Origin of the sequence: Marinobacter sp. NFXS9, from assembly GCF_040148665.1 — a bacterium.
GTDB classification, from domain to species: Bacteria; Pseudomonadota; Gammaproteobacteria; order Pseudomonadales; family Oleiphilaceae; genus Marinobacter_A; species Marinobacter_A mangrovi.
The window spans coordinates 1-57,671 of sequence record NZ_JAGDDW010000006.1; the positions used below are offsets into that span (position 1 = coordinate 1).

The window sequence follows — 57,671 nt, forward strand, 5'->3', positions numbered from 1 at the left end:
GAAAACGGACGGCATTTACGCCTGATATTGGCTATTTTATGGTCAACCCCGGCGTTGCCGGATGAATCGGCAGAGACCGGTAAATTGCTGGCTGTCTGAAAACGGCGTTTTTGCAGGGGCGACTAATTTGACAAATCTTTCTTCGTCTTCGCAGCGGTTCGGCATCGTCAGCAGATGCCTTGGCGGCATCCCTCGCACTTTTCCCTGACTCGCCGGAAGCCAGCCATCTGTTGACGCACTGTATCCCCCAAAAAGACGGTAAGCACCAGTCGCTGCGACAGCTATAGGCGCCACGGTGAGGATATGTTTGGTCATAACTTGATCGCGTATACGGCGGATTCTCACTGGTTGCAGGCTAATTCTTCCTTAGAACGTGGATTCAACCAATAACCGCAGTACCACTTATTACTGCGATCTGTCGCTGGCTTTTGCCGATCACACGCAAAGCCTAGATCTGGTATCGTTGTGCTTGGGTCAGTTGTCGGTACTTCATCGCTGCTTCACTTTGACTGGTAAAGTCTGTGACGGTACCGGCGACGGGCACTCTCGCATCTACTTGGTTAAGCCAAAGTGCTGCAGTTATTATCTTAATTCACAGTTTCAGCTCGATAAAGCCTAGCTTGGCATTGCCAAGCTAGGTCGATAGGCCTGCTTGGAGAATGTTGATGAGGATCCCTAGTGCTGTAATTGCGATTGGGTTCGCAGTTTCTATGCCTGCACTGTCGGAGCCCTATGCTGAATGGGGGGTTTTTGCCGATGGCTCTCCGCTTGAGGATTTTAGTTCTGGGGATGAGGTGCCCGAGGCCTCCGAAGTTTTTTTTCCGCCTCCGCCTCAAGGTGTTTTTGTGGGTACAACCGTCGGATCAGGTAGTTGTTTAATCATTATGAGATCCAAGCGTTCAGTAGAAGATGTGTGCAAGTTTTATGGGGAGAAATTGATAGGGGCGGGATATCAGAGGGTCAAAAGCGCCGAGGTGAAAGGGGGGGCGAGCTGCGCAATATATAAAGATGGTAATGCTGGCCACCAAGGTATTGGTGTTCAAGTATATAAAGATGAAGATCGGTTGATGGTGATAAATGGAGCTACCTTAATAATCTTGAGTTACAAACCCATGGCACATGATGATTGTAATGATTAGTTATTAATGTAATTGAGTGTTTAATTAGGCTGTCTGGCCTATCGCTTCCAAGAAGACCTATCTTCGAAACACACTTAGTGAGTAGCTGGGGCGAAGCTTCCATATGGGTGTGAATGGGTTTGTGACTTGGCTTTGGGATTTAAAAAAGCCCAGTTGAGACCTACTTTTGGCGAATACGGCAACTACGTATATTTTGACAAGGCACTGATTTTTAGGTTTTTTCATCCCTATCCTTGGCAACAAGTTGCCCGGCGTACATAAATTAACCAAAAAATGGCGAATTTTTGCTTGAGGGGGACTGGGTTGGTGTGTAGAGTTTCGACCGTACAGCGTGCCGGGACGGTGCGCATATGGAGTGTACAACGCTAAACGGAGTTAGGAGTCCTCATGGCTAAGGAAGGTTCCGTTGCGCCAAAAGAGCGCATCAACATCAAGTATATCCCTGCAACTGGCGACCAACAGGCGGAAATGGAATTACCGCTGAAAATGTTTGTGGTCGGTGACTTCAAGGGACACCCCGAAGAAACCTCGCTCGAAGAACGTCAGAGCATTTCCGTCGACAAGAACAACTTCCAGTCCGTGATGAAAGAAGCGGGTCTGAAACTGTCCACGACGGTATCCAATCGCCTCGAAGACGACGCCGACGACCTGCCGGTCAACCTCGAAATCGGCAGTCTTTCCGACTTTTCCCCCGACAGCATCGCCCGCCAGGTGCCTGAGCTGCGCAAGCTGATCGAGCTGCGTGAAGCGCTGATGGCGCTGAAAGGCCCGCTGGGTAACGTGCCGGCGTTCCGCACCAAGCTGCAGGAACTGCTCGACAACGATGAAGCCCGCGAGAAGCTGCTGGCCGAGCTGGAGCTGGCCACGGGCGAAAGCGAGCCGGAAGCCGGCTGATTCGAGCCGACGTCTCACTGAACCGGCGACCGGACTGAATCCCCCAATCGCTGACCGCAGGATGCGGGCAGGCCGGCTCGCCTTTATCCGAAGACCCAATACGTACTGAAGGGATGTGGTATGTCTGATACAGCTGTACAGCAGTCCGCCGCGACCGAAGCCGCCGAGGGTTCCCTCCTCGATCAGGTCATGGCCAACAGCCGGATGCAACCGGCGGATGAAGGATACGATGTGGCGCGCCGAGGCGTCGCGACGTTTATTGCCAACCTGCTGAAAAGCGATGAGAAAGGCCAGCCGGTCAACAAGGCCCTGGTGGACCAGATGGTAGTCGAGCTCGATCGCAAGATCAGCGCGCAGATGGACGAAGTCCTGCACGCCCCGGAGCTGCAGGAGCTGGAATCCTCCTGGCGCGGCCTGAAGCTGATGGTCGATCGCACCGATTTCCGCGAGAACATCAAGGTCGATATCCTGCACGCCACCAAGGCGGAACTGCTGGAAGACTTCGAGTTTGCACCGGACGTCACCCAGACCGGTTTCTACAAGCACATCTACGCCAACGGCTACGGCCAGTTCGGCGGTGAGCCGGTCGGCGCCGTGGTGGGCAACTACGCCTTCACGCCGTCCTCACCGGACATGAAACTGCTGCAGTTCGTCTCCTCCGTCGGCGCGATGGCGCACGCCCCGTTCCTGTCGTCCGTCGCACCGACCTTCTTCGGTGTGGACAGCTTCCAGGAGCTGCCGGCGATCAAGGAGCTGGCCGATGTCTTCGAAGGTCCGCGCTACGCCAAGTGGCGTTCCCTGCGTGAGTCCGAAGACGCCCGTTACCTGGGTCTGACCGCGCCGCGCTTCCTGCTGCGCACGCCGTACGACCCGGAAGAGAACCCGATCCGCAGCTTCAACTACAGCGAGGACGTCAGCGGTGACCACGAGCACTATCTGTGGGGTAACACCGCCTACCTGCTGGCGACCCGTCTGACCGACAGCTTCGCCAAGTACCGCTGGTGCCCGAACATCATCGGCCCGCAGAGCGGTGGTGCGGTGGAAGACCTGCCGGTGCACCTGTACGAGTCCTTTGGCCAGCTGGAAGCCAAGATCCCGACCGAGGTGCTGATCACCGACCGTCGCGAATACGAACTGGCGGACGAAGGCTTCATCGCCCTGACCATGCGCAAGGGCAGTGACAACGCGGCCTTCTTCTCGGCCAACTCCGTGCAGAAACCGAAAGTGTTCCCGAACACCAAGGAAGGCAAGGAAGCCGAGACCAACTACAAGCTGGGCACCCAGCTGCCGTACATGTTCATCATCAACCGCCTGGCCCACTACATCAAGGTGCTGCAGCGCGAGCAGATCGGTTCCTGGAAAGAACGTCAGGATCTCGAGCGCGAGCTGAACACCTGGATCAAGCAGTACGTGGCCGACCAGGAAAACCCGCCGGCGGAAGTTCGCAGCCGTCGTCCGCTGCGCGCCGCCCAGGTGACCGTGGCTGACGTCGAAGGCGATCCGGGCTGGTACCAGGTTTCCCTGGCGGTCCGTCCGCACTTCAAGTACATGGGTGCCAACTTCGAGCTGTCTCTGGTGGGACGCCTCGACAAGGAGTAAGTCGTGAGCTGGGACACCGGTGACCACGGTGTTCAGGCCTCTCGGGGCAGCCTGTTCGAGCGACTCGATCAGGCTGCCCAGCCCGCAGGGACTGCAATGGGCGAATCCACCGGTGTGGTGGACTCCATCAAACGGCATCTGGTTCGGCTGCTCAACGCCCATCCGGGCAACAGCGCCAGTGCACCGGCCCTCGGGCTGGTGGACTTCAACGATGCCACCCTCGGCACCCAGGACCTGAACATCCGGATCCGCAGCGCGATCCGGCATTGTATCGAGCACTACGAACCGCGCGTGAAGCGCGTCGATGTGGCGACACTGCCGGACGACTCGGACCCGTTGCAACTACGCTTCCAGGTCACCGTCCACCTGCGCGTGGATGACGTCGAAGAGCGAGCCACGATCGATCTTCTGTTGGACGACAAACGCTATTACCGCGTGGTGTAACGTCGTGAAGTTAAACAGATTCTATCGGGATGAACTGAATTTCCTGCGCCTGCAGGGGCGCGAGTTTGCCGAGGCCCACCCTCAGCTGACCCGCTTCCTGTCGGAACAGAGTACCGATCCGGATGTGGAGCGCCTGCTGGAAGGCTTCGCATTCCTGACCGGGAAACTGCGGGAAAAGGTGGAGGACGAGTTCCCGGAGCTGACGCACTCGCTGCTGAACATGCTCTGGCCGAACTACCTGCGCCCGGTCCCCAGTGCCACCATCATGCGCTTCGATCCGCTGCTGCACGCCATCAGTGAGAAGCAGACGATTCCCAGCCACACGGAAGTGCGCAGTGGCATGGTGGGCGATCGGCGGGGCCAGACCCAGTGCCGTTTCCGCACCTGCCGGGACATCGCCATGTACCCGATGACCCTGGCGGACGCTCATGCCGAGCTGTCCCGGGAAGTGTCGGCGGTGGAGCTGAGCCTGGCGATGCACACCGACCAACCGCTGTCGGAACTGGGCATGGACAGCCTGCGCTTCTACCTGGGCGGCGATACGTTTACCGCGCAGACGCTTTACCTGTGGATGAACCACTGTCTCGAGGCCGTTGAGATGGAGGTGGATGGCAAGGTGATCCGCCTGCCCAAGGACAGCCTGCGCCAGGTCGGGTTTGCGGCCGAGGACGCGATGCTGCCGTACCCCAAGAACGCGTACCCGGGCTACCGCATCCTGCAGGAGTACCTGAGTTTTCCTGAATCCTTCCATTTCATGGATCTGGTCGGCCTGCAGAAACACCTGCCGGCGATCCAGGTGGACGAGTTCAAGCTGCGGTTCCATTTCAACCGGACGCTGCCGCCGGATGCCAAGGTTCGAGCCGAGAATTTCCAGCTCTACTGCACCCCGGCGATCAACCTGTTCAGCCACGAGGCCGAGCCCATCGACCTCAACGGCCGGCAGACCGAATACCGCATGCAGCCCTCCAGCCGCTTCGTGTCCCACTACGAGATTTTCAGTGTGGACCAGGTGGAAGGCTGGCTCGACAACCCGGTCGGGCGGGAGCGGGGTGAGCCGCGCCTTTACAGTGCGTTCGAGAGTTTTCAGCACCAGATCGAGCGCGATCGTAACCGGACAGCCCTGTATTACCGGGTCCGTGTGCGCGAGAGCGTGCGCGGCGACGGCTTCGATCACTACATCTCGTTCGTACGCGGTGACGAACAACTGTGCCTCAATCAACACGAGGCCATTTCGGTGACCGTCACCTGCACCAACCGTCAGCTACCGAACCAGCTGGCGATCGGGGATATCTGCGAGGCGACCCAGAGCACACCGGCGTTCGCCACCTTCCGCAATATCACCCGGCCGACGGCGACGCTGCGGCCCACACTGGATGGCAGCCTGCTGTGGACCCTGGTGTCCAACCTGTCGCTGAACTACCTGTCCCTGCTGGACGTGGACGCCCTGCGCTCGGTACTGCGGGTGTATGACTTCCGCGCCCTGGTGGATCGCCAGGCGGAGCGGGTGTCGCAGCAGCGGCTGGCGGGCATCCAGAAGATCGACACCCAGCCGGTGGATCGCATGTATCGTGGCCTGCCGGTGCGGGGCATCCAGTCGACGCTGACGCTGGACCAGCAGTCGTTCGCCTCGGAGGGCGATCTCTACCTGTTCGGCACAGTTCTCAGCCATTTCTTTGCGCTTTACGCGAGTATCAATGCGTTTCACCTACTGGACGTGGTGAATTCCGAAAACCGGGAGCGGTACACATGGACGTTACGGACCGGGCAGCAGCCCCTGATGTAGCCGGCCTACAGCCCGTCCTGGGGAACGCGCGCCGCTACAACTTCTTTCAACTGGTCGACCTGATCCATCGCCTGCACGGCGACGATCTGGAGCGGGCCACCGACGATGCGCCGCAGCATGAGCGGATCCGCTTCTCGTCGGCTGCCGGCCTGGGTTTCCCGGCCAGCGACGTGCTGTCGGCCGGGCTGCCGGAGCACGAGTACGCGCCCTACCAGATGGAAGTCAGCTTCCTGGGCCTGCACGGCTCCCAGTCGCCGCTGCCGGGTTACTACCTGGAAGAGCTGGCCTGGGAATACGGCCAGCAGTCGGGGCTGCGGCGTTACTTCCTGGATTTCTTCAACCACCGGCTGGTGACCCTGTTCCACCGGGTCTGGCGCAAGTACCGCTACTACGTGCGCTTCCAGCCGGGCGCCAGCGACGCCTTCTCCGAGCATGTGTTCTCGCTGGTGGGCCTGGGCGACAGCGACCTGCGCGGCGATACCCCGATCAACTGGTCGAAGATGCTCTCCTACGCCGGCCTGATGGCCGGGCGCAGTCGCTCGCCGGAGGTGGTCAGCGGCATCGTGGCGCACTGCTTTGATCTGCCGGATGTGGAGATCGAACCCTGGGTCCTGCGCAAGGTGGCCATTCCCGCCGACCAGCAGACCCAGCTGGGCCGGGCCAACGGTTGCCTGGGTCAGGAAACCCTGGTGGGCGACCGCATCCGCGACCGCAGCGGCAAGTTCATCCTGCGGCTCAAGAGCCTGAGCCGCGAGCGTTTCATGGACTTCCTGCCCAACGGCCAGGACCACCAGAGCCTGGTCAAGCTGGTCGAGTTCAGCATGCGCGAGCAGCTGGCCTTCGACCTTGAACTGGAAATCCGGTCCGACGACGTCGAACCCATGCAACTGGGCAAGGATGTCCGGCTGGGTTGGACCACTTTCGTTAACCCAACGCCGGGCGTGCCACAGCAGGCCGTCCGTCTCCAGATCCGGCGGTGAATTATGGACACAGCAACCAAGACACGCCTCAGACTGAGCATTTCCAACCCCGCGGACGTCGGCGTCAGCTCTGACCTGGGCTGCGACTTCGGCGAACGCGGCGGTTCCATTGGCTCGGCGGACAGCGACACCTGGCGCTTGTCGCCGCACCGCACCGGCGTGCTGCCCGGCCATACCGAAATCCGCTGGATCGACGGCCACTACTGCGTCATCGACCGCTCCGGCCGGACCTACGTCAACAGCGGCAGTATGCCGGTGGGCCGTGGGCGTCGGGCCCGGCTGATGGACGGCGACCGGCTGCGGGTGGGCAACTACCTGCTGTTGGTGGACCTGATCGAAGGCGACGAGCCCACCTCGATTCCCCTCGACCAGGCGGCGGACGATCCCACGCTGGTGAACGCGCCGGAAGGCGAACTGGCGGAATACGAGCCGGAAAAACCCCAGCGGGCCAACCCTCTGGATCACCTGGACCCGACTCCGACCGAGCGGGAACAGCGGGATCCGATGGACGGCTTCCGCTATCAGGACCGGGACCTGGCCGCCGAGCAGGAACGCAAGCTGCTCGACGACGATCCGGAGTGGTACGGAACACCCCCGGAAGCCAGCGACCCCTACATGGACGAACGGGAGCGGGCCCTGCGCCTGCCCGTCATTAACGGAGGACAGCGGCGCATGGACGACGACCGCACCGATATCAGCCGTGGCGACGCCACGGAGCATAGTCGACAGCACATCAGTGGCGCGCCGCTGATGCGCGGACTCGACAGCGACATCCGCTTCGACAACAGCGACGCCATGCAGGGCTTCCTGGAAGAAGCCGGTCGCACCATCAAGGCCACGATCCAGGGACTGCTGGACCTGCACCAGCGGGAAGACAGTCGCCACCAGGCGCTGCGCACCCGCCTGCAGCCGATCGAGGACAACCCGCTGCGACTGGGCCAGGACTACGGGCAGGTGATGGACACCCTGTTCGCGGGTGAACGCAGCCCCGTGCACCTGTCCGCCCCGGCGGCGGTCACCGAGAGCCTCACCGGCCTGCGCCACCACCAGTTGGCCACCCAGGCGGCCATCAGCGAAGCACTGGACGCCATCCTGCATGCCTTCTCGCCGGACAACCTGTTGAAGCGTTTCCACGGCTACCGCCGGTCCCTGAAACCCGGCGAGAGCGAGCCGGCCTGGGCCTGGGAAATGTACACCCATTATTACGAGGAGCTGAGCTCCAGTCGCCAGCGCGGCTTCGAGCGTCTGTTCGCCGAAGTGTTCGAGCAGGCCTACGACCACCACCTGAGAAAACTGCAGCGGGAGGCCAACCTGTGAAAATCGCCCACTCACTCCTGTTACTGGCCATGATCGGCCTGACCGGCTGCAGCGGCCCCTTCAAGGCCGTGTCCAAGACCGCCCAGGTGGTCTGGGATCCGGACATCCCGGTGGGTGAACCGGAAGACCGGCCTTCGACGGTGGACCTGGCGATGCTGGCGGAGCCGGACATGAACCCGAACGACGCCATGCAGCCGGCCCCCATGAACTTCCAGATCATCCAGATGGAAGACAGTTCCATGATGCTGGCCGCGGATTTCGACCAGATCACCGAGGATCTCGAAGACGCCCTGGGCGCCAACTACATCGACCACAGCGACTATTCGATGGTGCCGGGCCAGTTCAAGTACATCGAACCGTTCGAGATTGATTCGGACACCCGGTACATCGGCGTGGTGGCGTTCTATGCCTTTCCCAACGAGTCCCAGTGGAAAAAGGTGGTCAAGGTGGAGCCCGAAGGCGGCCAGTACCACATCCTGGTGAACCTGCGGGAACGCGAAGTCATGATGCAGAAGGCGGACAAGTAAGTATGTCGGGACAAAATCGCGTGGTCTGGAGTGACGGGCTGTTCATCAAGCCGCAGCACTTCCAGCAACAACAACGGTACCTCGAGCAGCAGATCAACGAGCGGGCCTTCGCCGTGTCCGACTACCTCTATGGGTTCGGCGACCTGCAGCTCAACGACGAATACCTGAGCTTCGGCCGCATCGGCCTGGTGCGGGCCAACGGCATTTTTCCGGACGGCACCAGCTTTAACCTGCCGATGGAAGACGCCATGCCTGAGCCGCTGGAAATCACCGACTCCTCGGTGGCCAACCAGGTGGTGTACCTGGCTCTGCCGCTGGGTTCGGACAGCCTGCCGGAAATCGAGTGGCCGGAATCCGGCGTGTCGGCGCGCTTCCTGGCGGCCACCCAGGACATTCGCGACCTGCACTCCATCGACGGTGACCAGCACTCGATCGACATGGCCAAGGTGAAGCCCTGCCTGATGCTGGAGCGCGATGACCGCAGCGCCTACGCCGCGCTCGCCATCGGCCGCATCCTGGAGAAGCGCCCGGACGGCAGCCTGGTGATGGACGCCAGCTTCATGCCCACCATGCTGAGCGTGCGGGCGGCTCCCAAGCTGCAGCGCTTCGTTGGCGAAATGGCCGGCCTGATGCGTGAACGCGCCAAGAACATTGCCGAACGGGTGGGATCGCCCAACCAGGGCGGCGTCGCCGACGTGTCCGATTTCATGCTGCTGCAGATGCTCAACCGGGCCCATCCCCGCTTCATGCACCTGGCGCGGGTGCGTCAGCTGCATCCCGAGCGGCTCTACGAGGCCCTGCTGGAGCTGTGCGGCGAGCTGGTGACCTTCACCGACGAGAACCGCCTGCCCAGCGAGTACACCCCCTACGATCACGACCTGCCGGAGGCCTCGTTTGCGCCGCTGATGCAGGTGCTGCGCCAGTCCCTGAGCACGGTGCTGGAGCCGCGCGCCATGGCGATCCAGCTGCAGCAGCGCCAGTACGGCCTGACCGTGGCGCCGATCCAGGACAGCCAGCTCATGGGCCAGGCGGAATTCATACTGGCGGTGCGCGCGGACATGCCGACGGACGACCTGCGCAAGCAGTTCATCCAGCAGTGCAAGGTGGGTTCGGTGGAGAAAATCCGCGACCTCATCAGCCTGCAATTGCCGGGCGTGCCGCTGGTCCCGCTGCCGGTGGCACCGCGCCAGCTGCCGTACCACGCCGGCTTTACCTACTTCCAGCTCGATGCCCGCAGTCAGGCGTGGCAGATGCTGGACAACGCCAGCGGCTTCGCCTTCCACGTGGCGGGCGATTTCCCCGGCATCGAGATGCAGTTCTGGGCCATCAGGAGCTAGATCATGGACGATTCCAGCGCAGTGGCAGCCCCGCAGGAGGATTCCTTCGGCAAGCTGCTGTTTGACGACAACCCCAATAGCGAAGTCACCGCCGACGAGACCTTCCGCCTGCGGGGCTACGAGAACAATCGCCTGGTGGACGCCGCCATCCCGCTGCTGGGCCTGGTGATCCGGGTACGCCGGCTGGCGGATTTCAATCGCGTGCCCCAGCTCTACCAGCAGGTGGTGGACGAGATCACCGACATCGATCGCGAGCTGATCGAGCAGGGCTACGAACGCCCGACGGTGGTGGCCTACCGCTACGTGCTCTGCGCCTTCATCGACGAGGCGGTGTTGGGCACGGACTGGGGCGCCCACAGCGCCTGGTCCCAGCAGTCGCTCCTGTCCCGGTTCCATAACGAGACCTGGGGCGGGGAAAAGGTCTTCGCCATCCTCTCGCGGATGGAGCAGGAGCCGGACCGCTACCGGGACATGCTCGAGTTCATCTACGTGGCGCTGTGCCTCGGCTTCGAGGGCCGCTACAAGGTGATGGAAAACGGTCGCGACGAATACGAGCGCATCATAGCCGGCCTGCATCGCCAGATTGCCGACCTGCACGACGAGGAAACCCCGGAAACCCTGGGTAACGCGCTCGAGCACGTTACGCCGTCGCGCAACCGCTTCCGCACCGGCCTGCCGCTGTGGAGCATCTTCGGCGTGTTCGTGGCCGCCATGGTCACCGTCTACACCCTCTACGACATCGCACTGGATAAGCGCATCAAGGACGTGCTCAGTGTGCTGGCGCAACTCCCGAATTAGGACAAGGAGAGCACATGCTTCGGGTTGAATTACCGGCGCTGATCGGGCGCCTCAACGAGATTTGCCGTGAAGGCCTGGAAGCCTCCGCGGCCCTGTGCATTGCCCGTCAGGGCGCCGAGATCATGCCGGCGCACCTGCTGTTCAAGCTGCTGGAAACCCCGTATTCCGACATCCGCCTGATGCTTGACCAGGCCGGAATCGATCACATGGTCCTGCAGCCGCTGGTGGGCGAGAGCCTGGAAGGCGGCCCGCAGACCGCCGACGCCTATCCGTCGTTCTCGCCACTGCTGATCGAACTGATCCAGGACGCCTGGCTGCTGGCCTCCACGGAACTGGAGCACGGCCAACTGCGTTCCGGCGCGATCTTCCTGGCGCTGCTGCTCAACGCCGACCGCTACCTGATGCCGCGTGTGGCCCGAGAGCTGGACAGCCTCAACCGGGAACACCTCAAGCGCCAGTTCGCCACCATCACCCGCGGCTCCATCGAAGAGCCGGTCGCGGAGAGTGACGGCGGCAAACCGGCGGCGGTGGCGGCCGACGAGTCCATGCTCAGCCGCTACGCGTCGGACTTCACCGAGCGGGCGCGCAACGACGAGCTGGATCCGGTGCTGTGCCGGGACGCCGAGATCGACCAGATGATCGACATCCTCTGCCGTCGCCGCAAGAACAACCCGATCGTGGTGGGCGACGCCGGCGTGGGCAAAAGCGCCGTGGTGGAAGGCCTGGCTCTGCGCATCGTAGCGGGGGAAGTGCCGGATCGTCTGAAAGACGTGGCCCTGTGGGCGCTGGACCTGGGCGCCATGCAGGCCGGTGCCTCGGTAAAAGGTGAATTCGAGAAGCGGCTGAAAGGCGTGATCGAAGCGGTGAAAGCCTCACCGACGCCCATCATCCTGTTCATCGACGAGGCCCACACCCTGATCGGTGCGGGCAACAGCGAAGGCGGTTCCGACGCCGCCAACCTGCTCAAGCCGGCACTGGCCCGAGGCGAGCTCTGCACCGTCGCCGCCACCACCTGGCGCGAGTACAAGAAGTATTTCGAGAAGGACCCGGCCCTGAGCCGGCGCTTCCAGCCGGTGGCGCTGGGCGAGCCCACGACCGAACAGGCGGTGCACATCCTGCGTGGCCTGCGGCCGGTCTACGAGAAAGCCCATCAGGTGCTGATCGATGACTCCGCGCTGACCGCCGCCGCGTCCCTGTCCGCCCGCTACCTGGCCGGACGCCAGCTGCCGGACAAGGCGATCGATGTGCTGGATACCGCCGCTGCCCGCGTCAGTCTCAACCTGAGCACCCCGCCGCGCCGGCTCAGCCACGTGCGCAGCGAACTGCACCAGCTGCAGATGGAACACGAACTGCTCGAGCGCCAGAGCCACCTGGGACAGGACACCGATGCCCAGCGCACGAGCGACGTCACCACCCAGGTCGCCGCGTTGGAAGCGGAAGCCGCCGAACTGCAGGAACGCTGGGAAAACCAGCGGGCTCTGGTCGCCCAGCTGATCGACGTACGTGAGCGTTTGCTGACCCCGGAAGCGCCGAAATCCGAAGGCGAGACGGCAGAAGAGGCTGAAGGCGAAACGGTGGATGCGAATACGCTGCGCCAGGAAGCCGCGGCCCTGCAACAGGAACTGGACCAGCTCCAGGCGGACGAGCCACTGGTACACGCCCTGGTGGACACTCGCCAGATCGCGGAAGTCATCGCCGACTGGACGGGTATTCCCGTCAACCGCATGACCGCTGATGAGCTGCAGAAGATCACTCATCTGCCGCAGCACCTGGAAGCTCACATCAAGGGCCAGGATCCGGCGATTGCCGCGCTGCACCAGCACCTGCTGACCGCGCGGGCCGACCTGCGCCGTCCGGGCCGGCCGATGGGTGCCTTCCTGCTGGTGGGCCCGTCCGGCGTGGGCAAGACCGAAACCGTGGTGCAACTGGCGGATCTGCTCTACGGCGGTCGTCAGTTCCTGACCACCATCAACATGTCCGAATACCAGGAGAAGCACACCGTTTCGCGCCTGATCGGCTCACCGCCGGGCTACGTCGGCTTCGGCGAGGGCGGCATCCTGACCGAGGCGATCCGTCAGAAGCCCTATTCGGTGGTGTTGCTGGACGAGGTGGAAAAAGCCCATCCGGAAGTGCTCAACCTGTTCTACCAGGCCTTCGACAAAGGCGAGCTGGCGGACGGCGAAGGCCGGCTGATCAACTGCCAGAACGTGGTGTTCTTCCTCACCTCCAATCTGGGCTACGAGACCATCGTCCAGCACGCCGAACGTGACGGCGAGTTTGACGCGTCGGCCCTGGACGACGACCTCTACCCGGTGCTGGCGGACTTCTTCAAGCCGGCGCTGCTGGCCCGCATGGAAGTCGTGCCGTACCTGCCGCTGGGCGAGGGGACGCTGGACCGCATCGTCGGCGACAAGCTGGCACGCCTGGCGGACCAGATCCGCGATCGCTACCGCACCGAGGTGGTGCTGGAAGACGGCCTGGTGGCCGCAATCCGCAGTCGCGCCACGCGCAGCGAGAACGGTGCGCGCATGCTGGAATCGATCATCGAAGGCGAACTGCTGCCGCCGGTCTCACTGGCGCTGCTGGAAAAACTCGCGGCCCGGGAAACGGTCAGCGAGGTCCGGCTGGGCATCGCCGATGGCCGCTTCACTGGCACCGTAAGCTAAGGACGCACTATGGGACGGATGCAGATGGAACTGCACACCGGGATCGACCTGGCGGTGGAACTGCTGCGCCAGCCGGATCGGGCGGCGCTGCTGGGCTGCGCCACCGCCCAACTGGAACGGGCATTTGGCCTGAGCCGGAGCTGGGTACTGGAACTGGATGCCAGCGGCCGCACGTTGATTTGCCCGGCGCTGGACGCGGACCTGCGTTTCGAGTGCGATGACTTCTCGCACCCGTTCGCCCACGTCCTGCGCGAGGGCAAGGCCCGCGCGCTGTCGTCTGTGGCCTGCGCCCGGCTCGATCACGCCGGCCTGAGCCGCCTGTTCGACGCCAGCCGGGGCGCGGATTCCATCTGGATCCAGCCATTGAAGGCGGACAACAAACGAACCCTCGGCATGCTGGTGCTCTGTGGTCTGGATCCCGCCTGGGACGACATCGTCGGCCAACCGCTGTACGACGGCTTGCTGGCCTTGATCGGCCTGCAGTGGGCGGCCCATCGGGACCGGGACGACCGACTCTGGCAGCAGCGCCTGCTGAGCCGCTCGCTCAGCTCCCTGCGCGACACCGAGACCGAACGCCAGAAAAGCGATCTGTTGGCCCGGAGCCTGGTCGGACAGTCCCGACCCATGGCCGACCTGCGCGCCCAGGTGATCCGTGCCGCCGGCAGCCAACTGTCGGTGCTGGTGCAGGGCGAGACCGGCTGCGGCAAGGACCTGGTGGCCCGTGGTATCCACGACTTCTCGGCACGCAGCGACGGGCCGTTCATCGTGGTCAACTGCGCCGCCATCCCCGACAGCCTGCTGGAAAACGAACTGTTCGGTCACACCAAGGGGGCGTTTTCCGGCGCGGACGCCGCCAAGCAGGGGCTGCTGGCCCAGGCCGACGGCGGCACGCTGTTCCTCGATGAAATCGGCGACATGCCCATGGCGCTGCAGTCCAAGCTGCTGCGTGTACTGGAAACCCGCCAGTTCCGGCCTCTGGGCGCCCGCGAGGAGGTGCATTCCGATTTCCGGCTGGTGGCCGCCACGCACCAGCCGCTGCAGACCCGCATCAAGGACGGCGACTTCCGGCGCGACCTGTTCTACCGCCTCAGCCAATTCCCGGTGCGGGTCACGCCGCTGCGGGAGCGCACCGAGGACCTGGAACAGCTCTGCCGCCATTTCATCCAGGGCTACCGCGAGCGGGAAGGCCGCGGACCGCTGGGCATCAGCAGCCACGCGTTGGAATACCTCAAGCAGTACGCCTTTCCGGGCAACGTGCGCGAACTGCGCAACGTGATCGAATTCGCCTGCGTGCAGACCCCGGAGCAGGAAGACATCCAGGCCGAGGACCTGCGGCTGGATACCCTGGCCAATTGGGAAGACACCACGGCCGACGAGACCGACGGGGCGGCTGTCCCGCAGCCGGGCGTGCCGGTGTTGAACGACATCGACGACCTGCGCGCAGCGGCCCAGGCGTTCGAAGCCGCGGTGATCACCGCGCGACTGCGCCAGTACGGCGGCAACCGGGCCCAGGCGGCGGAAAGCCTGGGCTTGCCCAAGCGCACGCTGGCGCACAAGTGCCAGAAGTTCAATGTAACGGAGACAGGATAATCATGCGTCAGCGTTTTTTATGGGCCGTTATCGCGCTGGTCGCGTGGTCTGCACAGGTTCACGCCAATAGCGCAGAGACGCTGGCGGCAGCGGAAGCCTGCACCCAGAAAGTGGCTCGTCTGGAGCGCCTGGCCTGCTTCGATGCGGTCTTCGGTACGCCGGTCCGCACCTTGGCAGAACAGGCCGCCGCGGAACCGGCGGCCAAGCCGCTGGCCTGGCAGGCCGCCTACGACCAGGAGGCACGACGTACCCCGGAAGACGGTGCGCTGGAAGGGCAGGGGGATGCCGGTTACCTGGTGACCGTGCCCGCGCTGGGGGCGGTGCCACCGCGACCGCTGCTCACGGTGCGTTGCGACAACGACATCACCCGGTTCGCCGTGATGCTGCCGAAGGCCACCTCCGCCGAGCGAGTGTCCCTTCAGCTCGACACCGACGGCCGCACCCAGTCCCAGACCTGGCGCGTGCGGGACGAGGGTTATGTGGTCAGTGGCGGGCGCGGCCTGCCGGCCATCCGCACCCTGCGCGGACTGGTCAATGCGAACCAGCTGAGTCTGCAGGCGGATGAAGGCGCTCTGGACGGGCTGATGTTTGACCTCAGCGGCTTCCGTAAGGCGCTGGAACCGCTGCGCGACGAGTGCGGCTGGTAATCGATCAAGGACGACACAGGACGTAGGCGAGCATGCAGGCAGTCGAACAACATCCATACGTTGAACAGGTGCTCTCGCCACTGGCGGGTGAATCGCCCCAGGGCAGCAAGCTGGAGGAAGATCCGACGCTGGAATTCCTCGACAACGAAATCATGAAAATGGGCTCGCTGGCCCATGGCGACATTGATTGGGGCAAGGTGGAGCAGGAGGCCCTGCGCCTGCTGGCGGACATCACCAAGGACCTTAAGGTGCTGGGCTTCCTGTTGCTGGCCCTGCAGCGCGGCGGCAGCGGCGAGCGCTTTGCCCTGTCGATCCACCTGCTGTGCGAAGTGATGCAGGGCTGGTGGCAGGACGCCTGGCCGTATCCGGGGGCCAAGGGCGCCCGCCCGCGCCGCATGCTGTTCGGCCAGATGATGCAGCGCGCCGGCGCCGAAGTGACCCGGCTCAGCTTTGACAGCGGCTTGGGCGACGGCCGTCAGTTTTGCCTGGATCAGCTGGACCGCCTGCTGGCCCTGGCCGAGGATGAGTCGCTGCCCACCGAGGCCGTTACGGACCTGCGCCACGCGGTTAATAACCTGCCGGAAGTGGGGCAGGTGCGCGAGGAATCGGCCCCGGCGGCCAAGCCGACCGAAGCGCCCGCGCAGCGGTCTACGACGACCACGTCCAGCAGCGCCTCGTCGGGCGGCCTGGGTCACCTGACCCTGGACCCCAAGGACGAACGCGCCACCCGCCAGAGTCTGCTGCGGGTCGCCGATTTGCTGACCGATCTGGATCCCGGCTCACCGCTGGGCTACCAGATCCGTCGCTTCGCCATCTGGCACAGCATCACCACCACGCCGCCGGCCCGCAAGGGTGGGCGTAGCGATCTGGCGGCGGTCAGTTCGGACCGGGTCTCCGATTACCGCGAGAGCCTGGGCCGGGGCGCGGACATGACGCTCTGGGGTCGCATCGAGCAGAGTCTGTCGGTCAGCCCGTTCTGGCTGGAAGGTCACTACCTGAGCGCCCAGGCGGCGGAGCAGACCGGCCATCCCAAGTGCGCCGAGGCGATCCGCACGGCCCTCAAGGAGTTCGTCGAACGGCTTCCGGCACTGGCCGACATGACCTTCTCGGACGGCTCGCCGTTCCTGCCCAAGCCGGTACGTGAGTGGTTGCTGACCAGCAGCCCGGGCGGTGCCGGCAAGCAGGCGCGGGGCGCCGACTGGCAGAAGGCCTACGAAACCGCCCAGGACGTCCTCAAACAGGACGGTCTGGCGCCGGCGATGAAATTGCTGGAAGACGGCCTGGCCAAGGCCAAGGAACCGCGGGCCCAGTTCTACTGGCGCCTGATGAGCGCCGAGCTGCTAAGGGACAGCGGCCTGAAAACCCTCGCCAAACAACAGGTGGGCGACCTGCGGGACCAGACCGTCGGCCGCACGCTGGAAGACTGGGAACCGTCGCTGGTGGCGCATCTGGAGCGCCTGTCGTGACGGCACCGACACGCAAGCTGGACACCGTTTTAACCGGGGGCATCGCAACGCCACCCTTCAGGGAAAGCAGGAAGTAAAGGCATGGAAATCCGAAGCACGCTAATCAAGATCGGCAAGAAGCTCTGGCCGTTTATCCGTACCGGTGGCCCCATTGTGCTCGCCCTGGGGTTTGGTTTGCTGGTGGCCGCCATATGGTGGCTGGGGCCGACCTGGGAATGGCGCGGCGAGGTGCCGCTGGCCAACTGGCAGACCCGCGCCATGGTGACCCTGGGGCTGGTCCTGCTGGTGGCCGTATTCTGGGGCTGGATCCTGTCCCGTCGCCTGAAGAAGGTGGACAAGGCCCAGGCCGAGGCGCGCCAGGAAGAGGAAGACCCGATCCTGGTCTACGAGCGGCGCCAGACTCGGCTGCTGAACCGCAACCTGTCGTCCCTGCGCAACAACATCCGCGGGCGCAACGGCATCTACCGGCTACCCTGGTACCTGGCCATGGGCCTGGAAGGCGCCGGCAAGACCAGTCTGGTGCAGCGCTCCGGTCAGACCTTTACCCTGACCAACGTCACCCGCAACCGCCAGACCGAGCGCAACCCGCTGGGCTTCGAGTGGTGGATCAGCGACGACGCCGTCGTGATCGACCCGGACGGCGAACTGCTCAGCCAGGACAGCGGCTCCGCCAACGGCGGCAGCTTGCAGGAGCGCCTGTGGAAGCACTTCATCGCCTGGCTGGAAGAACATCGCCCGCGCAGGCCGCTGAACGGCGTGATCCTGACCATCGACCTCGCCTACCTGAGCTCGCTGGGCGAGGCCGAGCGCCGGACCCAGGCGGTGCTGCTGCGCACCCGCCTGCGGGAGCTGATGGAGCAGATCGGCTCGCGCCTGCCGGTGTACGTCAGCTTCACCAAGATGGACCTGCTGCACGGCTTCACCGCGTTCTTCCGCAAGCTGAACAAGGCCGAGCGGGAACAGCCGCTGGGCTTCACCTTCGAGCTGGAATCCCTGCAGGACCCGGATCAGTGGCTGGACCAGTTCGAGGCGGCGTTCCACAAGCTGGTGGATCAGATCAATGTGCGGGTCCCGCAGCTGCTGTCCGAGAGCCGTGATCCGGAAGAGCGGGCTGCGATCTATTCCTTCAGCCGCCAGGTGGCCGGTCTGATGCCGGTCACCCAGCAGTTCCTGACGGAAATGCTGGCGGCGGATGCCTTCTCCACACCGGCCCTGGTGCGCGGGGTCTACTTCACCTCCGTCTATCAGGAAGGGGTGCCGGAAGACGCGTTCATCTCCGCGACCGCTCGCCACTACGGGCTGGCGGACGCCATCCAGCCGGCCCAGCGCAGCGGCCAGTCCATGACCTTCTTCAGCGAGCGGCTGTTCCCGGAAATCATCTATCCGGAAGCCGGGCTGGCGGGGGACAACGTGCGCGTCACCAAACAGCGCCGTCGCGCCATGGCCACCGCGGCTGTGCTTGCGGTCGCTGCCGGTCTGGGCATGACCGCTGGCTGGCACCATTACTTCATCAAGAACGCCACCGCCGCCCAGCAGGTAGAGAACCGGGTGCACGGCTTCCTGGACGACTGGCAGCCCACCGGCATCGGCCAGACCCTGGATCCCACCGGCCGTAACCTGCTGGCGCCGCTGAACCAGCTGCGGGACGCCACGTTGGCGTTCGGCGACTACCGCAACAAGTGGCCGGCGGTCAGCGACATGGGGCTCTACCAGGGTGACAAGGTGGGCCCGGAAGTCGATAAGTCCTATCTCGACATGCTCTCCTACCAGTTCCTGCCGGCACTGATGGAAGGGGTCATGGACGAGATGAACCAACTGCCCGATGGCAGTGCCGATCGCCTCGCCCACCTGCGGGTGCTGCGCATGCTGTACGACGCCAGCGGCCGTCGCAACGACATCGTCATGGATTACATGTCCCGCTACTGGCAGTCCCAGTATCCCGGCCAGCGTGCCGTGCAGGAGCGCCTGCTGCAGCACCTGGAATACGCCATGAACTACACCGACCTCGCGGACCGCCAGGCCCGGGGCGACATCGCCGCCGATACCGCGCTGGCGCCGTTCCAGAACAGCGTGAAATGGGCGCAGAAGGAACTGGGCCAGATGGCCACGCCGGATCGCGTCTACGACCAGCTGCGTCATCGTGGCCGGCGTGACCTGGCGGCGCCGCTGGACCTGAAAGGCAAGGGTGGTCCCGCGTTCCAGCTGGTGTTCACTGAAATCGACGACCACGACAAGCCGGTGGATAACGTCATGAACGCCGATGACGATCCGCTGCAGATCCCGCGCATGCTGACCAGCGACGGCATGAAGCACTACTTCGTACGGGAGTCCGAGCAGGTCACCGAACTGGCCCTGGTAGACGCCTGGGTCCTGGGTCGCCGCAACGATGTGGACTTCAGCAAGGCGGACGAACAGCGCCTGCAATCGGAGCTGCGTAGCCACTACGCCGAGGATTACGCGAAGACCTGGCGCGGCGCTCTGAACCATCTGGCGATCCGCGACTTCCAGGACCTCAACGACGGCGTCCGCGTGCTGGAAAGTCTGACCGGCACCCGCGAGCCGCTGGTGGAACTGCTGGAATCGGTCAAGGCCAACACCCAGCTGTATCCCTCCCAGGCCGACCAGCCGGAAGAGGCCCGCGAGGCGCTGGAAAAATCGCCGGCGTACCGCATGGCGCAGGACATCGAGCAGCAGTTCGGCGGCATTAACGGCCTGTTCCAGAAGGAAGGCGACACGCCCTCGCAGATCGAGGAGATCCAGACGGTGTTGCGTTCGCTGCACGACTACCTGCGCGGCATCCAGGAATCCCCGGACAGCGGCAAGGCGGCCCTGGCCGCAGCCCGCGACCGGCTGACCCTGGAAGGCGCCGACCCGATCTTCACCCTGCAGCGTATGGCCCGCACCATGCCGACGCCGGTCGACCGCATGCTCAACAAGGTCGCCGCGGAAAGCTGGCGCGTGGTACTGGACAAGGCCATCGCCCAGCTCGAGCGGCAGTGGTACGACGAGGTCTACCAGCCGTTCCAGCAGAGCCTGGCGCGCAACTACCCGTTCAACAGCAACGCCGGTCGTGACGCGGCCCTGCAGGACTTCGAGCGCTTCTTCGCGCCGGACGGCATCCTGGATACCTTCTACAAGAACAAGCTGAAGCTGTTCCTGGAAGACCATCCGGAGCACATCGCCCTCAGCAAACGGGCCACGTTGATTCGTCGCGACGTCATGACCGCGCTGGATCAGGCCAAGCAGATCCGGCAGGCGTTCTTCACCCGCAACGGCAGCCTGGACGTGGAGTTCGCGCTGGAGCCGGTGAACCTGTCCGCCAACAAACGGCGCAGCGTCATGAACATCGACGGCCAACTGGTTGAATTCAGCCACGGGCCGCGGCAGAGTATTCCGCTGATCTGGCCGAACACGCTGCGCGACACTGTCGAGAGCGAAGTGACCCTGGTGCCGGTGGAAGTGAACCGCTCACCCCGCAGCCGCATTGCGCGTGGACCCTGGGCATTCTTCCGGTTGCTGGACAAGGCCGACATCACCGGTGTCAGCCCCAGCGCCATCGACGTGAAATTCCGCATCGATGACGGCAGCGTCCAGTACCGGCTGCACGCCGCCGGCAACGTCAACCCGTTCACCCAGCAGCTGCTGGCGGGTTACCAGATCCCGCGCAGCCTCTACTGAGGCGCGGGCGCTTGGCAACAGGTCGTATTGTGGGCCCGGCATGACCGGGCCACACTGCACGAAGAAACCGGCATTCCTTGTGGAATGCCGCATCAGGGAGAGACAACATGGGTAAGAAAGTTGTACTGCTGGGCGATATCGGCACCGATCATGAAGGCTACCCGCCCACGCCGGTGATCGCTGCGAGCAGCACCGTACTGATGGACGGCAAGCCGGTGGCCCGCCAGGGCGATCCACTGGCGCCCCACACCAAGCCCAACAGCGGCACCCATCCCCGCGCCATTGCCGGCGGCAATCCGACCGTGCTGGTGGAAGGCAAGCCCATTGCCCTGACCGGCGATGCGGTCACCTGCGGCGGTATCGTGATTGGCAGTGGGTCCGGTTCGGGCGGATAACGCCGTCGCGCTCGTGTTTGGGTAGTCGCCCGGCGTAGGACCGCGCCGGGTTGCAGGAAGCAACGCAGTACTGATCAAGGACGAATCACATGTCTCAGCCAACCGGCCTGCAGTTCACGGCCCGCCTCGGCACCCTGCCGGACGACACCTTCGCGGTGGTCGAGTTTGAACTCGAAGAGCACCTGTCCCGGCCCTTTACCCTGACCCTGAAGCTGGCCAGTGCCTTTGCGGATATTGCCGCCAGCGATGTGCTGGACAAAGGCGTGGAGCTGGTGGTCTGGCAGGACGGCCAGGCCCTGCGCAACGTCCAGGGGATCGTCACCGCCTTCAGCCGGGGCGACAGTGGCCACCGTCGCACCCGCTACGAAGTGGAAGTTCGACCCGCCCTGTGGCGCCTGGGGCTGATGCACAACAGCCGCATCTTCCAGCAGCAGACCCCGGATGTGATTCTCGGCACCCTGCTGGACGAGCGGGGCCTGGTGGACAAGACCTTTGATCTGAAGCGGACTCCGCAAGAACGGGAATACTGCGTCCAGCACCGGGAAACAGACTTAGCCTTTCTCCACCGCATTGCCGCCGAGGAAGGCTGGCACTACCGCTTCGATCCGACCACCGCCGGTCAGCCCATCGTGATCGCCGACCACCACCGGGATGCGCCCCAGCTCCCGGAAGTGGGCTACAACGCCACCTCGGGCGGTTCCCACAAGACCCCCTGTGTCTTTAAGTTCAGCTATCAGGAAAAAGTCTCCGTCGCCGGCGTGGCGATGAAGGACTACACCTTCAAGAACCCCGCCTACGCGTTGATGCACGAGGCCAATGCGGCCGACCTGGACAGCCAGCGCAGCGACTACGAACACTACGACTACCCGGGCCGGTTCAAAGGCGATGCCTCGGGCCAGCCCTACACCGAAGCCCGACTGGACAGCCTGCGCAAGGACGCCAGCCTCGGACGTGGCGAGAGCAACCGCCCGGACTTCAGTGCCGGGGCCAAGGTCACCCTCTCCGGACACAGCACCGACAGCCTCAACCGGGACTGGCTGATCACCACCGTCACACACACCGGCAAGCAGCCCCAGGCGCTGGAAGAGGAAGGGGGTTCCGAGCCCACCACTTACAGCAACACCTTCCAGAGTGTGCCGGGCGATACCGCCTGGCGGCCCGAGCCACCCCAACGCCCGATCATGGACGGCCCGCAGATCGCCATCGTCACCGGCCCCCAGGGCGAGGAGATCCACTGCGACGAGCACGGTCGGGTCAAGGTCCGGTTCCCCTGGGATCGGCGCCCGCGGCCAAGCGAGGTAGAGAGTGCCAAGAACGACGAGCACAGCAGCGCCTGGCTCAGGGTCAGCCAGGGCTGGGCCGGGGGCAGCTACGGCTTCATGGCGTTACCCCGCATCGGCCACGAGGTCATCGTCTCCTTCCTGGACGGCGATCCCGACCAGCCGATCATCACCGGGCGCACCTACCACGCCACCAACACGCCGCCCTACGCGCTGCCGGAGCACAAGACACGGACCACCCTGAAAACCCAGACCCACAAAGGGGACGGCTCCAACGAACTGCGCTTCGAAGACGAGGCGGACAAGGAACAGGTCTACGTCCACGCCCAGAAGGACCTGGACCTGCTCACCGAGAACGACCGCACCGAGGTGGTCCATAACAACAGTCACCTCACCGTCGACAACGACCGCTACGCCCACATCAAGGCCAACGACCACAGCACCATTGATGGGGAGAAGCGAGAGAAGGTGGGCCAGGACCACAGCTTCGACGTCACCGGAACGATCCACCTCAAAGCCGGCACCGCCTGGCTCAGCGAATCCGGCCAGGAACTGCACATCAAGGCGGGCCAGAAAGCCGTCATCGAAGCCGGCGCCGAAATCACCCTCAAAGGCGGCGGCAGCTTCGTCAAGATCGACCCCAGCGGCGTCGCCCTGAGTGGGCCGGCGATTAACCTTAATGCCGGTGGCTCGCCGGGGAGTGGGTCGGGACAGGGGGCGAAGGCGCCGGAGGCGCCCCAGGCGTTGGCTGCCCATACGGGAGAGAAGGTTGAGCCCGCTGTATTGGCTGAAACCGCCCAACGAGCCGAGGCCAAGCCGGTCGTTACCCACCGTCTGAAACAGGGACGAATCCAGCGGACGGCGTTGGTTGAACAGTGTCAGGAGCAGCCTGATGGCACCTGCCCGCTGAGCGATTGCCCCTGTGGCAAGTCGGCCACCGCGTAACCGGTGATGACCATGATGCCTAAACTGAACAGCAAGACGGTCTTCGTCATCCTCGAAGGACAGCCCAAGCGCCCCGTTCTGCCGACCCTGTACGATCTTGAACCGCAGCCCCATTGGCAGTATCTATTCGCGGACACGGAATGGAGCCCCTATCAATCAGAAAGTCCTCTGCTGGTAAAAACCGATGCCGGTTCGCCGTTCTTGCGTCGCGTTATGGATGACATGCAAAGCCCGGAAGGCTGGCGCGGACTCATCCTCGAATCGGCGGACGGTTTCGATGCCGTCCTGTCCTGGGCTCAACAGCGTTTAACCGTCGCCTTCGCCCCACCTCGAACCGGCCTGTTGCGCTACTACGATCCGCTGATCTGGCATGAGCTCTGTTCAGCGTGCGAAATCACCGGTCGGACCATTCATTACGGCCACTACTGGCTGGAAGAAGGGGAATCAGGACGGTGGTGTCTATCGGAATACCCGGAGCCTGTAGCCGACCCATCCGGAGCCAATCTGAGCTCGGTACAACTTGAGTCGCTAACCGCTTTAGCAAGCCGCCGCGCCAGCGGCCAGCCTCGCAGTTAAAGGAAGACAAGGATGTCAGAGAATCAAACGAACCAGGCGTCTGCCAGCACCGGCCCGGCCTGCGAAGGTGAAAACCTGATCATTGAAGTGATCGGCAAGAAGCATCCCGAAGGCCAGTCATTTCGTCTTTTCGACACCACGAATATGGTTCAGCAGGAGTGGTTGGAGAATCAGGTCAAAACGGAAGAGTTGGACGACAGTATCCTTCATGTTTGGCCCATGAAAGGTGAGGATGACAAGAACGTCTGGTTGGAAATGGCCGCGGATGAAGGCGATCCAATCCGGGTACCGTTCCTGAAGGAGGAGGGGGCTGTCGAAAGGCGGTCTGAGCGCCAGAAGCATGTCGTTCTCCCGGTCGTTCCGACGACACTGGTATCCGGCGTCACACTGAGGGGTAGCAATCCAACCAATCAGGTCATGTGTCGATCCGGTTTTCTCTACCTGCTCCATGAGGGCCGGCTGTGGCGGGAAATCGAAATCAGGATTTCCGGGCAGGGTGAAACGACGTATCACGATGTGCCCCTGTCACAGCATCGGCGGAAGGATGGCGTTGCGGCCGGCCCGAGAAAGGCGACGGGGCGTGCATTGTCGGAAATCTGGCTGCCGGCTCGAATGGATGGCAAGTGGCTCGATATTGAGGTTGCGTTCAGTGAGTCGCAGTTACCATCCGCTCGCCTGAACTACTTCGAAAAGCAGTCGGGGAATCGAACCAACCGCTTCAACGTTGTGCATCTTGAGCTCAAGGCGACAACGTCCGATGAGGGTCAATTGCCGGGGCATGCGTTTCCGGTCGACGAACTCAAGCCGCAACGCTCGCGCAAACCCGCGGATGAATGGCAGTTCGACCAGCCAGGACAGTATCTTGGTGATGTCAACGGAGAGTACCCGTCATCGAGTTGGGACTACGCAAAACGTATCCATCAGCGCCAGGAGTCCCAAGAGCCGAAAGACACCCTCTACGACGATGAGCGTCCCGAAATCAACGCGCTTTCCCTGTGTCTCCAGAAAACGCTCAAGGAAGTTCAGGGATACTCGCAGCCGACCTCTGGGTCAGGCGAAGATCCAGAGCAGGATGATCTTGAACAGGTCAATCGAAGCGAGCCTCCGTTCTCGTCGGAGCTCTGGGAGTCTGGTGGCCAATGCGTGCCAGACGCGCTGCAGGATGCCCGCGAGCGCGGCATTGCCACCATTGCCGTGGATGACGCCATCTACCGGTTGCGCTACCTGCTTCAGAGAAGAATGGCGGGGGTCTGGTTCGCAGGTGCGGCGTCGAGAAGGGCCATGTGCCGCCCGTACTTTCACTCCGGCTTCCTGGTGAATACGGCCCTTGTTCCGGAGGCTTTCGACGGCAGGGAAAACCCGCTGCACAAGTTTATTTCCGAGTTGTCCGCCAATGGCCGGTCTGAGCTGGATCGGTCGATTGCCAAGTCCGAGCGCGCCCTGGCTCAGCGCTATCTGAAGAACCTCCAGGGCGACATGTTGACTTCATTGAAAAGCGTGAAGACACAAGCCGCTCTGGCTGATCTGTTTTCGTTCGATGGGGTCGATTACCTGGGGGCGTTCCAGTTTGTTGCCGAGATTCTCCAGGACGTCGGGACAGCGCCAGAGGAGGAGGATGCCCTGGCGCTGGATTCGGGGAATACGGAAGACAACGAGGGCAAGCAATGGGTGCGGGCGCTCTGTCAGGGCGAGCAATGCCCCGAGTTGTACGGAATGCTCTTTCCGGAAGCCGGTGTTGAGACGCTTCAGTCGGACTACGAGGCTCCCGAGGAGCCGGAAGAGAACGACGGTAGCGGCGTGTACCGGGGCACGGAACTGGCAAAACTGGAAACCGCCGGTTTGCCGAAGGTTGAGGACATCACATCGTTCCACGGCCTCGAACTGGTGGCTGCGGCGCATCAGGGCGCATTCCGGACGATGCTCGATTATTACATCCGGTTCGGTAGCAGCATGATGATGGAGGTTCACGGAAAGCTTTGGTCTGCAATACAAAAAGCGGAGAAGAAGCTTGCTGAAGAACCGGCCATTAAGCAGCAGAAAAAAGACATCGCGCAGTTAAAGAGTCAATTGGAGTCGCTTCGCAAAGAGCGTCAGGAATTTGTAGAACAACGTGTCGCTGTTGAGGAAGACCACCGCGGCGCCACCGAAATACAGAAAGCGAAAGCCTCTGAACTGGATGCCCGTCAGCGCCAGTTGAATGACGCTTTGCTCGACGCCAATGACCAGCTCGCAACGCTTCGCGGCCAGGCTATCCGGGCGAAGATGAAGTTGTATGCGGGGTCCCTGGAAGGAATGCGCGCTTCCATGCCTCAAAACTGGGGCAAGATGAAATTGGCGCGCCTGTCCAAAGCAAACCAGAAAGGTTACCTCGTCATTGGAATGCTGGAGAACCTGTCCTCCGAATCGGCGGGGGACAACAGTATCCGGGTATTCGGCGATATTCAGCTGGAAGGCAGTGAGACGGCCGCGACGAGTCAGGTGGTGGCCTCTACCAATCGTCAGCGCGCTGCGGCTCAGGGCATCGCGGCGAACACCTCGGAAGAGGCGCTCTTACTGGTCCTTCCTGACAATGAAAACATGGCCAAGGCCCTGAATGAACTGGCGGAGGCGGAGACCGCGATTGTTCTGGCCCAGAGAGGGGTGGCGAGCGCAGAGAAAGCAGCGGAGAGCGCGAGTCAAGCAAGCACCGCATTGGCGCAGCGCCTGCAAGAAGCCAGGAAAAATTACGCTGCTGCGGAAAATCGATTCGCAGCACTGAACAAAAGGTTGGAGAGCCAAAAGCAATCGTTCGAATCGACCAGATACCAATGGGATCAGGAGGCAGCTGGGGCAAGAAAGGCTGTTTCTGAAACCAGGAACAAGTGGAGCTATAAAGCGCTAAATTCGCCGGTTCTGCCGGCGGTTGTGATGATGGTTGAGGCTTATAATGTTTCGGCTAATGTATCAGCCTATGACCACTTGAGACGGGAACGAGGGAGTGCCAGAGCTGACTGGGGGATTATAAGCGCCACTTATGATGCTGCGCTTGCGGTTGCGATGCTTGCAGAGCGCTTCCAAGGTTCTATAACCAAACGGTTTGGTGTGGCCTCGATGTCTACTTTTTTAAGCCAAGAGGTTGGCGGGCCGGTCGGCCGGATATTGGCATCGTTTGCCGGAGGTCCCGTTGCGTTTCGGGCTGTATTTGGCGCTGTTGGTGCTTTCCTCACAGGTTTCATCTTTATTTCAGATGCTTTATATCAGTTCGAAATGGGTAATACTGGAGCAGGAATTGGAAGCAGCCTGCTTGCGGCGGGTACCTTCGCGATGGGTATCAATGGTCTTTTGGCGAGTGGTAGCACTCTTCTATTTTTGGCGCCAGTTGTGTGGCTGACCATCGGAATTTTTCTTTGTGTGGCCGGCGCGGTGATGGTCTGGTGGTTCTCTGAAGATCCATTCGAAACCTGGATGCGGCAGGGGCCTTTTGGGGACTTGAATGGAAAATCTTATTTGAAAGAGCCCAGCGAGGCATACTACCGTCTCGTCAGTTTGCTTATGGGGGTGAACGTCACACTGGAGCCGAACCTGTTCAGTTCCAAGGTGGGAGTTGGCAGTAGTGGCGGCGATTGTGAAACGCCCGAGATTATCGAGGCGAAACAGAGAGCGAATACGTGCTTGCGAGTTGAAAGCCCCATCCCCCAGTTATTTGAGAATCAGGGGCCGCTAGTAATCGAATCTCACCTGCGGATGGTGGAAATGCGGTCGCCGGCCAATTTGGGGCCGGGTATGGTCAAGCTCTGGCGACTATTTCCGCTGGATATTCCAAGAACCAGGGAAAGCATTCTATACAGCGAGCCAACCGACAATGGATACCTCTTTTATCTGGAAGCGCCCGCGGTCCATATGGAGGAGCAAAAGGGCATGTTCGGAAACGTGGTCAGTCGGGAGATCGTGAAGTGCTCGTGGAGCGCCCGTGTCCAGATCCGCATTGGCAAGAAGGACGACCTGATGGTTTTCCCTGCGCCCTTGCCGGACTCTTCATTAACATACGATAAAAACAATGAAGAACACACCAAGCCGGATTTCTCTGAAACGGACAGGGTTTTCTGGTTCGATGAAAAGGTGGTTCAACGTGGATAGTGTTGTAGAAAGACCAAGGCAGACGACCGGCTATTATGCCGATACCGCGTATCGACCGGATCAGATACCGGAGCAACCTCCCCAACATGAGGACCACAACCAATCCGCGCTGGAGCGTTTTGGCACCGCGCGCTTGCCGTGGGGGCATACGGAACCGGTTGTACCGATTATTGTTTTCGCGAAGGCCCCCCCAAAACTACTGCGTTGGCATGAAGAGCATGGGGATCCCCTCGAGGGCACTGGCTATCAGGGGCAGATGGATCATGAGTGTTTTCGATACGCGCCTTTAGCCAAGCGCTTTCAGATTCTAAATCTAACAGAAATTTTCACCAGACTTATGATCATCATTTTTGGACCATTGATGATTCTGACAGTCATTGTTATGTCGTTTGTCTCATCCGATAGCAATTATTGGCAAGATGTTATTGATGACTGGCGTTCCTTCGCACTTACGTTTGGTATTCCAATAGGAATCTGGTTGATTTCAAGGGTTTTAGCTAAGTATTGCTTAGGCTGGTTCCTAAAAGCAGGAAAAGGCCCTCTATGGGAGCTGAACCGCCGCACCGGCATGGTCACCGTATGGACCTACCCTCCAAAATTTCCATTTATTCCCCGTGGCAAGCCTGAGGTCTTTAAAGCCCCCTTTGTGGAGTTTGACGCCTGGGTCAGTACCCGTGGTGACCGGGCCGGGATCCTGAACCGTCTCCATCTGTTCCATCGTTACAGCAAGTGCGAAGCAGGTGTGGGGGCTGTCGGTGGTAACACCAGCATGCCCGAACCCTGCTATGCCCTTTGGGACTTCGTACAAAACTACATGGACGTGACCCAGCCCTTGCCCGATATCCCGATCTGGGAAGCCTACCGCCACCTGGACCCGGTCACAGCAGAGCACGACCGGCAAACCAACCGCTCGGAACGCTACTGGCGCGATATGGACGACGACACCTTCAAGGCCTGCGAGCGCGAGATGCACTATCGAGTCCACGCACTGCGCACCCTGAGCCGACCGAACATCATGGCCGAGAAGACGGTTTACGCGAGCTACTAGCCGGTACACGGTTCATCGTTGAGTGGTTTCCCAGGGAAGGGAAGCTGAAATGCAAGCAAACCCTTAATTCACCACAAGGACAGTGAAATGCCCACCCCGATGTACCAGCGCTGGCTGCCAATTCTGTTTGGCCTTGCGCTGCTGTTCCCCGCTTTCGAACTCCACGCCGAAAAACCACAACTCACCCTGGCCCAGGTCTACGAAAAGGGCGATGCCCTCAATGGCTACTGGGTCAGCGAAAAGCTTGACGGTGTTCGCGCCTACTGGGACGGCGAGCACCTGATTTCGCGTCAGGGCCATGCGTTTCATCCGCCCGCCTGGTTTACCCGGGATTTTCCGGAGGTACCTCTGGATGGCGAGCTGTGGATGGGGCGTGGGACGTTTTCCGAGTTGTCCGGGGTGGTGCGCAAGCTGGAGCCGGTGGACAGCGAGTGGCGGCAGGTGCATTACGAGATCTTTGACCTGCCCGGGAGTGATCGCCCGTTCTCGGAGCGGGTGGCGCGCATGCGGTCGCTGCTCAAGCCTTCGCCATCACCCTACCTCGTTATGATCGAACAGACGCCGGCAACCACGCGGGAGGCGTTGATGGCGCGTCTGGACGAAGTGGTTGGTGAGGGTGGTGAAGGGCTGATGCTGCATCGGGGCGGCGCCCTGTATGAAGCCGGCCGCTCGGACGATTTGCTGAAGGTGAAGCGGTATCAGGATGCCGAAGCCACGGTGGTGGGCTATTCGCCGGGGCAGGGAAAATACGAGGGCATGCTGGGCGCGCTGGTGGTGGAGCGTTCCGATGGCCGTCGGTTCAAGCTGGGTAGCGGGTTCAGTGATGAGCAGCGTGCGGATCCTCCGGCGATCGGGGCGACGGTGACCTACAAATATTATGGGCTGACGTCGACCGGATTACCGCGGTTCGCGAGTTTTATGCGGGTTCGGGATGAGGAGCCGGTGGCGCAATAGGAGAAGGGGCCCGATGCGGTTCGCTGGGTTCACCGGCATCCTGCGTTTGCGCTATTTGAGGCTCTCGAGGTTTTTCAGCCATTGCTGGCCGCGGTTGGAGGCCAGGCCATCCGCCCAGCGGGTGGTTTCCGGCAGGCGGTAGCGGGTGATGCAGGCCATGACGACGTCGATGGCGGTGGGCAGACTGATGCGGTGGCCGGGTGAAATGAAGAGCGGCTTCACACCCGAGCGAGTGCGCAGGACCGCGCCGATGGTCTCGTCGCCATCAACCAGTGGCGTCCATTCGCCTTTGGTGTCGGGCACCGGGCCATGGGTGCCGGTCAGGCGGCTTTTGCCGACGCCGATGCTGGGTAATCCGGTGAGCAGGCCGATGTGGGTGGCGATGCCGAGCCGGCGGGGATGGGCGATGCCCTGGCCGTCGCAGAGCAGCAGGTCAGGCATTGTCTTCAGCTGTTTCAGTGCTTCCAGAATGACCGGACACTCCCGGAAGGACAGCAGGCCCGGCACGTAGGGGAACCGGGTTGGCAGTCGGGCCAGTGCGTAATCGACCGGCGTCAGGTCTGTCCGGTCCAGAATAACGATGGCCGCCCGGGCCGTCTGGCCATGGTCCTCGAACCCCACGTCCACGCCCGCTACGGTGCGGACCTCGGGGAGGTCGTCGTCCGTGTTGACCTCGGCACGCAGCGACTGCTGCAAAGCAATCGCGTCTTTTGGCGTGAGATCGGCCCACTCGGCGCTGAGATCCGGCAGCATGACCACTCCTTGACGATTCGTTAATGGCGCGTTGATCGAAAATCCGACAGAGTATCAGCCTCTTGCCCGGCTTCGATCCTGTCGGAGCCGGGGACTCCCGATCAGCAATCAAAGGAGTGTGCCGCGATGGCGGATGCTGGCGCAATCAGAAAGACAGGCCAACGGTTTGTTTTGATCCTGCTGGGCCTGTTCGTCTTGAATTCAATGGCCTGGGCCGACAGCCGAAACGCGTGTAGCCGCAGAGTGACGACGGGCGAGGATCTCCAGGTCGCCCTGGACGGCCTGCCGGAAAACGGCAGTCACCAAATCGTCTGTCTCGATGCCGGCACGTTTCACCTGAAGGACATGGTGGTCCTGGAGCGCAACAACCTGACGCTCCGCGGGGCCGGTCCCGACAAGACGATCCTGCAGATGGCCTCCGGGGTCTCCAGTCCGGTGCTGGTCCTGGGCGATGCCCATCACCAGGAACCCCAGCGCCCGATCCATCAGGTAATCGTCGAAGGCCTGGGTATCCACGGCGGCGGCCACAGCGACAGTGAATTCCGGCCGGACCTGCCGTACCTGAGCAACAGTGCCCTGATTGTCCGTCGCGGTGAGCAGATCACGCTGCGCAACCTCGAACTGAATGACTGCCGCAGCGCCTGTCTGCTCACGGAATACCACGGCAAGGACGTTCTGATGGAAAACAACCACGTCAGCGGCGCGGAATGGGACGGAATCTCCCTCAACCGGGCCGGTCCGACGCGGATTATCGGCAATACCATCGAGAACAACACGGCAGCCGGGATTACGGTGGAATTCATGGAAGGCAGTGAGATCCGCAACAATGTGATTGCCAACAACGGCTCCCACGGCCTCTACCTGGCGGATGCCGAACACAACCGGTTTGAGAAGAATATGATCCGGACCAATGCCGGGGCCGGGGTATTCCTGACCTGTTCGGTTCGCGATCGCGATCCGGTGCTGTGCTGGGACAACAGTTTCAGCCGGGACAACACGTTTGTGGATAACCGGTTCGAGCATAATCGCTTCGGTTATCAGGTCGCGGTGGACAAGGCGGCGAACTGTCTGGATTTTCCAGTGCCTCCAAACGTCTCCCGGGGCGATACCTTTGTGGACAGCCCCAATCACGAGCCGGCCTGGGAAGAGTACGGGCATTGCCTCGCCTACGATGGCAGCAAGGCGGTGGAAACGGTCAGTCAAAAGGAAGCCGGGGCCCGGTAGCCCAACGGCTCCAGACTCCGGCTCGACACGTGTTCAGTGGTGGACGGCCCGCGGTAGCGCCTTGGCCTGTTTAACCCAGTCTTCCACCTGGCTCATTCCGGGCAGCTGGCGGACCAGTTTCCGCTCTTCGTTCACCGCGGCCATCTTCGCATGCAGGTTATCGGCCTTGCGCTGGGCCAGTTCCGGGACGGTATCGACACCGGCGTATTCGAGAAGGTCGGCATACTGGGTGCTGATGCCGTTGATCCGGGCCAGGTCCGCCCGGTTCACCCAGCCCAGGATCAGTTTTTCGCTGATGCCGGTTTGCTCGGCCGTGGCCCGGCGCCCCTTGGGATCGCCGCAGGTCTTCAGCAGATCGGCCAGGGAATGGATATCGACCCGTTCCAGCTTGCCGGCGTAGGTTTCGCCGATGCCTTCGATTTCGGAAAGTTTGCTCATGGTGTTGCTCCCGTAGCAGTCGCTGGACTGTTCTGACAGTCCGCAAACCGGCTGCACCGGGCGGGTATCCGCGACGGGTCGTCCACCAGGCAGCCGAGTGACCGCGAAGCCAAGTGTCCTATCTGGCCTAATGCCGCATTTTAAATTTAGCCGACGCCGGCCAAAGTGAAAGGCCGTGATCACGCCGTAACCAGACGGTAACTGGCCGGGGGTATCGGCCAGTGCTAATCTCCTGAAAACCTTTTGATAATCGACGCACCGCCAGGGAATTGCGATGCCATCCGAAGCCAGTCCGACTGCAGTACCCACCGCCGGGAGTCGGCGCGCCCTCTGGTCCTGGGCCTTCTACGATTGGGCCAACAGCGCCTTCTTTACCATTATCCTCACCTTCGTGTTTGCCCGTTATTTCAGCCAGTCCGTGGTGCAGGACGATGTGGCCGGCACCGAGGCATGGGGCAACATCATAGGGATTTCGGGCCTGTTTATAGCGGTCCTGGCGCCGATTCTCGGGGCCATCGCGGACCAGTCCGGCCGTCTCAAGCCGTGGCTGGTGACGTTTACCCTGCTGTGTGTGTTCGCCAGCGGTATGCTCTGGTTCATCACTCCGAGTGCCGATCAGTTCTGGCCAGCGGCGATCTGGGTGGGCCTGGGTGTCCTCGGCGCCGAGTTTGCCTTCATTTTCTACAACGCCATGCTTCCCGAACTGGCACCGTCGGATCATGTCGGTCGCTGGTCCGGTTGGGGCTGGGGCCTGGGCTATGTGGGTGGCGTGCTCAGTCTGGTGGTGGCCCTTTACGCCTTTATCGAGCCGGAAGGGGCCTGGCTGGGGCTGGATGCAGCGCAGGCGGAGCCGGTCCGGGCTACGTTCGTGTTGGTCGCGATCTGGTATCTGGTGTTTTCACTGCCCATTTTCTTCCTCACACCGGATCGTCCGCCGACCGGAATACCGGCGGGTCAGGCTGTGCGCGGGGGGCTGCGCCAGATTGCCGAGTCCATCCGGCACGTGCGCCAGTACCGGCACATCCTGCGCTTTCTGATCGCGCGCATGATCTATACCGACGGCCTGGCGACGGTCTTCACGTTTGGCGGCGTCTATGCCGCGGGCACCTTCGGGATGGAGCAGACCCAGGTGCTGCAGTTCGCCATCGCCCTGAACATCACCGCCGGGCTGGGCGCCGTGGGCTTTGCCTGGGTCGACGATGCCATTGGCGGGCGCAACACCGTGCTGCTGTCCCTGGTGGGCCTGGGGGCCAGCGCGCTGGCGATCCTGGTGGTGGAGTCCGTGGCCGGCTTCTGGATCTGGGGGATGATTCTGGGGATTTTTGTGGGGCCGCTGCAATCCGCCAGCCGCTCGTTCCTGGCGCGCATCGCGCCGGAACATCTGCAGACGGAAATGTTTGGCCTGTTTGCCTTCTCCGGCAAGGCGACGGCGTTCGCCGGGCCGCTGCTGGTGGGTGCGGTGACGGCCGCGACGGGCAGCCAGCGCTGGGGCATGGCGACGATCCTGGCTTTCCTGTTGATCGGTTTCCTGCTGATGCTGACCGTCCCGCCGGCTGACCGCGTGAAGGCGGAAGCGGCGGCTTGATACCCGCCTGCCGAGCGTTCACTCTGGAGGAGTGCACGATTCCGGAGGGCCCACATGGCTCAGACCCCGATACCGGATGCGCAGGCCATCCACGATGCCGAAGCCCGTATCCGGCCTTACCTGTCCGAAACGCCCCTGCTCCGGGTGCCCGACCTGGACGCCGTGATGGGCGCGCCGCTCCACCTCAAACTGGAAACCCTGCAGCGAACCGGCAGCTTCAAGGCTCGCGGTGCCCTCAATTGGGTTCTAACGGCCGAACCGGAAGAGTTGCGACAGGGGCTGGTGACGGTTTCCGCCGGCAACCACGCTCTCGCACTGGCCTGGGCCGCGGCGAAGCGTGAGGTACCTGTGACGGTGGTGATGCCCGAAGGCTCCAGCCCGCTGAAAGTCCGCGGCACGGAAGCGCTGGGGGCGACGGTGATCGTCCAGGGCACGATCCAGGAGGCGGTGTCTCATTGCCATCGCCTGCGCGACGAGTCCGGGCTGACGCTGGTCCACCCCTATAACGATCCGCGCGTGATGGCCGGGCAGGGCACCGTGGGTTTGGAGCTGCTGCGTCAGTGCCCGGACATGCAGCGCGTGCTGTGCCCGCTTGGTGGCGGCGGCCTGATTTCCGGGCTGGGTTTGGCGATGAAAGCGGCCCGGCCGGAGGTCGAGTTGATCGGTGTGGAGCCGGCGGGTGCGCCGACCATGCGCCATGCCTGGGATTGCCAGAATGCCGCTGCCGCACTGGATCATGTGGACACCTGGGCGGCGAGCCTGGCGCCGGCGGTGGTGGGCGAGAACACCTACGCTGTGAGCCAGCGAGTGGTGGATGACATCCTGACGGTCAGCGAGGCGTCGATCCGACAGGCGACGCGATACCTGCTCTCTTGCGGCCACCTGATGGTGGAGCCGGGGGCCGCCGTCGGCCTGGCGGCGTTGATCGAGCATCGTCCGCCGCCGGTCGACGGCGATACCGTGCTGGTGTTGACCGGCGCCAACCTGGACCTGGAGCAAGTCGAGCGCTGCCTGACCGACTGATTACTGCTGACGGGCCATCTTCAGGAAACGGTGATGGATCCGTCGCACCCCCAGAAAGACGCCGCCCAACACCACGGGAATCGCAACCCCCAGCACCAGCGATTTGTTGAACGCCCAGCCGTTGTCGTGGGCCGCATCCAGGCCCAGCTTCAACAGGCCGATCAGGTAGTAGCTGATCGCCACCACCGACAGCCCTTCCACCGTGTGCTGCATCATCAACTGGATTTTCGAACGCCGGTCCATGGAGCTCAGCAGCTCCTGGTTCTGGCTCTGGATGGCCAGCTCGACCCGGGTCCGCATCATCTCTGACGCCCGATCGACACGACGAGACAGATCCTCCAACCGGTCACCCACGGACTGGCAGGTCTCCACCGCAGGGGTCAGGCGCCGCGTCATGAATTCGGTGAGGGTCAGATGGCCGCTCAACTCGTCTTCGCGCAGGGCTGCGAGTCGGGACAGCACCAACTGGTGGTAGGCCCGTGTTGCCGTAAACCGGAACGTGGAGCGGGCGCGGAAGGCCTCGATGCGGGCGGCGATGTCGGTCAGTCGGGCCAGAATCGCGGGTTCGTCCACGTCTGCGTTGTCGGCCAGTGTCTGGGTGATGGCCGCCAGGGTCTGATCCATATCCGCCAGGCCGGGCGAGATGTCCCGGGCCAGGGGCAACGCCAGAAGCGCCATCAAACGATAGGTCTCGATTTCCATCACCCGTTGGGTCAGCCGCCCCAACTGGCTGTCGGACATGTGGTGGTTGAGGATCATGAACCGGCCGAAGCCATCGCTGTGCAGCCGGAACGTCCCCCAGATCCGGGCGGCACCTTCCTGCGGGCTGCTGCCCACCAGCCGCAGCTCTTCGAACCAGGGCCGCACCCGCGCCAGGTCGACGTCCGGGCCGCCGGCCGCCTGCTGCACGTCCAGGTGAAATGCCGCAACCACAGTCCCCTGTAGCTGCTCCAGCCAGCCTTTGGGCAGATGGGTGATGCCGGTCGACGTAAACGGATCGGCCTCGGGATCGGCCCGACTGATGAAGGTGTAGGAGGCAAATTCCAGGTGCATCTCCCGCCGGATGCGCAGGGTGCCGAAATCCTTTTCGTAGCAGCTGACTTCATGGACGGGCGCCTCGAACCCCAGCAGGCGGTGCAGGTGCTGCAGGTGTCGGAACTGTTCGCGACGCTGGCCCGGTGTGGTCAGCAGCGCGATATGAGTCACCCGGGCCGGGCAGGACAACACCTGGAACGGCCGTGAATGCAGCTCGTTGTAGAGCTCATCGCGCAGCGGGTGCAAATCGAGGCGGACGAGTGACGGGTGCAAGACAATGTTCCTCAACGGGTTTTATGACGGTCCTGTGATGACCATAGGCCAAAGCGGTGTAACCGGGAAGGCGACGATGGGAGTAGGTCGATCATCATGAATATGTGTCGAAAAAATTCACACATCTTGTTCATGCTTCTGAATAATCAGTGATTTTTTCACCTAAAGCGACTGATTTAGGGCATGAATTCCGTTTGTGGATCGCATATTGCTGCTGTCGGCGTCGGCCCGGATGGGCCCATGGATATGGACAGGATTCTAACGATAAGGAGTTGTTATGAAGACGGGAGCAGTGTTGTTGGCTGGATGCCTGATGGCGGCGAATGCCGGCGCCGCAACGATTCACTTCACCGGTAACATCGAATACCACAACGATGTCGTCTACACCTACTTCACCCTGGATAACGACGCGGACGACGTGCGGATCTGGACGGATTCGTATCAGGGTGGAACCAACTTTGATCCGATCACGGCGCTCTGGAATGCGGACGGGTCACTTATTGATGAAAACGACGACAACAGCGGCATCAATCCGTCGACCCAGACCCGTTTTGACTCAGGGTTTTCACTGAGCAGCCTGGCGGCGGGGAATTACATCTTTACCATCGCCACCTTTAACAACGCGGCGCAAGGCAACATGCTGTCCGACGGGTTCGCATACGACGGCCTGGACCCGATTCCCCTGGCCGAATGGGATCAGCCCGCCAGTCACGAGGGCATGGGCCCGAACTGGAGCCTCTGGCTGGACGGCGTCGACAGCGCTTCCAACCCGGACGATGCGGCGTCCGTCCCCGAGCCGTCCTCCGTCGCCCTGTTGGGGCTGGGTCTGCTGGGCCTGGGCCTGCGGCGCGCCCGTCGCGGTTGAGTCCCTGCGAGCTGGCGTGACAGAACGCCAGCTCGCTCGCCGGATCTCTCTAGATATACTCCCAAAGCCACTGCTCGACCTGACGCTTGTCCTTGCGCGAGGTCAGGCGCTCGGTATCCAGTGACATCGGCTGGATCTGCGGGCACTGCACATCGCTGCAGTCCAGGCTGAAGGTCCGTGCTGCACCGAACGGGTGGTCTTCCGGTCCGTAGATGGAGATGATGGTCAGCCGCAGTGACAGGAAGTCCACCTCCCGGTCCCGGGGTAACCCGTTGTCCACCTGGACACCGCCGGCAACCGCAGCCCGCTCGATCAACTCCCGGAAACTCTTCACCTCGATACAGGCGCCGCTGTGTAACGGCCCCTGCCGAGTGCGTTCGCGAACGGGTTTGCGGTTCTCGTCATCGTCCAGGCTTTCGTCCGGATCGGTGGCGGTGGTGCAGAAAACCCCTTCCGACGTTTCCAGCTCGACCACCAGGCACTGGATGAAAATGGGCTCCTTGCTCATGTTGCAGATCAGGCAGGGGGAATCCAGGTCGTCCTTGCCCACGCCCTTGTTGATCAGCAGGCGCGGTCGGGTATCCCGCCGGTAGGTTGTGTAGAGGAGTTGCGCGTAGAACAGCCAGATGGCCAGCGTGCAGACGCTGGTGATGACCTGTAATACGCCGCTGTTTTGGTTGAGCCAGTCGATCAAAGACGCTCTCCTTGTCCTGATGGGCCCCGCGCGGGCGTTGCATTCGAAATCGTCCAGCATGAACTTTCATTGATTCGACGACAAGCAGGCCGGCCGAAGGGCTTTCCCGGTCCATGAATGATAGTCTGTACGGCTATTTAACGGGGACATCGAGATGGGCGTACTCTTCGAAGAGATTGATAGCCAGCCGTCCGACATCGGCGAGATCACACTCCGGCGGCGTCGCATTCCGGCGTTGGGCGAGCGCGATATCTACGAAGTGAAACTGGGCGAGGAATTCCTCATGTCCAGCATGTTCGTGGACGCTGAAGTGGCGCTGGCGGACCTGGGCCTGGGCGCGTTGACTGGCGATGACTTCGCGGTTGTTGTGGGCGGTTTGGGGCTGGGTTATACCGCCGACGCCGCGCTGCGCGACAAGCGCGTGGGTGAGCTGCTGGTGGTGGAAATGCTGGAGCCGGTCATCCGCTGGCACCAGCAGGAAAAAGTCCCGCTGGGCGCCGTGTTCAACCAGGACGATCGTTGCCGCTTTGTGAATGGCAGTTTCTTTGAACTGGCCGTCGAGGGCGGGTTTGATCCATCGCAACCCGGGCGCCAGTTCGATGCCATCCTGCTGGACATCGACCATTCCCCGAGCGACTTCCTGGACGAAGGCAATGCCAGCTTCTACCAGCCGGACAGCCTGCGCCTGATGAGCCGGCAGCTCAAGCCGGGTGGCATATTCGCGGTCTGGTCCAACGAGCCACCGGCAGACGCCTTCATGGCGGATCTGGGTGCCGTCTTCACGGGTGTCGAGGCGAAGGTTGTCAGTTTCTTCAATCCGTTCCAGAACGGCGAATCGTCGAATACCGTCTACCTGGCCCGCCAGCCGGCCTGAGCTGTCGGCTCAACGCCAGCTCACCAGGCAGCCACCGCGCACCCTGTAGCGCCCGGTTTCCTTGCCGCGGCGCTCGTAGACCCACCACTGGCCTTCCTTGTGGTCCGGATCCCCCAGCACGTAATTGAGTTGTTGAGCGCTCATCCCCGTCTTGACTTGCCGCCGGGCCCGCCAGGTGCGCAGCTGGGTCGACTGGACGTAACCGAGATCACAGCCGTCGGTCGATTGGCGGCGCTTGGCGTGATGGGTGGGCTGCCAGACTTCCACGTCGGTGCCGGTGTCCAACCGGCCGCCGGTGGTGACCGGGTTGACCTCGACTTCCTTCGCATGGTCCGAGCAGGCCGAGTCGGAAAAGACCACCTGGCCGCTGGGGCCCTGGCATTGATAGATGGCGGCGGACACCGCCGGACAGGCACTCATGCCGAGCATGAGCACCAGAAGGGACGTGCGCATCCTGCGTTCTCCTGCCCAATCCGTGGGCGTTGGTTGTTCTCTGAACGCGTCAGCCTACCAGAAAGGATGGATGGCTGCCTGTCAGTGGGAGGGTTGTTGAGGCGGGTGACGCGGCAGGAGCAGGTCGAACACCACCCCATCGGGATCGCCGACATTACGGGCGCTGATGTGCCCGCCGTGGTAGTCGGTGATCAGCCGCACGATCTGCAGACCCTGGCCCAGGTGGCCGTCCTGCTGGCCTTCGCGCAGGGACACGAACGGGCTAAAGATTTCGCTGGTCAAGTGAGCGGGCAGCGGCGCTCCTGCATTGAACACCTGCAGGTGCCAGACCGCGTCCCGGTCTTCCAGGCGCACTTCGATCAGGCCGCCGATCGGGGTGAAATCCCGGGCATTGTCCACCAGCTTGTCCAGCAACTGGACCAGCAGTTCCGGTGAGCCCACAAACGGACAACCCGAGGTCGGTCCCTCGTAACGAATCGTGTGGTCCGGATCCAGGCTCTGGTAGGCCGCGGTGGCCTGGGCGACCACATCAGCGAGGTCGAAGGATTCCCGTTCGGCCTGCTCGAAACTCTTTTCCAGCCGCGCCGCTTCGCTCATGCCATGCAGAATCTGGCTGAGGCGGTCGGTGGCCTGGTTGGCCCGGTCGATGTAGGGCGAGTTGGCCACCTCCGGGTTATCGTGGCGCAGGTTCTCCAGAGACGAACGCACCACCGCTACCGGCGTTTTCAGCTCGTGGGACAGGCGTCGGGCGAAACTTTCCAGGTAGTCGGTGTAACCGTGCAGGTTGTCGATCAGCCGGCTGAACTGGCGTGACAGCTCGCCCAGTTCATCGCCGGCACGGCTTTCCGGAATCCGCTTGAGCAGGCGTCCATCGGCATCCACCGTTGCCGCCACGCTGCGTTGTAGCCGCGTGATCCGCCAGGACAGCCAACTCGCGTAGCCGAGCAGCGTCAGCACCAGCAGACCCACGAACAGCACACTGCGGACGATCACCCGGCCCAGCGTATCGCCGGACAGGGCCAGGATGTCTTTCAGCGATTGTTCGAGCACCAGCGTGACCGGCGCGCCGGACGGGGTGGTCAGGGTGCGCCGATACACCAGTGCAGACTCCTCGTCACCGTGACGCACCAGTCCCTGCTCGGGGATGGTGGGCACCGCATAACGCGGCGACGCCTCCGGAAGCGGTGCCGGATCGGGCTGGAAGCGACGCAGCAGGGCACGCAGGCCGTTGAGGGCAATCTGTTCGACGATCTGCCCCGGCCCCAGGCTGTCAAAATCCGTATGGTCTTCCTGCAGCGGCCCCTGACTGTCCACCAGGACCCAACCCTTGTCGTGCAGCAAGAGCACCCGTTGGCCCGCGCCCAGTAACGGCTGAATCTCGCCGCCCAGGACGGTCAGCGGATAGAGCAGGTGGGGCAGGTGGTGGCCGGCGTCGTAACCCATGTGCCCAAGGAGGCGGTAGCCGCCGCTCAGGCTGGGGTCCGGATGCCAGACTTCGAAGCCGATTTCGCTGTTCAGCGCAGGCCGGGGCATCCTCAGCTCCACCTGATAACCTTGGGCGGTGGCCTGCCAGACGCCAGTGACCCGGTAGTCGCCGGGGCCGCCATCGGATGCGGCGCCCACCACCGGGCCGGGCGCCGGCGTGCGGATTTCCCGGGAGATGGCGTGGCCGTTGTCGTTCAGGTAGAGGCGCAAATGGGCATGGGGCGCCTCGGGGTTACCCGGATCGAAATAGCGGCCCGGCGCCTGGCGCACGCGGATCAGCAGATACAGGGACTGGCCGTCCACGGCTGCGCGCCACTGCACGGGATCGTCTGCCGAGACCGGGCTGGCGTAGGCGGAATCCGTGTCCTCGTCCCAACTGGGCCAGTCGTCGCCGTAACCGTCGATGAACAGGTGCCGTGTCAGCGGTTGGGCATACAGCAGTCGCTGGTCCGGAGCAGGCAGGGCATTGAGGCTGGCGCGGTCGTTCTCGATCAGGTGCTGCAGCCGAGCGGACTGCCGGGCCAGCTGCTCGGTGGCCTGGGCACGCAGCGCCGAGTCCAGCTCCAGCACGAACTGCAGGCCCGCCCAGGGAATCAGCAACACCAGCAGGCAGGCGATCAGCAGCTGGCGTTTGAGGGTCAGGCGGACCATGCAGGCTCAGGATTCATGGGCGTTCCAGCGGTAGCCGAAGCCGTAGGCCGTCTGCACGGCGTCGAACGCCGGGTCGGTCTGCTGGAATTTGCGCCGGATGCGTTTGATGTGGGAGGTCACCGTGTTGTCGTCGAGGACGGTGTTAGCCGCCTCCATCAGCTGGGTGCGGCTGCGAACGTGGCCCGGGTGCTGGACCAGCGAGTGCAGCATCCAGAATTCGGTGACCGTCAGCTCCACAGCCTGGCCGTCCCATTCCGCGGTCATGCGATCGACATTCAGCGACAGGCGGCCCCGTTGCAGTTTTTCGTCCGCCTGCTGGCTGCTCTGGGACCAGGCGTCCGCCCGGCGCAGCAAGGCGGCGATACGGGCGAACAGATGGTCCAGGCTCATGTCCTTGGTGACGTAGTCGTCCGCGCCCAGGCGCAGGCCGGCAACCGAGTCCGCGTCGCTGTCGCGGGCGGTCAGGAATATGATGGGCAGCAGCGCCGAACGCTGGCGCAGGGCCTGGCAGAGGTCGAAACCGCCCTCAATCTCCTCGCCCAGACCCACGTCGATGATGGCCAGGTCAGGCAGCGGGCCTTTCAGACCTTCCAGGGCTTCCGGGCGGCCGGCGTAGACCGTCACCTCGTACCCCCGTCGCTGCAGGGCATCCCGGTAATTTTCCCGGATCGCGGGTTCGTCCTCGACTAGCACGATATGGCGTTTCATACATCCGGCTCACAGCTTCCCTAAAGACTGACGGCTATTTAAACATGCCGGGGGCCCCTCGCAAGCATTGGCCGTCCATTTGCCACAATTGATCACGATTGACCCGCAATCCCGACAGGTTCTCCCACGGCTTTGCCTTTCCCGGACGGTGTAATAGCCAAAAATCGAATGGCAAAGAGGACATGCTGTGCAAAACCTGATCCTGTCACGGCCCCGTGGCCTGCACTCGAAAACGACCGCCCGCCCCCGTTTGTTGCGGGTGATGGAAGGTATCAGTCTGTGGCTGGCAGTGGCGTTGTTTTTCGTCCTGCAATCGGCGGCAGCGCGGGCGAGTGAGTCGCCCGGTACCGGCGAACTGCGCCTGATGACGCCGTCAGGGCACATCGAAACCGCGCTGGCGCTGAACACCGATTACCGCGTCAATGTCAGCGCACTACTGGCCGATACCCGCCTCAAGCAGACCTTCCGCAATACCAGCGACGACTGGCGCGAGGGCACCTACGTCTTCCCCTTGCCGGAAAAGGCCAGCGTGTACGCCATGCGACTGCACATCGGTGAGCGGGTCATCGTGGGTGAGATCAAGACCCGGGAGGATGCTCGCAAGACCTACGAAGAGGCCAAGTCCGAAGGCAAACAGGCCGCCCAGGTGGAACAGCAACGGCCCAACCTGTTCACCACGCGCGTGGCCAATATTCCGCCGGGCGAGACGGTCACCGTGGAACTGCGCTACCAGCAGCGGGTGACTTACCGGGATGGCGAATTCAGTCTGCGCCTGCCCACCACCCTGACGCCCCGTTACATGCCGGGCGACCCGCTGGTGGATGATCCCAAACCGGTCGCCTGGCAACAGGGCTGGGCGGTGCCCACCACCGAGGTGCCGGATGCCGACGCCATCAGTCCCTACACCGTCAATCCCGGCGATGTGCCGGCGGGGAGTCATCGGGCCCAGTTGCACCTGACCCTGAACGCCGGCCTTCCGATCGAGCAGGTGGTCAGCCCCAGTCACGCGCTGGATTCGGTCTGGCGCGGCCAGCAGGTGGAGGTGAGCCCCAAGGGCGACGGCGTCACCATGGACCGGGACGTGGTGGTGCGTTGGCGCCCGAAGCGGGAGCAGACGCCTTCCGCGGCTGTCTTCCACGAGCAGTACGACGGCGAAGACTATCTGTTGGCGATGGTCGTCCCCGGCCTGAACGGCGGACAGTCGTTATCGCGGGAGCTGATCTTCGTGGTGGACACCTCCGGCTCCATGGCGGGTGAATCCATCCGCCAGGCACGTGAGGCCCTGCTGGCCGGGCTGGAAACACTGAAACCCGGGGACCGCTTCAACATCATCCAGTTCAACAGCACCACGTCGGCCCTTTTCGGCAGCGCTCGCAATGTGAGTGCTGACTCACTGCGGGCGGCGCGTCAGTATGCGGCCAACCTGTCGGCCAACGGCGGAACGGAAATGTCACCGGCCCTGGACCGGGCCTTGCGCCAGCAGGGGCCCGCCAGTGAAAAACCGTCCACCCAGGTACGCCAGGTGCTGTTCATGACCGACGGTGCCGTCGGTAACGAGCAGGCGCTGTTCCAGCAGATTCACGACCAGTTGGGCGGCACTCGACTGTTCACCGTGGGCATCGGTTCGGCCCCCAATATGCACTTTATGCGCGAGGCGGCCCGCTTCGGCCGGGGGACGTTCACCGCGGTGGGCAGCAGCGCTGAAATCGGCAGCCAGTTGGGGAGCCTGCTGGACCGCATGGCCGCTCCGGTGCTGGGCAATCTCTCGGCGAGCTGGCCGGACCAACCGACGGCGTTTCCCGAACGCCCCGGTGATCTGTTCCAGGGGGAACCCCTGGTGCTGGTGGCCCGCGGCCAGGCGCCGGCCGGTGAGCTCAAGCTGAGCGGCGAGTTGCCGGACGGCACGCCCTGGCAACGCGCCCTGAAACTGGACGCCGCGGCACCCGGCCAGGGCCTGCATCGCTACTGGGCACGTCAGCAGATCGACCAGATCAGCGACCAGCGTATCTATGGCGCCTCCGAGGCGGATATCCGTGCCGAAGTCACGCCGCTGGCCCTCGCGCATGGCCTGGTGACGCCGTACACGAGTTTCGTGGCGGTGGATCAGACCCCGGTCCGGACCCAGGAAGACAAGCTCAAAGCGGAGTCGGTGCCCACCCTGCTGCCGGCGGGCAGTACCCCGGGTATGCTGCGCTACCCGCAGACTGCCACCCCGTCTTCCCTGCTGATCCTGATCGGCCTGGCGGGTCTGATGCCGGCGTTCGCTGTGTTTCTGGCCCGGCGGAGGGTTTTTGGATAATGCGCGCCCTGATGATGTTGACCGTCGCCGCCGCCATCACCCTGGTGGCCGGCCTGTGGATTCCGCTGAAGGCCCAGCTGGCCCAGGAACTGCTCAACATGGCCTGGGCCCAGAGCCAGGCCGAACAGGCCCGGAATCGACCCTGGCCCTGGGCGGATACCTGGCCCGTCGGTCGGCTGCGGTTGCCGGACGGGAACGAACCGATGGTGGTCCTGGCGGGTACCAGCGGCGAAAGTCTGGCCTTCGGACCGGGGCACGTCACCGCCTCGGCGCTGCCGGGGCACGCCGGTACCGTGATCCTGGCCGGCCACCGCGATACCCATTTCAGTGTGTTGCAGGAAATCCGGGTGGGCGACAAGCTGGCCCTGCAGGGCCTCGACGGCGACTGGCATCGGTATCAGGTGGTGAACGAGCGGGTGGTGGACTCCAGACAGTCGCGCCTGGATTTCCGGCCGGATGGTATCAATCGGTTGGTTCTGGTGACCTGCTATCCGTTCGACGCCCTGGATCCCCACGGGCCGATGCGCTATGTGATCGAGGCGGAGGACCTGAACGAGCTGCAGGCCGGCGGGCAGGTTGCTGTCAGACCGACTCGAACGCAGGCCATTGTCCCACCCAAAAGTGATCTATTGACCTCTGCCAACGTAGGACTTTGACATTGTTTGACAAAAGTCAGATTCCGGCGCACATTTGATGCACACTAATCGGAGACAGTGTCATGTTCCTGCAGAAACGGCAAGGAGAGCACGGGCCATTGCCGCCCCGGTCAAGCCGCTATTTCGCGGCCGGGCGACGCTGGTATTTCACGACGCGGGAAAAAACCACGCTGGGGCCTTTCGAGTCTTTCGAACAGGCGGAGCAATCGGTGAAAGCCTACATCGAAGATGTGGACGCCCATCGCCGGGGGGCTTCCGTGGATTACAGCTACGGCGTCGTGCTGCACGACTATGAAACCTGCACCGCCGCCCACTGTCAGCAGTGCCGGGAAATGGCCCGACTCCTGTCCTAACGGGCTGATGGCCTGTTTATCACGGTTCCAATAAACGAACCGGATCGATATCCTATGCGGCCCGGCGCACAGGTGTGCGCCGTTTGGTGAGCTGTGGAGTCTGTCCCGATGCGTTTTTTACGAGCACTGCTGGCGTGGCTGTCGGTGCCTGTCCTCTGCCTGCTGGGCCTGTTTCTGTGCATGGCGCGGCCTTTCAATCCCGATAACACCCGTATCCTGGGCTGGGCGATTGCCCGCACCGGCCGCTGTCTGCTGGGGCTGGAGCGCCCTCTGGATGGTTACGAAAACATGCCCCTGAACCGGCCGACCGTGATCATTGCCAACCACCAGCACAACGACGACCTCTTCCTGATGGGCGATCTGCTGCCGCCGCGCACCGTGGCGATCGGTAAGGCGTCCCTGCGCTGGATTCCCTTCTTCGGGCAGGTGTTCTGGTTGGGCGGCAATGTCCTGATCGACCGCAAACGCTCCAGCCGCGCCGTGGCCGTGATCCAGACCACGGCGGAGGCGATGACCCGGGAACGCAAGAGCCTGTGGATTTTTCCCGAAGGCACACGCAGCCACGGTGAAAACCTGCAGCCGTTCAAGAAAGGGGCCTTCTACGCGGCCATCGCCGCCAATGCGCCCATCACCATGGTCTGTGCCGAGGCTTACCGCTCGGAAACCCGGGGACTGCTCGGCCGACGTCGCCCGGTGCGGTTGCGGGTGTTGCCGCCAGTCGAAACCCGCGACCTGTCCTCCGACGATGTTCCCGAGCTGATGGCCCGCTGCCATCGAGAGATGAGCCAGGCCATCCACGAGATGGGAACCGGGGAATCGGCCTGAGGTCTTTACCTTCGCCGTGACTGCTTGACTTCGCAGCGCTTTTCCTTCGGTATGTGGGGATTGTCGCATGGGGCGGCAAGGTGCAGCCGGGCCACGGTGTCCGGCTTCAGAGTGGCGAAAGGGAGTGATGCGATGAATCTGATTCTGTTTCTGATCATTGGCGGCGTCGCCGGATGGCTGGCCGGTTTGATCATGAAAGGGCGTGGTTTTGGCGTACTCGCCAATATCGGCATTGGTATTGTCGGCTCGTTGATCGGTGGCTTCCTGTTCAGTCTGTTGGGGCTGTCTTCCCACGGCACCATCGGCTCGCTGGTGACCGCAACCGTGGGTGCCATCGTATTGTTATGGATCGTGAGCGCCATCAAGAAGGCGTGAACGCCGCCACGGAGCCTCCGGGAATGTCCCGGGGCTCCCTCACCGCAGTCGTGGAGATTCCTGGAGAATGATCGTACCGGTTACCGCCGTCTTTGCCGCCATCACGGCCATCCTGATGCTGTTCCTCGCCCTGCGGGTGTCGCTGTTCCGTCGCAAGCTCAATGTGGGTATGGGCGATGGCGGTCAGAAGGATATCCAGGTGGCGATCCGCGCCCACGCCAACCTGGTGGAATACGCCCCGATCACACTGATCCTGATGGGGCTGGGTGAGCTGAACGGGGTCTACGTGATTTACGTTTACGCCATCGGCATGCTGTTCATCGTGGGCCGCCTGCTGCACGCCTGGGGCTTTATCCGCAGTCGCGGTGGCTATGCGCTGAGCCGCATGTTCGGCACGCTGTTCACCTGGCTGTCGATCCTGGTCATGGCGGCACTGACGCTGCTTAACGTGGTCCAGGTTTCCCTTTAATTTCGTCCAGGCTTGTCCCTGACCCGTAACCTCAGAGCCGTTTGCGGCGGAGGGTGTAGTTCAGCTTCGATTGGATGCGCTCGCCGTCGCGGTTCAGCATTTCCAGATCCCCTTCGGGAAGCCGGCGGTACATCCGGACGACCTTGCCATTGTCACCCTGCAGGCTGATGCGCCCCAGATCCATCGGATCGGTGGGCGGCAGGACCTGCCACTGACCTTCCCGTTCCGTGACATCGCCGTTGCGCTCCTGATAGGTCTCGGTCAGTTTGTAGGTGTCCGGTTCCCGGTAGAGGGTCAGGCGGGTCTCGATCCCCGGGCAATCCGCGCAGGGCAGGGTGCCTTCCCAGACGCCGTACGGTGAGCGTTCGGTTACCGGTGTCTGGCTGGCACATCCGGTCAGCAGAGCCGCGGTCATCAGGGCACTGAGCGTCATTGGGCGCATGGGTCGCCTCCTTGGCAAGGGGTAGCGGGTCAGGAAAGGGGAAAGAATCGCAGGTTCGCTGGGCGGGTTCAATCCGGCGTATCAGGCGACACGCCGGATTGAGAAGGGGCAGGAAGAATCGATTACTGGGCCTTCGCCATCTGTTCGCTGTGGTAGTCCAGATCCAGGCGGCGGTTGGCGGCGCTGTCTTCCGGGTTCGTCAGCGGCTTGCGGCTGCCCCAGCCCACCACCTCGATGCGGCTCTCGTCGATGCCTTCGCTCTTGAGGATCTTCGCCGCGCTGTTGGCCCGCAGGCGGGACAGGAAGGCGTTGTACTCTTCCGGCCCGTGGCTGTCGGTATGGCCGTTGATGCTGACGGTCACTTCCGGGTGGGCCTTCATGTAGGCGGCGTGTTGGCGCAGGATGGCCTGGTCTTCCTCCGACAGACGATGCTTGTCGAAGCCGAAGTAGAATTTCATCTGGTGCGGCTTGCGGGGGCTGTCATCCATCGCATTCACCTGTGCGTTGCTGGCTTGTACCTGGGCCGCGTGGGCCATCAGTTCCGGGTTGTCCAGGACGAGAACGGTCATATCTTTTTCCTCAGGTGCATCGGCGATGCGATCATCCGTTTTGGGCTCACTATTGTCGGCTGCTGCCTGTGTCGCAATTGGCCGTTGGTCGATGTGTTGCCGGGTGTCGGCGACGGCCGGCTGGGCCGGAGTCGCCGTGGCCGCCTCGTTTTCCGGTCCGCCGCTGGAGGCGCAGCCGCTGATAACGCCCAGCAGCAGGGCGCCTGCGGCGAACCGCCAGCGGCCCGCCTCAGATTGAATGCGGACTGTGTGAAAGGGGTATGACAAACGCTGTGGCATGGAAAAACTCCTGATCGTCGGTTTGGGGCGCCGGCCCCGTCTCTGTCTCTCAGGATCTATTTCAGCGCGATAATCTGGCACCGCTGTGGTAAAAAGCAGACCGGATCGGATGAAATGTGATGAAATCGGGCAGGACCTGCGACGGCTGTCCGTTGCCATGGACGTACTATGCTGATAATTCCCGTCGAACGCGCCGTGGACTGGCGCCGCCCGCCCTGGATGACCCTGGGCATCATGCTCACCTGCCTGCTGGTGTTCCTGTTCTACCAATCCGGTGACAGGCACCGGATGGGCTCGGCCATCGAACAATACCTGGATGCCGACCTGGACCAGCTGGAAGCCCCGGCCTACGAGACCTATCTGGAACGCCGGATCCGCCTGGAGGGCGAAACCGGCCTGACCTCGCGACTGGGTTCGGTGCGGGACCTGATAGCCCAGGACCGGCGTGTTGTCCTGGCCCAGGTGCTGCTGAGCGACGCCGGTTTCTACCATTACCTGCTGGACAACCAGTCGGTGATCTGGTCGACGGAGCAGCGCACCTACTGGGCTGAACACCGAATCCCCATTCAGGCAGAATACGTCAGCCATCTCTCCGCCATGGCCGCAGGCGTGGTGCCGGCCGACCTGTCGCTGGCGGACCTGATCAGCTACCAGTTCCTGCACGGTGGCTGGATGCACATCATCGGCAACCTGCTGGTGCTGTTCATGCTGGGCTTCACCGTGGAGCGGGCGCTGGGTCCGGTGAAATTCCTGTTGGCCTACCTGTTATGCGGCGCGGTGTCGGGGCTGGTGTGGGCCGGCTTCAACTGGGGGCAGTACTTGCCGCTGGTGGGGGCTTCCGGCGGTATCGCCGGTCTGATGGGGATGTACGTCGCGCTGTTCGGCCGCCAGCGCATCCGCTTCTTCTACTTTCTCGGCGTTTATTTCGACTATTTCCGGGCGCCGGCCCTGGCCCTGTTGCCGGTCTGGATCGGCAAGGAAATCTACGATCACTTCTTCGCTAGCGCCACGGGTGTGGCCTACATTGCCCACGCCGGTGGCCTGGCGGTGGGCGCGGGCCTGGTCTGGCTGCTGGGTCGCAGCTGGTTACAGCCCCGTGAGACGTTCTACGAGCCGGAAGAGGACGAACAGGAAGAACGCTTCCGCAGCGCCTACGGCCAGGCCATGGGCCGGATCAGCGCGCTGGATTTTGAACAGGCCCGTCTGCAGTTCGAGGCCCTGTGGCAGCGGCATCCGGAGCGGATCGTCCTGCTCGAGCACCTGTACCAGCTGGCCAAGCTGCGTCCGGACAGCGAAGCCTACCGCGACCGGGCCCGGGAGCTGATGCAGGCAACCCAGGCCCGTCATCAGCCCGAGCGCATGCTGGCGGTGTGGCAGGAATACCAGGGCAAGGGGCAGCCGCATCATCCGCTGGCGGCGGAGGACCACAACCGGGTCTTCTTCGCCGGTCTGCGCAGCGGCGACCTGAAGACGGCGGAACGGGTGTTCGAACGCCTGCGGGCGGCCGGTGACCTGTCGCTGGTGGAAGAAGCCTGCCGCCTGCTGGCGGCGGAGTTCGAGAAGCGGCAGATGACGCCCAAGGCGCGGCACTACCGCGATCTGCTGGGGCAATTGGGTCAGGCCTGATCGGTCCCGAAACGAGCCGCCGGCCCGCGCAGCGGTTGCTGGTTGCGTGCCTGCTCCAGGTAGGTGTCGATCGACGCATGCAGGGCGTGGCCGGTACAGCGCTTCTGGATGAAGTTGAGAAAGGCCGAGGCCTTTTCCCACTGCCCCAGTTGGGCCAGGGACTGCGCCACCAGCAGGTAGGCCGGTGCCAGCTCGTCATTGTCCGGGAATCGCTTGTGGAAATCCTGCAGTAAACGCAGCACCTCGCGGTGCTGTCCGTAATGGTTCAGGACCCGGGCACAGGCGACGGCCAGTGCCGGATCGTCCAGTCGAAAGCCCGGTTCCACCTTTTCCAGTCGCTGCAGGAAGTCCGCCAGACCCTCGGCATCGCGCTGATCGGCCAGCCATTGCAGCAGCCGCGGATGGGCCCGGTAGAGTTCGCCGTTATCGTTCGTGGCCACCAGCAACCGATAGAGCTGGCCCAGACGCAGGGGATGGTTCGGATGGCTCTTGAGGCCGGACTTGATCAGGCTCAGCGCCCGCTCGTAGTTGCCGTCCTTGAGGTTCATATCGATGTCGGCGTCGAGCCTCAGGGAGCGGTCCGGCTCCCGGCGCACGGTCTCATCGTCCTGCAGGTCACTGGCGAAGCCCAGTTCTTCCTGATACTGGAACAGCAGGTAGCCCATCATGTGGAAGAAAATCAGGGTGAAGGTACTGCTGATAAAGCCGGACAGGGGCTGGGCGACGATTGGCGCAAAATGGTTAACGGCAAACTCCTGCACGGCGGCGCTGGCCAGCATCATCAGCACCAGGTGCCCGTACAGCACGAAGTAAGGCCAGCCGATGCGGGAAATCAGCGAGATCAGGTTGGCCGGGTTCACCGCCGGTCCCACCGCTTCTTCCATGCCCAGGATCATCACGCTGGCCGGCAGCACCAGGATCACAAAGGCCATGGCCACCAGTGACAGCAGCGGTCCCCCGACCAGGCCGGCGCTGTAGACCAGCGCCCCCATCAGGATAAACACCAGCAACTGCAGGAGGACGATGCCGAACCCGGAGCCGGTAAAGGCCGTCGCCAGCGGCGGAGGCGTCATGTGGCCGTCGGCGGTGTGGCGGATGACCGCGTAGGTGTACTTGAACAGTGCCAGCAGCAACAGCAGGCTCACTACCAGGCCGATCAGGTTGCGATCCAGCAGCAGTGGCACGAACGTACAGATGCCCACGACCATCAGCGGATCAGAATGGAACGGATAGCGGAAGAACGCGGGAATCCGGTTCCAGAACGGCTCCACCTGTGTTGCCGCGCCCAGGTAGCGCAGGGTCTGGCTGCAGTGCGGGCAGGAGCCGTGCCGGCGATGGGTGTCGGCGTCGGGCATGCACACCAGGCAAAATTCCTGCTGGCAGTGATTGCAGTGCCACTTGGCGGCGGTATTGGGATGGTAATGACAGTAGTGTTTCACGTCGCGCTGCTAAGGTGTTGATCTGGCCCACAATCATGGCAGAAGGCGGGAGGCGGGACCAGCGCCGGTGGCGCTCCGGATGTTGGCTTTTCGTAAAATTGCGGACACGGCGGGCGACGCGGGTCCGTTAGAATACAGAGACAGACGATTCATTCTTGCCCGGCCGGTGACTGCAGGCCGCTCCGGGCCCCGGGAGGCATGATTGACCCGACACCAGCCCGACCTCCGGTCCGTGGAGACCGCGACAGCCCCTCACGAGGCCTACACCTGGCGCCAGATCGCCCGCTTCGCGCTGACCCACCGGCGCCGGCTGGTGCGTGCGAATATCATTGCCGTGCTGGCGACACTGGTGAGTGTGCCATTGCCCTTGTTGCTGCCGGTGCTGGTGGACGAGGTGCTGCTGGACAAGCCCGGCCCGGTGCTCCCGGTGATGAACACGGTATTGCCGGAAAGTTGGCAGATACCGGCGGTCTACATCGCGTCCATGGTGCTCCTGGCGTTCTTGATGCGCGTCCTGGCGCTGGCCTTCAACGTGGCCCAGTCGCGGGAGTTTTCCATTATTTCCAAGGACGTGGTCTTCCGGATCCGTGAACGTCTGCTGGGCCGGCTCGGGCGCATCGCCATGTCGGAATACGAAACCCTCGGGTCCGGCGCCGTCACGGCGCATTTCATCACCGATTTGGACACCATCGACAAGTTTCTCGGCACCACCATCAGCCGTTTCCTGGTGGCCAGCCTGACGGTGCTGGGAACGGCGGGCGTCCTGCTCTGGGTTCACTGGGAGCTGGGCCTGCTGATCCTGCTGTTCAACCCGCTGGTGATCTTCTGCACCATGTTGATCGGCAAGCGGGTGAAGGAACTCAAGCGGCGGGAGAACAGCGCCTACGAGGTGTTTCAGGGTGACCTGACCGAGACCCTGGACGCCATCCACCAGTTGCGCGCGGCCAATCGCGAAGGTCACTACCTGCGCCATCTGGTGGACCGGGCTCGCGGCGTGCGCGATCACGCCGTGCAATTCGAGTGGCGCAGCGACGCCGCCACCCGCGCCAGCTTTACCCTGTTCCAGTTCGGCGTGGACAGCTTCCGTGCCGCCGCCATGATCACCGTGCTGTTGAGCGACCTGAGCATCGGCATGATGTTCGCCATCTTCGGCTACCTGTGGTTCATGCTGACGCCGGTGCAGGAAATGCTGAACATGCAGTACGCGTTTTACGCCGCCAATGCCGCCCTGGCCCGGATCAACCGACTGTTGCAGCTGAAGGAAGAGCCGCGCTATCCGGCGCTGGAGAACCCGTTCCAGAACCGCCACACCGTCAGCCTGACCCTGCGCGATGTGTCATTCCGCTACGGCGAAGAAGACGTGCTGCGGCACATCAACCTGGATGTAGCGCCGGGCGAGAAAGTGGCCATTGTCGGCGCCAGCGGTGGCGGAAAATCCACCCTGGTTCAGGTGATCCTGGGCATGTACACGCCCACCCAGGGCGAGATCCTGATCGACGGCGTGCCAGTGCAGCGTATCGGCCTGGAGTGCCTGCGCGAGCATGTGGCCACGGTCCTTCAGCATCCCGCGCTGTTCAACGACACCGTGCGCCAGAACCTGACCATGGGTCGCGAGCAAAGCGACGAGGCGCTGTGGCATGCCCTGCGGATCGCGCAACTGGACCACACCATCCAGGCCATGGACAAGGGGCTGGAAACCCGCATTGGCCGCCAGGGCGTGCGCCTGTCCGGCGGTCAGCGCCAGCGGCTGGCGATTGCCCGCATGGTGTTGTCGGACCCGTCGGTGGTGATCCTGGACGAGGCCACCTCGGCGCTGGATGCGGAAACCGAATACCAGCTGCATCAGGCGCTGGAGGATTTCCTCAAACAGCGCACCACCCTGATCATCGCCCACCGCCTCAGCGCCGTGAAACAGGCCGACCGGGCCTACGTGTTCGAGGACGGTCGCATCATCGAGGAGGGCCATCACGACGAGCTGATCGCCCGGCAGGGGCTATACGCCCAGCTCTACGGGGACCGTCAGCACTGATGACGGTGCCCGGCGCATTCACCGTCGTTATGCTGAACATTCATGGAAACGCGGTTGAAGTCGCCCAAATCAATGCAATAGTAAGGAGTAACTGGTCAATCGGGTTTATCTGGCGCAGGCTAATAAGCCATCTGATGAGAGAGATCGCGGGAGCTTCTGACAGGTTCTGGAGGCCGGGAATGGTCAGAAGCTCCCTGCCACGCCCTTTGACACTTCGAATGCGATAAGGAAAGGAGGCGTTACATGTCGAAAGAAGGTATCAGTCACGACAGTCTGAATACCCTTGCCAGCCTGGACGTGGGCGGCAAGACCTACCACTACTACAGTCTGCCCAAGGCGGGCGACAGTCTCGGCGACGTATCCCGCTTGCCGTTCTCACTGAAAGTGCTGTTGGAAAACCTGCTGCGCAACGAGGATGGCGATACCGTCACCGAAGACCACCTCAAGGCCATGCATCAATGGCTGGACAAGCGACATTCCGACACCGAGATCCAGTACCGCCCGGCGCGGGTGCTGATGCAGGACTTCACCGGCGTGCCCGGTGTGGTGGATTTGGCCGCCATGCGCGACGCCATGAAGGCTGCCGGCGAAGATCCGGCCCGGATCAAACCGCTGTCCGCCGTGGACCTGGTCATCGACCACTCGGTCATGGTGGATCATTTCGGCGACGCCTCCGCTTTCAAGGACAACGTGGCCATCGAAATGGAGCGCAACCAGGAACGCTACGAGTTCCTGCGCTGGGGCCAGCAGGCCTTCGACAATTTCCGCGTGGTGCCGCCGGGCACCGGCATCTGTCACCAGGTGAACCTCGAGTACCTGGGCAAGACCGTCTGGACCCAAGAGCAGGACGGCAAGACCTACGCCTATCCGGATACGCTGGTAGGCACCGATTCCCACACCACCATGATCAACGGCCTGGGCATCCTGGGCTGGGGTGTCGGCGGTATCGAAGCGGAAGCGGCGATGCTGGGTCAGCCCGTCTCCATGCTGATTCCGGAAGTCGTGGGCTTCAAGATCACCGGCAAGCTGCGTGAAGGCATCACCGCCACCGACCTGGTGCTGACGGTCACCCAGATGCTGCGTAAGCGCGGTGTGGTGGGCAAGTTCGTGGAATTTTACGGCGACGGCCTGAAAGACATGCCGGTGGCCGACCGCGCGACCATTGCCAACATGTCGCCGGAATACGGCGCCACCTGCGGGTTCTTCCCGGTGGACGAACAGACCCTGAACTACATGCGCCTGACCGGCCGTGAAGAAGAGCAGATCGAGCTGGTGGAAGCCTACGCCAAGGCCCAGGGCCTGTGGCGCGAGCCAGGCCACGAGCCGGTCTACAGCGATACCCTGGAACTGGACATGGGCGACGTGGAAGCCAGTCTGGCCGGGCCCAAGCGCCCGCAGGACCGGGTGGCGCTGACCAACATGAAGTCCACCTTCGAATTGCTGATGAACACCAGCGACACCACCAATAACGGCGGCACCGAGGACGGCAAACTGCAGTCCGAAGGCGGTCAGTCGGCGGTTGGCGTCGAGGAGAGCTACGAGCACGCCGCCAGCCAGCACACCGAGCACAACGGCCAGAAGTTCCGGCTCGATCCCGGCGCGGTGGTGATTGCGGCGATTACCTCCTGCACCAACACTTCCAACCCGAGCGTTATGATGGCCGCCGGCCTGCTGGCGCGGAAGGCGCTGGAGAAAGGCCTGACCACCAAACCCTGGGTGAAGACGTCACTGGCGCCGGGCTCCAAGGTGGTGACCGACTACCTCAAGGCCGGCGGTTTCCAGGAAGACCTGGACCAGCTCGGTTTCAATCTGGTGGGCTACGGCTGCACCACCTGCATCGGTAACTCCGGTCCGCTGCCGGATCCGATCGAGAAAGCCATCGAGAAAGGCGATCTGACCGTGGCCTCGGTGCTGTCCGGCAACCGCAACTTCGAGGGCCGGGTGCATCCGCTGGTGAAAACCAACTGGCTGGCGTCGCCCCCGCTGGTGGTGGCCTACGCCCTGGCCGGTAACGTCCGCGTGGACCTGACCAAGGACCCGCTGGGCACCGACAAGGACGGCAACCCGGTCTACATGAAGGACATCTGGCCGTCCCAGGACGAAATCGCCCAGGCGGTGGAGAAGGTCAAGACCGACATGTTCCGCAAGGAATACGCCGAGGTGTTCGACGGCGACGCCACCTGGCAGTCCATCAAGGTGCCGGAGAGCAAGGTGTACGAGTGGTCCGACAAGTCCACCTACATCCAGCATCCGCCGTTCTTCGAAGGCATGGGCCGCGAGCCGGACCCGGTAGAGGACGTCAAGGACGCCAGCATCCTGGCGCTGCTGGGCGACTCCGTGACCACTGACCACATCTCCCCGGCCGGTTCGATCAAGGCGGACAGCCCCGCCGGTCGCTACCTGCAGGAGCACGGGGTGGAGCCGAAAAACTTCAACTCCTACGGTTCGCGCCGGGGCAACCACGAGGTCATGATGCGCGGCACCTTTGCCAACGTGCGCATCAAGAACGAGATGCTCGATGGCGTGGAAGGCGGCTTTACCCGCCACATCCCGTCCGGTGAACAAATGGCCATCTACGATGCCGCCATGAAGTACGTCGAGGACGACACGCCCCTGGTGGTGATTGCGGGCAAGGAATACGGCACCGGCTCCAGCCGCGACTGGGCGGCCAAGGGCACCCGCCTGCTGGGTGTGAAAGCCGTCGTGGCCGAGTCTTTCGAGCGGATCCACCGGTCCAACCTGATCGGCATGGGCGTCATGCCCCTGCAGTTCCCGGAAGGCACCGACCGCAAGTCGCTCAAGCTCACCGGTGAGGAGACGATCAGCCTGACCGGGATGGCGGGCGACAAGGTCACTCCGGGGCAGAAAGTCACCATGACGGTGACCTACCCGGACGGCCAGGAGCAGTCCGTCGAGCTCATCTCCCGGATCGACACCGTCAACGAAGCCGGTTACTTCGTGAACGGCGGTATCCTGCACTATGTGCTGCGGGAGATGATCAAGGCAGCCTGATAACAGGCATCCTGTCGCTGAGCAAGACCCGTCCTGGTGAACGCCAGGGCGGGTTTTTTATGGGCGAAATCCGGTGGATTCGGATTAAAGTCCCGTAAATATCGGTCCTTTCGACAGTTTGTTTCTGTAGGATCGCCGTCTATAGTGAGATTGAAAGAGGCCCGCAGCGGACATGGCGGGCTTCGGGGTTCTGCGACGAGCCTCTGCGCGGCGGGCTGGAGCCCGGATCGTTCAGGGCTCTCCAACTGCTTGGATGGCGATATTTTGAGTGCTCCTGATGTACAAGGCAGGCTTCAGGTTCTGAAGACCCGATTTGCCGCGCGAGTCAAAGGTGAACTGGAAGAGCTGCAGCGCCTGCTGGCCCCCCGCCAGGCCGATGCCGCCGGTATCCAGCGCGCGCGCGAGGCCCATCAGATCCTGCACCGCATTGCCGGTGGCTCCGGTACCTTTGGCCTGGATGCCTTGGGAAAAGAGGCGCGTGACCTGGAAACCCGGCTGCAGCCGCTGGTCGAGGCCGACATCGCCACACCCGGCCTGCCGGACCAGTTGCAGCAGATACTGGATGATGCCTTCCTGGCCCGGATCCACAGTCTGTCCGATTTCCTGGACGACACCGCGCCGCTGGCCGCGGACGACCCGCGCGAGCCCTACCTGCCGGACGATGACGACGAGCCGGTCGCCACGGACATTCCCCAGGTCAGTCCAACCCGTGTGATCCTGGCCGACCCGGACGTGGCGCAGGCCTCGCCGCTGGCGTCGCGCCTGCAGGAGCACGGCTATCACGTGCAGTGGGTGCAGGACCCGGTGGAAATCCAGGCGATCCGCGCCAGCCTGGCGGACGACGGCCCCGTCGTTGTCGTGGCGGACGCGGCGCTGCAAACGCAACTGCAGGATCTGGAGCTGACCCGTCGCCCCCACATCCTGCCGGTGATCTATCTGGCCGGGCAGGATACGTTCGAGCTGCGTTACCGGGTGGCGGAAAGCGGCGCGGGCGGTCTGTTCCTGCGGCCGATCGACGTGCCGGCGCTGGTGGAGCGGATCGAGGCGGCCGTCGGCGA

General features: G+C 62.9%; 45 protein-coding genes and 1 pseudogene (1 of these 46 running past the window's edge). 36 read left to right on the forward strand and 10 right to left on the reverse strand.

The features are described from left to right. The first annotated feature begins 710 nt into the window (after positions 1-710). The 21 genes from J3364_RS10740 (at position 711) to J3364_RS10840 (ending at position 30,179) form a co-directional block, all read left to right on the forward strand. Positions 711-1,139 carry a hypothetical protein gene (locus J3364_RS10740; RefSeq protein WP_349558353.1) on the forward strand — a complete coding sequence of 143 codons (429 nt, stop codon included), beginning with the start codon at positions 711-713 and terminating at the stop codon, positions 1,137-1,139. Between the two features lie 387 nt (positions 1,140-1,526). Further along, positions 1,527-2,033, forward strand: a complete 507-nt coding sequence (gene tssB, locus J3364_RS10745) for a type VI secretion system contractile sheath small subunit (protein WP_123636584.1) — start codon at positions 1,527-1,529, stop codon at positions 2,031-2,033. Between the two features lie 120 nt (positions 2,034-2,153). Continuing rightward, positions 2,154-3,632, forward strand: a complete 1,479-nt coding sequence (gene tssC, locus J3364_RS10750) for a type VI secretion system contractile sheath large subunit (protein ID WP_349558355.1) — start codon at positions 2,154-2,156, stop codon at positions 3,630-3,632. A gap of 3 nt (positions 3,633-3,635) precedes the next feature. Beyond that, positions 3,636-4,076 (forward strand): type VI secretion system baseplate subunit TssE, encoded by a 441-nt coding sequence (tssE, locus tag J3364_RS10755; RefSeq protein WP_123636582.1) that lies wholly within the window; start codon positions 3,636-3,638, stop codon positions 4,074-4,076. A gap of 4 nt (positions 4,077-4,080) precedes the next feature. Next, on the forward strand, positions 4,081-5,859 hold the full coding sequence (tssF, locus tag J3364_RS10760; RefSeq protein WP_349558356.1) for a type VI secretion system baseplate subunit TssF: 1,779 nt from the start codon (positions 4,081-4,083) through the stop codon (positions 5,857-5,859). Then, positions 5,823-6,839, forward strand: a complete 1,017-nt coding sequence (gene tssG, locus J3364_RS10765; RefSeq protein ID WP_123636580.1) for a type VI secretion system baseplate subunit TssG — start codon at positions 5,823-5,825, stop codon at positions 6,837-6,839. The genes tssF and tssG overlap by 37 nt, the downstream gene beginning before the upstream one ends. A 3-nt stretch (positions 6,840-6,842) precedes the next feature. Then, the gene (gene tagH / locus J3364_RS10770; protein ID WP_349558357.1) at positions 6,843-8,156 is read left to right on the forward strand and encodes a type VI secretion system-associated FHA domain protein TagH; all 1,314 of its coding nucleotides are present in this window, start codon (positions 6,843-6,845) and stop codon (positions 8,154-8,156) included. Beyond that, entirely contained in the window at positions 8,153-8,683 is a 531-nt protein-coding gene (gene tssJ / locus J3364_RS10775) for a type VI secretion system lipoprotein TssJ (protein ID WP_349558358.1), read from the forward strand. The genes tagH and tssJ overlap by 4 nt, the downstream gene beginning before the upstream one ends. A gap of 2 nt (positions 8,684-8,685) precedes the next feature. Next, positions 8,686-10,020 carry a type VI secretion system baseplate subunit TssK gene (gene tssK, locus J3364_RS10780; RefSeq protein WP_123636577.1) on the forward strand — a complete coding sequence of 445 codons (1,335 nt, stop codon included), beginning with the start codon at positions 8,686-8,688 and terminating at the stop codon, positions 10,018-10,020. A 3-nt stretch (positions 10,021-10,023) separates the two neighbouring features. Then, positions 10,024-10,818 (forward strand): type IVB secretion system protein IcmH/DotU, encoded by a 795-nt coding sequence (gene icmH, locus J3364_RS10785; RefSeq protein ID WP_123636576.1) that lies wholly within the window; start codon positions 10,024-10,026, stop codon positions 10,816-10,818. A 14-nt stretch (positions 10,819-10,832) separates the two neighbouring features. After that, positions 10,833-13,484, forward strand: a complete 2,652-nt coding sequence (gene tssH, locus J3364_RS10790) for a type VI secretion system ATPase TssH (protein WP_349558359.1) — start codon at positions 10,833-10,835, stop codon at positions 13,482-13,484. Between the two features lie 9 nt (positions 13,485-13,493). Continuing rightward, positions 13,494-15,074, forward strand: coding sequence for a sigma-54 interaction domain-containing protein (locus J3364_RS10795; RefSeq protein WP_349558360.1), 1,581 nt, complete (start codon positions 13,494-13,496; stop codon positions 15,072-15,074). Between the two features lie 2 nt (positions 15,075-15,076). Then, positions 15,077-15,721, forward strand: a complete 645-nt coding sequence (vasI, locus tag J3364_RS10800; protein WP_349558361.1) for a type VI secretion system-associated protein VasI — start codon at positions 15,077-15,079, stop codon at positions 15,719-15,721. A 32-nt stretch (positions 15,722-15,753) separates the two neighbouring features. Beyond that, positions 15,754-17,187, forward strand: coding sequence for a type VI secretion system protein TssA (gene tssA / locus J3364_RS10805; protein WP_349558362.1), 1,434 nt, complete (start codon positions 15,754-15,756; stop codon positions 17,185-17,187). An 81-nt stretch (positions 17,188-17,268) separates the two neighbouring features. Continuing rightward, complete coding sequence (gene tssM / locus J3364_RS10810; RefSeq protein WP_349558363.1) at positions 17,269-20,865, forward strand: type VI secretion system membrane subunit TssM; 3,597 nt, start codon at positions 17,269-17,271, stop codon at positions 20,863-20,865. Between the two features lie 107 nt (positions 20,866-20,972). Continuing rightward, on the forward strand, positions 20,973-21,260 hold the full coding sequence (locus tag J3364_RS10815) for a type VI secretion system PAAR protein (protein ID WP_123636571.1): 288 nt from the start codon (positions 20,973-20,975) through the stop codon (positions 21,258-21,260). A gap of 89 nt (positions 21,261-21,349) precedes the next feature. Then, positions 21,350-23,485: a type VI secretion system Vgr family protein gene (locus J3364_RS10820; RefSeq protein WP_349558364.1), complete on the forward strand. Its 2,136-nt coding sequence runs from the start codon at positions 21,350-21,352 to the stop codon at positions 23,483-23,485. 12 nt (positions 23,486-23,497) lie between these two features. Beyond that, a complete protein-coding gene (locus tag J3364_RS10825; protein WP_349558365.1) occupies positions 23,498-24,061 on the forward strand; it encodes a DUF4123 domain-containing protein in 564 nt (187 codons plus the stop codon). Between the two features lie 12 nt (positions 24,062-24,073). Further along, positions 24,074-28,177 carry a hypothetical protein gene (locus J3364_RS10830; RefSeq protein ID WP_349558366.1) on the forward strand — a complete coding sequence of 1,368 codons (4,104 nt, stop codon included), beginning with the start codon at positions 24,074-24,076 and terminating at the stop codon, positions 28,175-28,177. Continuing rightward, positions 28,170-29,225, forward strand: a complete 1,056-nt coding sequence (locus J3364_RS10835; RefSeq protein WP_349558367.1) for a hypothetical protein — start codon at positions 28,170-28,172, stop codon at positions 29,223-29,225. The genes J3364_RS10830 and J3364_RS10835 overlap by 8 nt, the downstream gene beginning before the upstream one ends. An 87-nt stretch (positions 29,226-29,312) precedes the next feature. Beyond that, positions 29,313-30,179, forward strand: coding sequence for a DNA ligase (locus J3364_RS10840; protein ID WP_349558368.1), 867 nt, complete (start codon positions 29,313-29,315; stop codon positions 30,177-30,179). 51 nt (positions 30,180-30,230) lie between these two features. On the opposite strand, the gene nfi is transcribed toward J3364_RS10840, so the two are convergent. Then, the gene (gene nfi / locus J3364_RS10845; protein ID WP_502882508.1) at positions 30,231-30,929 is read right to left on the reverse strand and encodes a deoxyribonuclease V; all 699 of its coding nucleotides are present in this window, start codon (positions 30,927-30,929) and stop codon (positions 30,231-30,233) included. A gap of 246 nt (positions 30,930-31,175) precedes the next feature. Between nfi and J3364_RS10850 the strand changes: the two genes are divergently transcribed. Further along, positions 31,176-32,156 (forward strand): right-handed parallel beta-helix repeat-containing protein, encoded by a 981-nt coding sequence (locus J3364_RS10850; protein WP_349558370.1) that lies wholly within the window; start codon positions 31,176-31,178, stop codon positions 32,154-32,156. Positions 32,157-32,189: 33 nt separating this feature from the next. Here J3364_RS10850 and J3364_RS10855 read toward each other — a convergent pair whose 3' ends face one another. Beyond that, positions 32,190-32,594, reverse strand: coding sequence for a DUF4332 domain-containing protein (locus tag J3364_RS10855; protein ID WP_349558371.1), 405 nt, complete (start codon positions 32,592-32,594; stop codon positions 32,190-32,192). A gap of 274 nt (positions 32,595-32,868) precedes the next feature. Between J3364_RS10855 and J3364_RS10860 the strand changes: the two genes are divergently transcribed. Both J3364_RS10860 and J3364_RS10865 read left to right on the forward strand, forming a co-directional pair. After that, positions 32,869-34,179: an MFS transporter gene (locus J3364_RS10860; RefSeq protein WP_349558372.1), complete on the forward strand. Its 1,311-nt coding sequence runs from the start codon at positions 32,869-32,871 to the stop codon at positions 34,177-34,179. 54 nt (positions 34,180-34,233) lie between these two features. Further along, on the forward strand, positions 34,234-35,202 hold the full coding sequence (locus J3364_RS10865; protein ID WP_349558373.1) for a threonine ammonia-lyase: 969 nt from the start codon (positions 34,234-34,236) through the stop codon (positions 35,200-35,202). Here the strand turns inward: J3364_RS10865 and J3364_RS10870 are convergent, their stop codons facing one another. Then, on the reverse strand, positions 35,203-36,510 hold the full coding sequence (locus tag J3364_RS10870) for a DUF3422 family protein (protein WP_349558374.1): 1,308 nt from the start codon (positions 36,508-36,510) through the stop codon (positions 35,203-35,205). It lies immediately after the preceding gene. A gap of 337 nt (positions 36,511-36,847) precedes the next feature. Between J3364_RS10870 and J3364_RS10875 the strand changes: the two are divergent. Further along, positions 36,848-37,375, forward strand: a pseudogene (locus tag J3364_RS10875) (DVUA0089 family protein); the annotation flags it as partial. A 49-nt stretch (positions 37,376-37,424) separates the two neighbouring features. On the opposite strand, the gene J3364_RS10880 reads toward J3364_RS10875, so the two are convergent. Next, a complete protein-coding gene (locus tag J3364_RS10880) occupies positions 37,425-38,069 on the reverse strand; it encodes a hypothetical protein (protein WP_349558376.1) in 645 nt (214 codons plus the stop codon). Positions 38,070-38,223: 154 nt separating this feature from the next. Between J3364_RS10880 and J3364_RS10885 the strand changes: the two genes are divergently transcribed. Continuing rightward, positions 38,224-38,943 carry a spermidine synthase family protein gene (locus tag J3364_RS10885; RefSeq protein WP_349558377.1) on the forward strand — a complete coding sequence of 240 codons (720 nt, stop codon included), beginning with the start codon at positions 38,224-38,226 and terminating at the stop codon, positions 38,941-38,943. 9 nt (positions 38,944-38,952) lie between these two features. On the opposite strand, the gene J3364_RS10890 is transcribed toward J3364_RS10885, so the two are convergent. The 3 genes from J3364_RS10890 to pdsR form a co-directional block, all read right to left on the reverse strand. Then, on the reverse strand, positions 38,953-39,396 hold the full coding sequence (locus J3364_RS10890) for a DUF4124 domain-containing protein (protein WP_349558379.1): 444 nt from the start codon (positions 39,394-39,396) through the stop codon (positions 38,953-38,955). An 81-nt stretch (positions 39,397-39,477) separates the two neighbouring features. After that, positions 39,478-41,532 (reverse strand): ATP-binding protein, encoded by a 2,055-nt coding sequence (locus J3364_RS10895; RefSeq protein ID WP_349558380.1) that lies wholly within the window; start codon positions 41,530-41,532, stop codon positions 39,478-39,480. Positions 41,533-41,538: 6 nt separating this feature from the next. Continuing rightward, on the reverse strand, positions 41,539-42,240 hold the full coding sequence (gene pdsR / locus J3364_RS10900) for a proteobacterial dedicated sortase system response regulator (protein WP_349558381.1): 702 nt from the start codon (positions 42,238-42,240) through the stop codon (positions 41,539-41,541). A 187-nt stretch (positions 42,241-42,427) separates the two neighbouring features. Here pdsR and J3364_RS10905 point away from each other — a divergent pair, with 187 nt between their 5' ends. The 6 genes from J3364_RS10905 to J3364_RS10930 all read left to right on the forward strand — a co-directional run bounded on the left by J3364_RS10905 (position 42,428) and on the right by J3364_RS10930 (position 47,217). After that, complete coding sequence (locus J3364_RS10905; RefSeq protein WP_349558382.1) at positions 42,428-44,539, forward strand: marine proteobacterial sortase target protein; 2,112 nt, start codon at positions 42,428-42,430, stop codon at positions 44,537-44,539. Beyond that, positions 44,539-45,195 carry a class GN sortase gene (locus tag J3364_RS10910; RefSeq protein WP_349558383.1) on the forward strand — a complete coding sequence of 219 codons (657 nt, stop codon included), beginning with the start codon at positions 44,539-44,541 and terminating at the stop codon, positions 45,193-45,195. The genes J3364_RS10905 and J3364_RS10910 overlap by 1 nt, the downstream gene beginning before the upstream one ends. A 62-nt stretch (positions 45,196-45,257) precedes the next feature. Next, positions 45,258-45,548 carry a DUF6316 family protein gene (locus tag J3364_RS10915; RefSeq protein ID WP_123634623.1) on the forward strand — a complete coding sequence of 97 codons (291 nt, stop codon included), beginning with the start codon at positions 45,258-45,260 and terminating at the stop codon, positions 45,546-45,548. A gap of 108 nt (positions 45,549-45,656) precedes the next feature. Further along, positions 45,657-46,373 (forward strand): lysophospholipid acyltransferase family protein, encoded by a 717-nt coding sequence (locus J3364_RS10920; protein WP_349558384.1) that lies wholly within the window; start codon positions 45,657-45,659, stop codon positions 46,371-46,373. A gap of 132 nt (positions 46,374-46,505) precedes the next feature. Continuing rightward, positions 46,506-46,748, forward strand: a complete 243-nt coding sequence (locus J3364_RS10925; RefSeq protein WP_123634625.1) for a GlsB/YeaQ/YmgE family stress response membrane protein — start codon at positions 46,506-46,508, stop codon at positions 46,746-46,748. A 67-nt stretch (positions 46,749-46,815) separates the two neighbouring features. Beyond that, positions 46,816-47,217, forward strand: a complete 402-nt coding sequence (locus J3364_RS10930; protein ID WP_123634626.1) for an MAPEG family protein — start codon at positions 46,816-46,818, stop codon at positions 47,215-47,217. A gap of 31 nt (positions 47,218-47,248) precedes the next feature. On the opposite strand, the gene J3364_RS10935 is transcribed toward J3364_RS10930, so the two are convergent. Then, positions 47,249-47,659, reverse strand: a complete 411-nt coding sequence (locus J3364_RS10935) for a copper resistance protein NlpE (protein WP_349558385.1) — start codon at positions 47,657-47,659, stop codon at positions 47,249-47,251. A 122-nt stretch (positions 47,660-47,781) separates the two neighbouring features. Continuing rightward, positions 47,782-48,507, reverse strand: coding sequence for an OmpA family protein (locus J3364_RS10940; RefSeq protein WP_349558386.1), 726 nt, complete (start codon positions 48,505-48,507; stop codon positions 47,782-47,784). Positions 48,508-48,675: 168 nt separating this feature from the next. Here J3364_RS10940 and J3364_RS10945 point away from each other — a divergent pair, with 168 nt between their 5' ends. Beyond that, positions 48,676-50,133 carry a rhomboid family intramembrane serine protease gene (locus J3364_RS10945; RefSeq protein ID WP_349558387.1) on the forward strand — a complete coding sequence of 486 codons (1,458 nt, stop codon included), beginning with the start codon at positions 48,676-48,678 and terminating at the stop codon, positions 50,131-50,133. Here J3364_RS10945 and J3364_RS10950 read toward each other — a convergent pair. Then, entirely contained in the window at positions 50,124-51,572 is a 1,449-nt protein-coding gene (locus J3364_RS10950; RefSeq protein WP_349558388.1) for a hypothetical protein, read from the reverse strand. The genes J3364_RS10945 and J3364_RS10950 overlap by 10 nt on opposite strands. 202 nt (positions 51,573-51,774) lie before the next feature. Here J3364_RS10950 and J3364_RS10955 point away from each other — a divergent pair, with 202 nt between their 5' ends. The 3 genes from J3364_RS10955 to J3364_RS10965 all read left to right on the forward strand — a co-directional run. Further along, a complete protein-coding gene (locus J3364_RS10955) occupies positions 51,775-53,601 on the forward strand; it encodes an ABC transporter ATP-binding protein (protein WP_502882501.1) in 1,827 nt (608 codons plus the stop codon). A gap of 243 nt (positions 53,602-53,844) precedes the next feature. Continuing rightward, on the forward strand, positions 53,845-56,613 hold the full coding sequence (gene acnA / locus J3364_RS10960; RefSeq protein WP_349558389.1) for an aconitate hydratase AcnA: 2,769 nt from the start codon (positions 53,845-53,847) through the stop codon (positions 56,611-56,613). 264 nt (positions 56,614-56,877) lie between these two features. After that, positions 56,878-57,671, forward strand: partial view of a diguanylate cyclase domain-containing protein gene (locus J3364_RS10965; protein ID WP_349558390.1) — the beginning only. 889 nt of this gene lie beyond the right edge of the window; the window shows 794 of its 1,683 coding nt (coding positions 1-794); the start codon lies at positions 56,878-56,880; the stop codon falls past the right edge of the window.

Bases quoted from the DNA above. Each gene is read 5' to 3' on its own strand.
- J3364_RS10740 (WP_349558353.1), top strand. From the start codon at position 711: ATGCCTGCACTGTCGGAGCCCTATGCTGAATGGGGGGTTTTTGCCGAT.
- tssB (WP_123636584.1), top strand. From the start codon at position 1,527: ATGGCTAAGGAAGGTTCCGTTGCGCCAAAAGAGCGCATCAACATCAAG.
- tssC (WP_349558355.1), top strand. From the start codon at position 2,154: ATGTCTGATACAGCTGTACAGCAGTCCGCCGCGACCGAAGCCGCCGAG.
- tssG (WP_123636580.1), top strand. From the start codon at position 5,823: ATGGACGTTACGGACCGGGCAGCAGCCCCTGATGTAGCCGGCCTACAG.
- tagH (WP_349558357.1), top strand. From the start codon at position 6,843: ATGGACACAGCAACCAAGACACGCCTCAGACTGAGCATTTCCAACCCC.
- tssK (WP_123636577.1), top strand. From the start codon at position 8,686: ATGTCGGGACAAAATCGCGTGGTCTGGAGTGACGGGCTGTTCATCAAG.
- icmH (WP_123636576.1), top strand. From the start codon at position 10,024: ATGGACGATTCCAGCGCAGTGGCAGCCCCGCAGGAGGATTCCTTCGGC.
- tssH (WP_349558359.1), top strand. From the start codon at position 10,833: ATGCTTCGGGTTGAATTACCGGCGCTGATCGGGCGCCTCAACGAGATT.
- J3364_RS10795 (WP_349558360.1), top strand. From the start codon at position 13,494: ATGGGACGGATGCAGATGGAACTGCACACCGGGATCGACCTGGCGGTG.
- vasI (WP_349558361.1), top strand. From the start codon at position 15,077: ATGCGTCAGCGTTTTTTATGGGCCGTTATCGCGCTGGTCGCGTGGTCT.
- tssA (WP_349558362.1), top strand. From the start codon at position 15,754: ATGCAGGCAGTCGAACAACATCCATACGTTGAACAGGTGCTCTCGCCA.
- tssM (WP_349558363.1), top strand. From the start codon at position 17,269: ATGGAAATCCGAAGCACGCTAATCAAGATCGGCAAGAAGCTCTGGCCG.
- J3364_RS10815 (WP_123636571.1), top strand. From the start codon at position 20,973: ATGGGTAAGAAAGTTGTACTGCTGGGCGATATCGGCACCGATCATGAA.
- J3364_RS10820 (WP_349558364.1), top strand. From the start codon at position 21,350: ATGTCTCAGCCAACCGGCCTGCAGTTCACGGCCCGCCTCGGCACCCTG.
- J3364_RS10825 (WP_349558365.1), top strand. From the start codon at position 23,498: ATGATGCCTAAACTGAACAGCAAGACGGTCTTCGTCATCCTCGAAGGA.
- J3364_RS10830 (WP_349558366.1), top strand. From the start codon at position 24,074: ATGTCAGAGAATCAAACGAACCAGGCGTCTGCCAGCACCGGCCCGGCC.
- J3364_RS10840 (WP_349558368.1), top strand. From the start codon at position 29,313: ATGCCCACCCCGATGTACCAGCGCTGGCTGCCAATTCTGTTTGGCCTT.
- J3364_RS10855 (WP_349558371.1), bottom strand. From the start codon at position 32,594: ATGAGCAAACTTTCCGAAATCGAAGGCATCGGCGAAACCTACGCCGGC.
- J3364_RS10860 (WP_349558372.1), top strand. From the start codon at position 32,869: ATGCCATCCGAAGCCAGTCCGACTGCAGTACCCACCGCCGGGAGTCGG.
- J3364_RS10865 (WP_349558373.1), top strand. From the start codon at position 34,234: ATGGCTCAGACCCCGATACCGGATGCGCAGGCCATCCACGATGCCGAA.
- J3364_RS10885 (WP_349558377.1), top strand. From the start codon at position 38,224: ATGGGCGTACTCTTCGAAGAGATTGATAGCCAGCCGTCCGACATCGGC.
- J3364_RS10890 (WP_349558379.1), bottom strand. From the start codon at position 39,396: ATGCGCACGTCCCTTCTGGTGCTCATGCTCGGCATGAGTGCCTGTCCG.
- J3364_RS10895 (WP_349558380.1), bottom strand. From the start codon at position 41,532: ATGGTCCGCCTGACCCTCAAACGCCAGCTGCTGATCGCCTGCCTGCTG.
- pdsR (WP_349558381.1), bottom strand. From the start codon at position 42,240: ATGAAACGCCATATCGTGCTAGTCGAGGACGAACCCGCGATCCGGGAA.
- J3364_RS10910 (WP_349558383.1), top strand. From the start codon at position 44,539: ATGCGCGCCCTGATGATGTTGACCGTCGCCGCCGCCATCACCCTGGTG.
- J3364_RS10915 (WP_123634623.1), top strand. From the start codon at position 45,258: ATGTTCCTGCAGAAACGGCAAGGAGAGCACGGGCCATTGCCGCCCCGG.
- J3364_RS10920 (WP_349558384.1), top strand. From the start codon at position 45,657: ATGCGTTTTTTACGAGCACTGCTGGCGTGGCTGTCGGTGCCTGTCCTC.
- J3364_RS10925 (WP_123634625.1), top strand. From the start codon at position 46,506: ATGAATCTGATTCTGTTTCTGATCATTGGCGGCGTCGCCGGATGGCTG.
- J3364_RS10930 (WP_123634626.1), top strand. From the start codon at position 46,816: ATGATCGTACCGGTTACCGCCGTCTTTGCCGCCATCACGGCCATCCTG.
- J3364_RS10935 (WP_349558385.1), bottom strand. From the start codon at position 47,659: ATGCGCCCAATGACGCTCAGTGCCCTGATGACCGCGGCTCTGCTGACC.
- J3364_RS10940 (WP_349558386.1), bottom strand. From the start codon at position 48,507: ATGCCACAGCGTTTGTCATACCCCTTTCACACAGTCCGCATTCAATCT.
- J3364_RS10945 (WP_349558387.1), top strand. From the start codon at position 48,676: ATGCTGATAATTCCCGTCGAACGCGCCGTGGACTGGCGCCGCCCGCCC.
- acnA (WP_349558389.1), top strand. From the start codon at position 53,845: ATGTCGAAAGAAGGTATCAGTCACGACAGTCTGAATACCCTTGCCAGC.